Source organism: Listeria grandensis (assembly GCF_014322885.1).
Classification (GTDB): domain Bacteria; phylum Bacillota; class Bacilli; order Lactobacillales; family Listeriaceae; genus Listeria_A; species Listeria_A grandensis.
The window spans coordinates 57,672-114,676 of the sequence record NZ_JAASUG010000009.1; the positions used below are offsets into that span (position 1 = coordinate 57,672).

Annotated in this window: 61 protein-coding genes, 1 tRNA gene, 1 pseudogene and 1 riboswitch (1 of these 64 only partly in view); of the genes and pseudogenes, 22 read left to right on the forward strand and 41 right to left on the reverse strand. The window is 41.3% G+C overall.

The window, feature by feature from the left end; all coding sequences use genetic code 11:
- From HCJ54_RS12205 to HCJ54_RS12225, 5 genes are all read right to left on the reverse strand, one after another.
- Positions 1-115 carry the beginning of a zinc-dependent alcohol dehydrogenase gene (locus HCJ54_RS12205; RefSeq protein ID WP_187137890.1) on the reverse strand. Its footprint begins 938 nt before the window's first position, so the window shows 115 of its 1,053 coding nt (coding positions 1-115); the start codon lies at positions 113-115; its stop codon lies off the left edge, out of view.
- Positions 116-359: 244 nt separating this feature from the next.
- The gene (locus HCJ54_RS12210) at positions 360-1,211 is read right to left on the reverse strand and encodes a carbohydrate ABC transporter permease (RefSeq protein WP_036066560.1); all 852 of its coding nucleotides are present in this window, start codon (positions 1,209-1,211) and stop codon (positions 360-362) included.
- Positions 1,198-2,079 (reverse strand): carbohydrate ABC transporter permease, encoded by an 882-nt coding sequence (locus HCJ54_RS12215; RefSeq protein WP_036066561.1) that lies wholly within the window; start codon positions 2,077-2,079, stop codon positions 1,198-1,200. The genes HCJ54_RS12210 and HCJ54_RS12215 overlap by 14 nt, the downstream gene beginning before the upstream one ends.
- A 15-nt stretch (positions 2,080-2,094) precedes the next feature.
- Complete coding sequence (locus HCJ54_RS12220) at positions 2,095-3,351, reverse strand: ABC transporter substrate-binding protein (protein ID WP_222713030.1); 1,257 nt, start codon at positions 3,349-3,351, stop codon at positions 2,095-2,097.
- A 54-nt stretch (positions 3,352-3,405) separates the two neighbouring features.
- Positions 3,406-5,085 carry an alpha-amylase family glycosyl hydrolase gene (locus HCJ54_RS12225; RefSeq protein WP_187137848.1) on the reverse strand — a complete coding sequence of 560 codons (1,680 nt, stop codon included), beginning with the start codon at positions 5,083-5,085 and terminating at the stop codon, positions 3,406-3,408.
- 205 nt (positions 5,086-5,290) lie between these two features.
- Here HCJ54_RS12225 and HCJ54_RS12230 point away from each other — a divergent pair, with 205 nt between their 5' ends.
- Complete coding sequence (locus HCJ54_RS12230; RefSeq protein ID WP_187137849.1) at positions 5,291-6,316, forward strand: LacI family DNA-binding transcriptional regulator; 1,026 nt, start codon at positions 5,291-5,293, stop codon at positions 6,314-6,316.
- Between the two features lie 53 nt (positions 6,317-6,369).
- On the opposite strand, the gene HCJ54_RS12235 is transcribed toward HCJ54_RS12230, so the two are convergent.
- The 5 genes from HCJ54_RS12235 to HCJ54_RS12255 all read right to left on the reverse strand — a co-directional run bounded on the left by HCJ54_RS12235 (position 6,370) and on the right by HCJ54_RS12255 (position 8,278).
- Entirely contained in the window at positions 6,370-6,714 is a 345-nt protein-coding gene (locus tag HCJ54_RS12235; RefSeq protein ID WP_187137850.1) for a type II toxin-antitoxin system RelE/ParE family toxin, read from the reverse strand.
- 6 nt (positions 6,715-6,720) lie between these two features.
- Positions 6,721-6,918: a hypothetical protein gene (locus tag HCJ54_RS12240; RefSeq protein WP_187137851.1), complete on the reverse strand. Its 198-nt coding sequence runs from the start codon at positions 6,916-6,918 to the stop codon at positions 6,721-6,723.
- Positions 6,919-7,084: 166 nt separating this feature from the next.
- Positions 7,085-7,591 carry a GNAT family N-acetyltransferase gene (locus HCJ54_RS12245; RefSeq protein WP_376701057.1) on the reverse strand — a complete coding sequence of 169 codons (507 nt, stop codon included), beginning with the start codon at positions 7,589-7,591 and terminating at the stop codon, positions 7,085-7,087.
- A gap of 20 nt (positions 7,592-7,611) precedes the next feature.
- Positions 7,612-7,791 (reverse strand): type II toxin-antitoxin system Phd/YefM family antitoxin, encoded by a 180-nt coding sequence (locus HCJ54_RS12250; RefSeq protein WP_077913905.1) that lies wholly within the window; start codon positions 7,789-7,791, stop codon positions 7,612-7,614.
- A 121-nt stretch (positions 7,792-7,912) separates the two neighbouring features.
- Positions 7,913-8,278, reverse strand: coding sequence for a VOC family protein (locus tag HCJ54_RS12255; protein WP_036066568.1), 366 nt, complete (start codon positions 8,276-8,278; stop codon positions 7,913-7,915).
- Between the two features lie 156 nt (positions 8,279-8,434).
- On the opposite strand from HCJ54_RS12255, the gene HCJ54_RS12260 reads away from it, so the two are divergent.
- Positions 8,435-8,992, forward strand: a complete 558-nt coding sequence (locus HCJ54_RS12260) for a DUF1269 domain-containing protein (protein WP_185409744.1) — start codon at positions 8,435-8,437, stop codon at positions 8,990-8,992.
- Between the two features lie 38 nt (positions 8,993-9,030).
- Here HCJ54_RS12260 and HCJ54_RS12265 read toward each other — a convergent pair whose 3' ends face one another.
- Positions 9,031-9,978 carry a DNA polymerase beta superfamily protein gene (locus tag HCJ54_RS12265; RefSeq protein ID WP_187137852.1) on the reverse strand — a complete coding sequence of 316 codons (948 nt, stop codon included), beginning with the start codon at positions 9,976-9,978 and terminating at the stop codon, positions 9,031-9,033.
- Positions 9,979-10,184: 206 nt separating this feature from the next.
- Between HCJ54_RS12265 and HCJ54_RS12270 the strand changes: the two genes are divergently transcribed.
- The 3 genes from HCJ54_RS12270 (at position 10,185) to HCJ54_RS12280 (ending at position 13,739) form a co-directional block, all read left to right on the forward strand.
- Positions 10,185-11,747 carry an ABC transporter substrate-binding protein gene (locus tag HCJ54_RS12270; protein WP_187137853.1) on the forward strand — a complete coding sequence of 521 codons (1,563 nt, stop codon included), beginning with the start codon at positions 10,185-10,187 and terminating at the stop codon, positions 11,745-11,747.
- Positions 11,748-11,880: 133 nt separating this feature from the next.
- Complete coding sequence (locus tag HCJ54_RS12275; protein ID WP_187137854.1) at positions 11,881-12,831, forward strand: ABC transporter permease; 951 nt, start codon at positions 11,881-11,883, stop codon at positions 12,829-12,831.
- A gap of 5 nt (positions 12,832-12,836) precedes the next feature.
- A complete protein-coding gene (locus tag HCJ54_RS12280) occupies positions 12,837-13,739 on the forward strand; it encodes an ABC transporter permease (protein ID WP_036066655.1) in 903 nt (300 codons plus the stop codon).
- Between the two features lie 53 nt (positions 13,740-13,792).
- On the opposite strand, the gene HCJ54_RS12285 is transcribed toward HCJ54_RS12280, so the two are convergent.
- From HCJ54_RS12285 to HCJ54_RS12295, 3 genes are read right to left on the reverse strand one after another with little or no spacing between them, the layout of a single operon-like run.
- Complete coding sequence (locus HCJ54_RS12285) at positions 13,793-14,053, reverse strand: BhlA/UviB family holin-like peptide (RefSeq protein ID WP_222713027.1); 261 nt, start codon at positions 14,051-14,053, stop codon at positions 13,793-13,795.
- Positions 14,054-14,095: 42 nt separating this feature from the next.
- On the reverse strand, positions 14,096-14,464 hold the full coding sequence (locus HCJ54_RS12290; protein ID WP_036066572.1) for an ArpU family phage packaging/lysis transcriptional regulator: 369 nt from the start codon (positions 14,462-14,464) through the stop codon (positions 14,096-14,098).
- Between the two features lie 14 nt (positions 14,465-14,478).
- The gene (locus HCJ54_RS12295; RefSeq protein WP_185409748.1) at positions 14,479-14,781 is read right to left on the reverse strand and encodes a hypothetical protein; all 303 of its coding nucleotides are present in this window, start codon (positions 14,779-14,781) and stop codon (positions 14,479-14,481) included.
- 226 nt (positions 14,782-15,007) lie between these two features.
- Between HCJ54_RS12295 and HCJ54_RS12300 the strand changes: the two genes are divergently transcribed.
- Positions 15,008-15,709, forward strand: coding sequence for an ABC transporter ATP-binding protein (locus HCJ54_RS12300; RefSeq protein ID WP_185409749.1), 702 nt, complete (start codon positions 15,008-15,010; stop codon positions 15,707-15,709).
- Between the two features lie 10 nt (positions 15,710-15,719).
- The gene (locus HCJ54_RS12305; RefSeq protein WP_187137855.1) at positions 15,720-19,103 is read left to right on the forward strand and encodes an ABC transporter permease; all 3,384 of its coding nucleotides are present in this window, start codon (positions 15,720-15,722) and stop codon (positions 19,101-19,103) included.
- Positions 19,104-19,185: 82 nt separating this feature from the next.
- Here HCJ54_RS12305 and thiE read toward each other — a convergent pair whose 3' ends face one another.
- From thiE to tenA, 4 genes are read right to left on the reverse strand one after another with little or no spacing between them, the layout of a single operon-like run.
- A complete protein-coding gene (gene thiE, locus HCJ54_RS12310) occupies positions 19,186-19,806 on the reverse strand; it encodes a thiamine phosphate synthase (RefSeq protein ID WP_187137856.1) in 621 nt (206 codons plus the stop codon).
- Positions 19,803-20,606: a bifunctional hydroxymethylpyrimidine kinase/phosphomethylpyrimidine kinase gene (gene thiD / locus HCJ54_RS12315; RefSeq protein WP_187137857.1), complete on the reverse strand. Its 804-nt coding sequence runs from the start codon at positions 20,604-20,606 to the stop codon at positions 19,803-19,805. Before thiD ends, thiE begins: the two co-directional genes overlap by 4 nt.
- Positions 20,607-21,410 (reverse strand): hydroxyethylthiazole kinase, encoded by an 804-nt coding sequence (gene thiM, locus HCJ54_RS12320; RefSeq protein ID WP_187137858.1) that lies wholly within the window; start codon positions 21,408-21,410, stop codon positions 20,607-20,609.
- On the reverse strand, positions 21,388-22,086 hold the full coding sequence (gene tenA / locus HCJ54_RS12325; RefSeq protein WP_187137859.1) for a thiaminase II: 699 nt from the start codon (positions 22,084-22,086) through the stop codon (positions 21,388-21,390). Before tenA ends, thiM begins: the two co-directional genes overlap by 23 nt.
- A gap of 84 nt (positions 22,087-22,170) precedes the next feature.
- A riboswitch (TPP riboswitch) is annotated at positions 22,171-22,277 on the reverse strand.
- 161 nt (positions 22,278-22,438) lie between these two features.
- Between tenA and HCJ54_RS12330 the strand changes: the two genes are divergently transcribed.
- Together HCJ54_RS12330 and HCJ54_RS12335 are read left to right on the forward strand one after the other, a co-directional pair.
- Positions 22,439-22,903: a universal stress protein gene (locus tag HCJ54_RS12330; RefSeq protein ID WP_185409755.1), complete on the forward strand. Its 465-nt coding sequence runs from the start codon at positions 22,439-22,441 to the stop codon at positions 22,901-22,903.
- A 97-nt stretch (positions 22,904-23,000) separates the two neighbouring features.
- Positions 23,001-23,945 (forward strand): DMT family transporter, encoded by a 945-nt coding sequence (locus HCJ54_RS12335; protein WP_187137860.1) that lies wholly within the window; start codon positions 23,001-23,003, stop codon positions 23,943-23,945.
- A 25-nt stretch (positions 23,946-23,970) separates the two neighbouring features.
- On the opposite strand, the gene HCJ54_RS12340 is transcribed toward HCJ54_RS12335, so the two are convergent.
- The 5 genes from HCJ54_RS12340 to HCJ54_RS12360 form a co-directional block, all read right to left on the reverse strand.
- Positions 23,971-24,939 (reverse strand): glycosyltransferase family 2 protein, encoded by a 969-nt coding sequence (locus tag HCJ54_RS12340; protein ID WP_036066591.1) that lies wholly within the window; start codon positions 24,937-24,939, stop codon positions 23,971-23,973.
- Positions 24,940-24,950: 11 nt separating this feature from the next.
- Positions 24,951-26,633: a DUF6044 family protein gene (locus HCJ54_RS12345; RefSeq protein ID WP_222713028.1), complete on the reverse strand. Its 1,683-nt coding sequence runs from the start codon at positions 26,631-26,633 to the stop codon at positions 24,951-24,953.
- A gap of 241 nt (positions 26,634-26,874) precedes the next feature.
- On the reverse strand, positions 26,875-27,120 hold the full coding sequence (locus tag HCJ54_RS12350; protein ID WP_187137861.1) for a PBECR4 domain-containing protein: 246 nt from the start codon (positions 27,118-27,120) through the stop codon (positions 26,875-26,877).
- Between the two features lie 241 nt (positions 27,121-27,361).
- Positions 27,362-29,266 carry a hypothetical protein gene (locus tag HCJ54_RS12355; protein WP_187137862.1) on the reverse strand — a complete coding sequence of 635 codons (1,905 nt, stop codon included), beginning with the start codon at positions 29,264-29,266 and terminating at the stop codon, positions 27,362-27,364.
- Between the two features lie 364 nt (positions 29,267-29,630).
- A complete protein-coding gene (locus HCJ54_RS12360; protein ID WP_187137863.1) occupies positions 29,631-30,635 on the reverse strand; it encodes an alcohol dehydrogenase in 1,005 nt (334 codons plus the stop codon).
- Positions 30,636-30,769: 134 nt separating this feature from the next.
- Between HCJ54_RS12360 and HCJ54_RS12365 the strand changes: the two genes are divergently transcribed.
- Both HCJ54_RS12365 and HCJ54_RS12370 read left to right on the forward strand, forming a co-directional pair.
- Positions 30,770-31,501, forward strand: a complete 732-nt coding sequence (locus tag HCJ54_RS12365; RefSeq protein ID WP_187137864.1) for a glucosamine-6-phosphate deaminase — start codon at positions 30,770-30,772, stop codon at positions 31,499-31,501.
- Positions 31,502-31,525: 24 nt separating this feature from the next.
- A complete protein-coding gene (locus tag HCJ54_RS12370; RefSeq protein WP_036066598.1) occupies positions 31,526-32,026 on the forward strand; it encodes a GNAT family N-acetyltransferase in 501 nt (166 codons plus the stop codon).
- A 114-nt stretch (positions 32,027-32,140) separates the two neighbouring features.
- Here the strand turns inward: HCJ54_RS12370 and HCJ54_RS12375 are convergent, their stop codons facing one another.
- The 4 genes and pseudogenes from HCJ54_RS12375 to HCJ54_RS12395 all read right to left on the reverse strand — a co-directional run bounded on the left by HCJ54_RS12375 (position 32,141) and on the right by HCJ54_RS12395 (position 37,276).
- Positions 32,141-33,145 carry an inorganic phosphate transporter gene (locus HCJ54_RS12375; RefSeq protein WP_187137865.1) on the reverse strand — a complete coding sequence of 335 codons (1,005 nt, stop codon included), beginning with the start codon at positions 33,143-33,145 and terminating at the stop codon, positions 32,141-32,143.
- A gap of 134 nt (positions 33,146-33,279) precedes the next feature.
- A pseudogene (locus HCJ54_RS12380) lies at positions 33,280-34,781 on the reverse strand (amidase family protein).
- Positions 34,782-34,931: 150 nt separating this feature from the next.
- Positions 34,932-36,314 (reverse strand): amino acid permease, encoded by a 1,383-nt coding sequence (locus HCJ54_RS12390; RefSeq protein WP_187137868.1) that lies wholly within the window; start codon positions 36,312-36,314, stop codon positions 34,932-34,934.
- 476 nt (positions 36,315-36,790) lie between these two features.
- Positions 36,791-37,276 (reverse strand): GNAT family N-acetyltransferase, encoded by a 486-nt coding sequence (locus tag HCJ54_RS12395; RefSeq protein ID WP_187137869.1) that lies wholly within the window; start codon positions 37,274-37,276, stop codon positions 36,791-36,793.
- Between the two features lie 138 nt (positions 37,277-37,414).
- On the opposite strand from HCJ54_RS12395, the gene HCJ54_RS12400 reads away from it, so the two are divergent.
- Positions 37,415-38,011, forward strand: coding sequence for a class I SAM-dependent methyltransferase (locus HCJ54_RS12400; RefSeq protein WP_187137870.1), 597 nt, complete (start codon positions 37,415-37,417; stop codon positions 38,009-38,011).
- Positions 38,012-38,063: 52 nt separating this feature from the next.
- Here the strand turns inward: HCJ54_RS12400 and HCJ54_RS12405 are convergent, their stop codons facing one another.
- The 11 genes from HCJ54_RS12405 to HCJ54_RS12455 form a co-directional block, all read right to left on the reverse strand.
- Entirely contained in the window at positions 38,064-38,417 is a 354-nt protein-coding gene (locus HCJ54_RS12405; RefSeq protein ID WP_185409765.1) for a DUF2200 domain-containing protein, read from the reverse strand.
- Between the two features lie 152 nt (positions 38,418-38,569).
- Positions 38,570-38,962, reverse strand: coding sequence for a DUF956 family protein (locus HCJ54_RS12410; RefSeq protein ID WP_185409766.1), 393 nt, complete (start codon positions 38,960-38,962; stop codon positions 38,570-38,572).
- A 105-nt stretch (positions 38,963-39,067) separates the two neighbouring features.
- Positions 39,068-39,985: a PTS system mannose/fructose/sorbose family transporter subunit IID gene (locus HCJ54_RS12415; RefSeq protein WP_187137871.1), complete on the reverse strand. Its 918-nt coding sequence runs from the start codon at positions 39,983-39,985 to the stop codon at positions 39,068-39,070.
- A 23-nt stretch (positions 39,986-40,008) separates the two neighbouring features.
- The gene (locus HCJ54_RS12420) at positions 40,009-40,815 is read right to left on the reverse strand and encodes a PTS mannose/fructose/sorbose transporter subunit IIC (protein WP_036078062.1); all 807 of its coding nucleotides are present in this window, start codon (positions 40,813-40,815) and stop codon (positions 40,009-40,011) included.
- A gap of 25 nt (positions 40,816-40,840) precedes the next feature.
- Complete coding sequence (locus tag HCJ54_RS12425; protein ID WP_185409768.1) at positions 40,841-41,824, reverse strand: mannose/fructose/sorbose PTS transporter subunit IIA; 984 nt, start codon at positions 41,822-41,824, stop codon at positions 40,841-40,843.
- Between the two features lie 355 nt (positions 41,825-42,179).
- Positions 42,180-42,380 (reverse strand): hypothetical protein, encoded by a 201-nt coding sequence (locus tag HCJ54_RS12430; protein ID WP_036066617.1) that lies wholly within the window; start codon positions 42,378-42,380, stop codon positions 42,180-42,182.
- Positions 42,381-42,395: 15 nt separating this feature from the next.
- On the reverse strand, positions 42,396-43,154 hold the full coding sequence (locus HCJ54_RS12435) for a hypothetical protein (RefSeq protein ID WP_187137872.1): 759 nt from the start codon (positions 43,152-43,154) through the stop codon (positions 42,396-42,398).
- A 337-nt stretch (positions 43,155-43,491) separates the two neighbouring features.
- Entirely contained in the window at positions 43,492-44,622 is a 1,131-nt protein-coding gene (locus HCJ54_RS12440) for a DUF262 domain-containing protein (RefSeq protein WP_187137873.1), read from the reverse strand.
- Positions 44,619-45,260: a hypothetical protein gene (locus HCJ54_RS12445; protein WP_187137874.1), complete on the reverse strand. Its 642-nt coding sequence runs from the start codon at positions 45,258-45,260 to the stop codon at positions 44,619-44,621. The genes HCJ54_RS12440 and HCJ54_RS12445 overlap by 4 nt, the downstream gene beginning before the upstream one ends.
- Before the next feature lie 15 nt (positions 45,261-45,275).
- Complete coding sequence (locus HCJ54_RS12450; RefSeq protein WP_187137875.1) at positions 45,276-46,373, reverse strand: DNA cytosine methyltransferase; 1,098 nt, start codon at positions 46,371-46,373, stop codon at positions 45,276-45,278.
- Between the two features lie 83 nt (positions 46,374-46,456).
- Positions 46,457-46,672 carry a helix-turn-helix domain-containing protein gene (locus tag HCJ54_RS12455; RefSeq protein ID WP_185366242.1) on the reverse strand — a complete coding sequence of 72 codons (216 nt, stop codon included), beginning with the start codon at positions 46,670-46,672 and terminating at the stop codon, positions 46,457-46,459.
- A gap of 95 nt (positions 46,673-46,767) precedes the next feature.
- Between HCJ54_RS12455 and HCJ54_RS12460 the strand changes: the two genes are divergently transcribed.
- From HCJ54_RS12460 to HCJ54_RS12490, 7 genes are all read left to right on the forward strand, one after another.
- Positions 46,768-47,034 carry a hypothetical protein gene (locus tag HCJ54_RS12460; protein ID WP_187137876.1) on the forward strand — a complete coding sequence of 89 codons (267 nt, stop codon included), beginning with the start codon at positions 46,768-46,770 and terminating at the stop codon, positions 47,032-47,034.
- Between the two features lie 78 nt (positions 47,035-47,112).
- Complete coding sequence (locus HCJ54_RS12465) at positions 47,113-47,397, forward strand: DUF3130 family protein (protein ID WP_187137877.1); 285 nt, start codon at positions 47,113-47,115, stop codon at positions 47,395-47,397.
- 1 nt (position 47,398) lies between these two features.
- A complete protein-coding gene (locus HCJ54_RS12470; RefSeq protein ID WP_185389643.1) occupies positions 47,399-47,767 on the forward strand; it encodes a DUF3958 family protein in 369 nt (122 codons plus the stop codon).
- A complete protein-coding gene (locus HCJ54_RS12475) occupies positions 47,764-49,248 on the forward strand; it encodes a glycohydrolase toxin TNT-related protein (protein WP_187137878.1) in 1,485 nt (494 codons plus the stop codon). Before HCJ54_RS12470 ends, HCJ54_RS12475 begins: the two co-directional genes overlap by 4 nt.
- Entirely contained in the window at positions 49,245-49,868 is a 624-nt protein-coding gene (locus HCJ54_RS12480) for a hypothetical protein (protein ID WP_187137879.1), read from the forward strand. The genes HCJ54_RS12475 and HCJ54_RS12480 overlap by 4 nt, the downstream gene beginning before the upstream one ends.
- Before the next feature lie 42 nt (positions 49,869-49,910).
- Positions 49,911-50,249, forward strand: a complete 339-nt coding sequence (locus HCJ54_RS12485) for a hypothetical protein (protein WP_187137880.1) — start codon at positions 49,911-49,913, stop codon at positions 50,247-50,249.
- Between the two features lie 14 nt (positions 50,250-50,263).
- Positions 50,264-50,515, forward strand: a complete 252-nt coding sequence (locus HCJ54_RS12490; RefSeq protein ID WP_187137881.1) for a hypothetical protein — start codon at positions 50,264-50,266, stop codon at positions 50,513-50,515.
- Between the two features lie 188 nt (positions 50,516-50,703).
- Here the strand turns inward: HCJ54_RS12490 and HCJ54_RS12495 are convergent, their stop codons facing one another.
- The gene (locus HCJ54_RS12495) at positions 50,704-51,219 is read right to left on the reverse strand and encodes a helix-turn-helix transcriptional regulator (RefSeq protein ID WP_187137882.1); all 516 of its coding nucleotides are present in this window, start codon (positions 51,217-51,219) and stop codon (positions 50,704-50,706) included.
- Positions 51,220-51,591: 372 nt separating this feature from the next.
- Between HCJ54_RS12495 and HCJ54_RS12500 the strand changes: the two genes are divergently transcribed.
- On the forward strand, positions 51,592-52,494 hold the full coding sequence (locus HCJ54_RS12500) for a replication initiation factor domain-containing protein (protein ID WP_187137883.1): 903 nt from the start codon (positions 51,592-51,594) through the stop codon (positions 52,492-52,494).
- 160 nt (positions 52,495-52,654) lie between these two features.
- Positions 52,655-53,755, forward strand: a complete 1,101-nt coding sequence (locus HCJ54_RS12505; protein WP_187137884.1) for a tyrosine-type recombinase/integrase — start codon at positions 52,655-52,657, stop codon at positions 53,753-53,755.
- 171 nt (positions 53,756-53,926) lie between these two features.
- On the opposite strand, the gene HCJ54_RS12510 is transcribed toward HCJ54_RS12505, so the two are convergent.
- Both HCJ54_RS12510 and HCJ54_RS12515 read right to left on the reverse strand, forming a co-directional pair.
- Positions 53,927-53,999: transfer RNA gene (locus HCJ54_RS12510), tRNA-Lys, on the reverse strand.
- Between the two features lie 115 nt (positions 54,000-54,114).
- Positions 54,115-55,914, reverse strand: coding sequence for a glycoside hydrolase family 2 protein (locus HCJ54_RS12515; RefSeq protein ID WP_187137885.1), 1,800 nt, complete (start codon positions 55,912-55,914; stop codon positions 54,115-54,117).
- Positions 55,915-56,122: 208 nt separating this feature from the next.
- On the opposite strand from HCJ54_RS12515, the gene HCJ54_RS12520 reads away from it, so the two are divergent.
- Positions 56,123-56,632 (forward strand): GNAT family N-acetyltransferase, encoded by a 510-nt coding sequence (locus tag HCJ54_RS12520; RefSeq protein WP_187137886.1) that lies wholly within the window; start codon positions 56,123-56,125, stop codon positions 56,630-56,632.
- The last annotated feature ends 373 nt before the right edge of the window (positions 56,633-57,005 follow it).

Sequence of the window (57,005 nt, forward strand, 5' to 3'; positions counted from 1 at the left end):
CATGCTTCGGCGACGCAAACTTCACCTGAATCCGCGCCTCATCCTTAGCCAACTCTCGATCTACATACTCCACCAAATCCGCAACCTGCGGCTCCGTAGCAATCAACTTTCTCATCATCCAAACTTCCTTTCTGATATACCAAATCTATTTCTTATCAAGGCTCTTCGTCCCTTTCTCATTCGCCAAAATTCCCGTTCCACCCCCGAAACAACTCCGTGTCGCAGAATCAGCCGTCAGAGCGACGAGAAGCTTTTAGCTTCTAGGCAAAAGTGAGTACCAGGTGCGGAGCGTACCTACGTACGTGAGCACTGGAACGGAACTTTTAACGACGAAGATGAATGCTTCTCGTCGCTCTGACCTAGCCTTTGACGCCGCCGTCGGTAAGATTTCCTTTGATAAAGCGTTCCGACAAAGCGTACATAATAACAACAGGCAGTGCCGTTATGAGAGATGCCGCCATCATTCGGCCCCAAATATAATCTGGTGTACTAAACAGCGTATTCAAGCCAATCGGTAGTGTAAACAACTCCGAATCTGACAAGAAAATCGATGCAAACAGATAATCATTCCAAGCAACCATAAAGCAATAAACGAATACCGAAACAATACCCGAAATCGCCAATGGCACGATAATACGTAAAATAATCTGCATCCGATTCAAGCCATCCATCATCGCGGCTTCCTCAATATCCACAGGAATCGTATCAAAATAACTAATCAACATGAAAATCGCGGTCGGCAATGTCTGCACAACCATCGTAATAATAAGCGCCGTTCTCGTGTCATACAGCCCAACACTCGAAATAATTTTAAACAACGGCACAATTAACAAAATCCCTGAAAACATATAAACCGTATAAAAACTCGCATTAATCGTTGTCCGCGCTCTGAAACGCAATTTTGACAACGCATAAGCGCCTAAAATCCCTAAAACAACCGCAATTCCCGCTGCAACCAGTGCGATGATAAAACTGTTTTTAAAATACGTCAAAAACGGGAAAATATCTGGGTTGAAGATGTCTAAGTAATGCTGAAACGTCCAATCCTTCGGGAAAAACGTTGGCGTCGTAGAAATCGCCTCTTTCGGACTCTTAAACGACGTCATCATCATAATCAAGAATGGAAACAGCGTAAACAACAGAAATAACACCAAACTCACATAAAAGACAATTTTCTTCGTCCGTTTTGTTTTTTTACTACTTACCGCCATTTAAATTCACTCGCTTTCTTGTAACCATGATGACCACGAAGATGATGATAAACAGAATCACCGAAATCGCCGATGCTTTGCCTAAATCATTGAACGCAAAGGCTGTTTGATACAAGTAAACCCCAAGAATATTCACCTTGTTCGTCAGCAAGTATACATCGGTAAACATGTAGAACATCCAAATCGCACGCAACGTCACAACCGTCGCCAACACTGGCATGATCGCAGGCAACGTCACAATTTTGAATTTATCCCAAACGCTTGCCCCGTCCATTTCCGCTGCTTCATAAAGCGATTTATCTACCGTTTGTAAAATCGCTAAAAACGAAATGAAAGCGTACGGGAAATAGCGCCAAATCGCGAATAACACGACTAAAATAAAACTCGAAACGGGGTTATCAAACCAAAGTGGTGCATCCTTCCAAAGATGCAAAATATCACCACCAACAAAATTGATAACACCATAGCTATTGTTAAACATGTATTTCCAAGCAAAAATCAACGAAATCGACGGCGTTACGTATGACAAAATAATGAGCGAACGCGCCGTTTTCCGGAATCTGAACTCCCGATTGAAGAAAATCGCAACCAGAAGCCCCATCCCTGTACTACCAACAACTACTAGAATTGTATAGCCAAACGTTAAAGCCAGTGACTTATAAAATTCCGCATCCGTTAAAATATCAATATAGTTTTGCAAACCGATGAACGTTGAATCCAAATTCGGATTGAGCGGTAACTCTAAAAAGCTAATTTGAATGTTTGAAATCATCGGGTACGCCACTAACACAAGTAATAAGAGGATACTAGGCGACAGCAGAGCCAGCGCCATTTTTGCATCCGAGCGTTTATATGCTTTTGTTTTCATAGTGCCTCCTTATTCTTAGTCATTAGATTCAGCCGTTTTCTGCGCTTTTTTAAGCTCCGATTCGACATTTTTGTCACCGACTGTTACATTATTCACCATTTTCGCAATAACTCCTGAGCTTGTAATATCACCCATCTTAGTAAAGTTTTTGCCGTCAACTAAACCGAAAATCTGAATGTCATTAAACGAATTCGCGATTTCTTCAGACAAAGCGCCAAACGATTTCACGACTTCATTATTTTTGTATGCTACGTTTTCGATAACGCCTTTATTTACGGGTTGCGCCCCACCTGGAGACATTAATACCCAGTTTGTCTGATTCTCAGGTTTTGATAGGAACTCCACGAATTTTTTTCCAGCATCTTTTTGTGCTTTATCCAAACCATCCGAAAGTGCCAGCGCCGAAACTGTTCCGTACACCGCTTTTTCTTTTTCTTCTGGAATGATGAATCCAATATTGCTTGGGTCCCCGTCTGTGAACACCGCTGGCAAAAGATACGTCGAATACATCGCCATCGGAGCTGTACCATTCATAAACGCATCCTTGATTTCCGTTACATCATTCGATCCAGGCATTGTATATTTCGACAATTCTTTATAAAATGTCAACGCCTGTTTCATTTCCTTCGTATCAATCGTAATGTTGCCCTTCGCATCTAACACGTTCGCCTCATTGGAAAGTGCAAACTGAGAAAATGCTTGCTCCGCCATCGCGCCTTCTGCTGTAGGAATTGCAATACCATATTTCTTATCCGCTTTATTCGTAAAATGCTTCGCGATTGTCAAAATATCATTCCAATTCTCCGGCTCTTTGAAATTCGCCGCAGCCAGTGCTTTCTTGTCATACCAAATACCTTGCACCCAGCCTGTAAGCGGGACGCCGATATAACTTTTCCCATTCTCAGAACGAACGAGGTTCAGCGCGCCTTCATAATAACTATCCTCGCCAACCTTTTGGATAACATCTTTGACCGCCGCTTGATCGATCAATTTATCTTTATCCATTACTTTCGCAAAATCCTGACTTACTTCCAAAACTTCCGGCAACACACCAGCTCGAGCCAACGTCACAACTTTTGTATTGAACGCATCTTCTTCTACTGGCACTTGTTTCACTTTAATATTTGGATTTTCCTTTTCAAATTTCGATACCAATTTCTTGATAACATCCAAACGTTCCTTTTCCACCGAGGAGTGCATAAATTCAATCGTTACTGCTTTATCATCCCCGTTTCCCGATGAACCGCCACACGCCGCCAAAATAACACTCATCAGTAATACAACGGCAAGTACAATCGACCCTCTCTTTTTCACCTTGAAACCCTCCTAGTTTTTGTTTGTTAGCCAACAGAATTCGTAAGGAGCAAGTATGATTGGAGCGCTCCCAGAAATCGGCTGATCTTTTAAAATATCCCAGTTTGCAGCGACATCACACGATATCGGCTGATCAGACAAGTTATGCAACACCAGAATACTGTCCCCTGAAGCATCTACACGCCTAATCGCAAAAATTTCTTTCCCTAAATCCACAACTTCCATCGGCACATTAGGATGGAACAAAGCTTGCGTTTTACGAACTTGAATCATTTCTTTAATTCCCTCAAAAGTGCGGTGCATCAATGTTTTCTCGTCCGCAAGTCCTGCTTCAATCTCCGAAATCGGGTATTTTTTACGGTTGATAGAGCGATTATGCCCCGTTTCCGCGACACCATCCAGATCATTTCGCGCGCCTAAAATACTTTGCACGTAAACCGCCGGAACACCAGGAATCGTCAGCAATATCGAGTGCGCCAACAAGAACCGTTGTAACCGCGTGTCATCATTGTCTGCCAAGCGATTCAATGCATCCATGTACGTCACATTAATCTCATACGGACTCTGCGTTCCATCCGGATTCTGCTTATACGAAACAAGCGCACCCTCCGCTTCCAAATCCGCCACCAAAGCCAAAATTTCCTTTTCCGGCAAAATTCCACGAATCGGATTTAAACCAATACCATCATGCGACGCGAGGAAATTAAAGAACGTAGCATCCGTTCCAGGCAACTCCAAATCACGCGCCCAGCCTGACAATGCTTGACCATTACCAGTATGTATCGCCTGCAAAACAAGCGGCGGCAACGGGAACTGATACACCATATGCGCCTCATCTTGGCCATTTCCGAAATAAGTAATATTGTCCTTATGCGGCACATTCGTCTCCGTAATCATCACCGTTCCTGGTGCAATCTCGTCCAAAACATCACGGAATAGCTTCACAATTTCATGCGTCTTTTCCAAATGAATGCACGACGTTCCCGGCTCTTTCCACATAAATCCGACCGCATCCAGCCTGACGTACTCTGCCCCTTCTTCCAAATAAAATGCCAACACATCCATCATTTTCAGCAACACTTTTGGATTACTAAAATTCAAATCAATCTGATCCGCACTAAACGTAGTCCAAATATGCTTTTTCTGTCCATTTGATAATTTAAATTCCGTCAAAACAGGCGTCGCACGCGGTCTAGTAACTGTCGACAAATCTGTTTCTGGCGCCATCGCCACGAAAAAATCAGCGTACTCCGGATCATTATTCAAGTATCCCTGAAACCAATCACTTTTTGCCGAAATATGGTTACAAACATAATCAAACATTAGCCGGACTGAATTCGATAGCGCGTTCACATCTTCCCAATTACCGAGCTTCGAATCCACCATTTTATAATCGATCACAGAAAAACCATCATCCGACGAATATGGATAAAACGGCAAAATATGCACTACCTCAAACATTTCTTTCAAGTAGGTATCATACATTTCCCTCAATGTCCTCAGTGTCGGCTCCTGCTCTTTAAAAAACTGATCGCCGTATGTAATCATAACTACATCGCGCTGATCCCAGCCTTGCTTCCGTTTCCTCACATTCGCTTTCGCTCTAGATACACGTTCACGTATCTCTTTTTCAATAGATACAACGCTTTCACTTTCATATATACTTTCTAAACGCTTTAAAAGAATATCCATTTTAGCCTCCTTTTATGGTACCGCTCCCACAAAAATGAGTATATTACAGAAAGCGCTTTCTGTCAATAGTATTTTTTCTGATACGATTACTATCCCTTGTAGAAAGCGAATTATGTCATATTGGACATCTTTACCACAATTGAGTAGAATAGAGTTTATAAAGATGGGAACGGTCTCATCAAGATATATACAAGGAGGACAAAGAATGGGAGCCACCATTTACGATATCGCCCGCCACGCAGGCGTTTCAAAATCTACCGTTTCACGAGTATTGAACAACCAAGCAAATATATCGAAAGACTCGAAAAAGCGTGTTTTAGATGCCATCGAAGCATTGCAATATAGACCCAGCAAACTGGCACGAGCACTTACTAGCTCAGGCTTTGATGCTATTATGGTCATTTCCAACCGGCCAACAAAGACCACAGCAGGAAACCCGTTTTTCTCAGAAATCATTCATTCCATCTCCGCGATTGCCGAAGATGAAAATTTTGATCTCATCCTACAAACCTCTCGCAATACTGACGACGAGCTCGATAAATGCATCACTAAAATTAAAGAAAAAATGATTAAAGGTATTATTATGCTCAGCTCTCCTGCTGACGAATCTTTCTTCGAGAAACTAGATCCATACAATATCCCCATCGTTGTAACTGGAAAGATTGATGGTAATTATACCAACGTCTACTCTGTGGATACCGATAACTTCAAAGACTCCTATGAACTTACAAACTTACTTATCCAGCACGGGCATACAAATATAGCTTGTCTGCATGCACCGCTGAACTATCACGTCTCCATTGATAGACTAGCCGGTTATCGTAGCTGCCTATTCGATCATAATTTAGATATACGCCGTGACTGGATTTTAGACAGCGGCTACACCGCCGAAGATGCATATAATGCCGCAAACCAGCTACTTTCTCATCGAGATCGACCGACTGCTATTTTTGCCACCGACGATTTAAAAGTACTCAGTATATATAAAGTCGCTGCCGATCACGAGTTATCCATTCCCCAAGACCTGTCTATTGTTGGCTATAACGATCGTGTTGTCTCAACATTCCTATCACCACCACTGACCGCGATTGATATCCCAACAAAACGCCTGGGACAAACGGCAACCGAATTACTTTTCCACCTAATCCAACAAAGAGGTGCACAAAACAAAAATACCATTATCGACACGAAGCTCATTAGCGGCGCGTCCATTATTCAATTGAATGCCTGAAGAAACGCTGGATAAGATGTAGCCACTCACTAGGTTACATCTTATCCAGCGCTTTATATTTCATACATTTCTCCTACATCTTTAATCAAAATCGAGTGATCCGCCACTCCCGATAGAATTCGATAAACCTCTAGCAATTGTCGATCTTCGTGATAAAGATAAAAAACAGTATATCGATCAAAACTGGCTCTGCGATATGGCTTGGAAATAAGCTTCCCATTGTCATATAGCTTCCCAAGCATTGGAAAACTCGCTAAGTTTAACAGTAGCAACTCTATACCTTCGCTGAACTTCTGCGCTGCTTGAAATTGGCATAAGTCCTCCACTAAATAAAGCGATATTCGATCATAATCGAGGCTAGCATGCTTAGAAAATCTTATCTTCACAGTTTCAGTCATACGCTATTACCACTCTGTTGCAGGCTTCATTCTCACTCTTCTCTTCACTTCTTCCCAAGAGAATGTATCCCCACTTGCAAAATCGTTTTCTGCTTCTTGAATCTTCTCGTTAATTATCTCATCCGTCAGGGCTATCCAGCTATGTTCATAGGCAAATTTGGTAGCTGTTTCGTTGATAATGCTATCTTCCATGCTTGATGTCATATCATTTGCACCTCCATTTTTATTATCACCATCATAACACATTTCACAGCACTTTAAAAGCATTTCATTCATTTTGTGTCAAATTCGTTTTTTCAACTAGTTCCTCACTTTTCTACCCCTTACAAAAAAACGACACCCTAAAAATCAGAATGCCGTCTTCCAGTACTTATATTTTTTGAGTCATTACGTGAACAACATGCTCTTTATTCCCGTAAGTTCGCTGTTTCTCTTCTTCCTTCTCAAATCCAAGGTGCGACCAGAATCCAATCGCCTCTGCATTCTCATCTAAAACACCGATACGCAAGGAGTCTGCTCCCCCGTCCGTCGCCCAATCTTTAATCACTTTATAAAGAACTTTCCCAAAACCACTTTCTCGTTCTTCTGGAATAAGCATTAATAAGCCAATAATCCATTGTCCCTTTCTCGGGAAATCTGCAACAACATCAATAAGCCCAATTGGTTTATCTGCTTCATCAAGTACAGCCATAACAAATTTGTCATGCTTTGTTTTTCCCTCTGGAATCTCCGTAATAATGGTATGCGCATTTTCTCTCGTTGCGCCCGATCCTTGCTCCATTAAAAAGTAATCCTCACATTTTGCGCAAACAGCCTCCGCTAGCGCCACATCATTCTCCGTCAAAAACTTCACATGATAATTTCTTTTCTTCTCCAAATCTCTCACCATTCCCCAATTTATTTCGTCACAGCACGTGTTTCATACTGACACATTTCCTCGTAAGTCTCAATACTCATCACTACCATATCTCCATGCCCATTCTTCGTCAAAAAAATGGGTTCACTACGTTCGTGGACAATTTTGGAAATATCAGTAAAATTATTTCTTAAATCAGAAACCGGTCTAATTTCAGGCATTTCCTTGCCCTCCTTATCATAATATTATCATTATTATATCATAATTATGATATAATAGCTAGTGAAATATACAAAAAAACAGCCGATAATCTTCCATCAGCTGTTTCCGTATTCCTCCAATTCAATAAGCACCCTCTAATATCAAAACACTGTTTCCTTCTGGATCAGCACACCGAAGCTCCTTGCCGCCCCAATCCGCTAAAAATGGTGGTTGAATATCCACACCATTAAATTTCAGCATTTCATAGGTTTTATCTAGATCCTCAGATCGAAAAACAAATTCCGTAGGGCCTTGCGTCGCTACGTCATCGTTCTCCTTACTCCAAACGATAACACCAGGTGCTTCCCGTGAAAAAGCTAATTTTGCTCCATTGTAGGCACCATGCCCTTCAAAAACAAGTGGCACACCCAATTGTTCACTATAGAAGCGCACAAACTGTTCCGGATTACTCACTGCAATATTAATACCTTCCAAACCTTTAATCATATTATCTCCTCCAACTAACTTTATTATCATTTATTTCCCTAAACATTCGAGCCAAAACTAAAACAGTTAACATTTTGTTTTAGCGCACAGAACGAGTATACTGGAACTGAGGCACAGATTGCCGATATTTTATAGAAAACTAGGAGGCTATTCGACATGAGCAAGCAAACAAATAAAACGGTTCTCATCATGAACTTCGAAACAGAAAGCAAGTCCTATCAAGCATTCTCAGAAATTAAAACACTCCATACAGAAAGAAAAATTCGCGGGGAACAAATGGCAGTCGTAGAGCACGATCATAACCATAAAATAAACGCGAAAGACTTCCTTGACTTCACAGGTGGCGACAAAAACATGAAAGGTAGTCTAATCGGCATGCTTGTTGGTATCTTGGGTGGCCCGCTAGGCGTTCTCCTTGGTTGGATGACCGGTGCTATCATCGGCTCAACACAAGATGCTAAAGAAATTCGCGATGCAATGAACGTCTTCGAGAAAACATTGGAAACGATCCCCGAAGATCAAACCGGTGTTATCCTCATCGCCGAAGAAGAACATAACGAATACATTAATGATCTAGTAAATAATAAACTAGGCGGCCGCGTCATCCGCATGGACGAAGCGCTGGTATCTCACGAAATCAACGAAGCAAAACAAGCTGAAAAAGAAGCACAAACGAGCGCTAAAAAACGTTGGTTTAACAAAAAAGAAGATTAAAAACTTGGCCCAGCATGCTACTTTTATGCTGGGTTTTCCTATGCTCCTTTATATAAAGAAATCAGCAAATCCTCCACACGTTGCATATCAACCTGCTCCGGAAGATTCGTCTCTCTGGCTGCCTGTTCAAATTCCACCTGCAATACCGCTACCCGATCAAAAATTTCCGCAAAAGATAGCTCCCCTTTTCGAATGGCGATTAACAAATCATGCTCTGCCACCCGCTTCGTTATAATTCCTTTATCTGCCAAAATATCCCTGCCAGTCACAAGCATTCTAACCAAATGCATCGCATGCTTATACAAGCGCGGTAAATCCTTAGGCTGGTCCGCTTTTCCCAATTTTTCATATGTCCGCATCGTCCCCTGCAGCTCTCCATATATCCCTATAAAATCTCGCAGTGGATACCCAGATAGCTCAGCATCCATGACAATCTCGGTATTTTCCATTCGCAGTTTCAACCCATCAGGCCCCATGATTGCATATTTCGATTCTATATTGCTCATTTGTTTCTGCAACGTTTCTAATATATGCTGTTCCCGAACCGCATGTGATTCTTCATTCCGGACTAATGCATTTTGTAATCTCTTCAATTGCGCATTCGCGTAGTTTCCAAATGTTTGCTCAATCCGCTTAGATAAAAATAATTCTGCATGACTTCGCACCATTTTCCCCGCCTCCGTGCAAATCACAATTTCAGCTTCCTCCACACCAAGCAATTCCAAGACATTCGGATTTCCTTGAGCACATAACCTGATAAATTTCTGCGCGCCAAAAATAACGGTATCTGTCTCCTTCTCCTCAAACTGTTCAAAAGTATGCAGTCCCAACAAATAACGCTCATCTTCTATTAAAAAACCTCGAAGATCTAAATCACTTGTCGCAACATTCGTACCATAGCCATGCGAACCGCTAGCAACCAAATAAGCAAGGCCCTGCAAATCTCTATTCTCTCGCAAAAAATCATATGCCGATGTCTTCACCATTGCGTGATACTCCACCAAATCAACCAATCCTTTCCGCCTATTATTCTCTATACCTAAATTATAACAAAAAATCCATACCTAAAAATAGTTTTTATCCCAGTAAAAATATCTTGACTTTAAATGCTAATCAGGGTATTTTAAGTATAACCAATTCCTACTTATCGAGTAAGAATTACAAGAAGATCTATGAGAAAAGGGGAGAAAGTATGAAAAAAAGCATCTTATTCATTTTTACATTGGCCTTAATGTTGGTATTAGCAGCTTGTGGCGGTTCTGGAAGTTCCTCGGATAGCGCAAGCGGCTCTAAAAATAATAACGCTATTATTATTGGTGTCCCTGGTGACCCCGAAGTTGTTAACCCTCTCTATTCCAGTGACCGAGTGTCTCTAACTATTCAACAAGCCCTCTACGCACCACTATTTTGGGAGTATGATGGTAAGCCTGCTCTAGCTGATAAACTAGATATTTCTCCTGACAGTTTAACGTATACAGTAACACTAAAAGACGGTCTAACTTGGCATGATGGTAAACCACTAACTGCTGACGACGTTGTTTTCAGTGTTAATTCGATGATTGATGAAAAACAAAACAGCCCATTCCGCGGAAACTGGGTCTTTAATAACAAGCCAGTCAAAGTGGTAGCTGAAAATGCAACTACCGTAAAATTCACGTTACCACAAGTAGCACCAGCATTTGAAAATACACTAAAAACTTTCTACCCAATCCCAAAACATATTTTTGATGGCGTTGCTGATATTGGAAAAAGCGATAAAAATAACGCTCCCGTTGGCTCCGGTCCATATAAATTTGTAAATTATAAATCAGGTGAGTACTACTCATTAGAGAAGTTCGATAATTACTTCGATGGCAAACCAAAACTTGATAAAGTAACATATCGCATTACTAAAGATCAAAATGCTGCCAATCTTGCTTTGCAAAATGGTGAAATAAACCTCAAAGCAATCCAACCTGCCGAGCGTAATAAAGTAGAGAAAGCAAGTGATGTCAACATCATCACATACCCAGAAAATCGACTTAGCTATATTGCTTTCAACCAAAATGTGAAGGCTCTGAAATCGAAAGACTTACGCCAAGCTATTTCCCTGACATTGGATCGCAAAGACTTGATCGATGCTGCTTACGGTTCCCAAGAATACGCAAAACCAGCTAGCTCTTTCTTAACAGAGAACACGAAATTCTTTACCGACAAAGTCGAAACATACAATCAAGACTTAACAAAAGCTAAGGAACTGTTAGCTAAGAGTGGTTATAAATCTTCTGATAAACTAAACATCATCTACCTAAATAACAGCAAGGCCCAAGAAAGTATCGCGCTTTATGTTCAAGAACAATTAAAATCCATTGGTGTTTCTTTAGAACTAAAACCAACAGATCCAACTGCAATGAATAATATCACACTTGATCGCAAAAGCGACGCCTACTCCTTGATGCTCGGTGGCTATATCATGGGTAATGATCCTGATCCATATAAAACATTGTATATGACTGGCGAACCGTACAACTACATGAACTACAGCAATCCTGCACTGGATAAACTATGGAACGAGGGCGCCGTTACCGCTGATGAGGCAAAACGTCAAACTATCTATGAACAAATTCAAACAACCATTGCTGATGACGCTGTTATTTACCCAATCTCTTATGACAACGCAGTCCTAGCAATCGGCAAGCAATATCAAGGCACAAAAGAAGCAACACCGCAACCTGTAACCATGTTCCGCGATTTGTCCAAGCTTTATATTAAGTAAAACTGGCCTCTCGCATGCTATAATAGCCTAATGTGTATAAATGAAAGCCCCAAACTGGTAGGAAAGCTTATTTTTCCTATCGGTGAGGGCTTTACGTTGTTTAACTATACTTTCTTGTTAGGGGCTTGTCTTCATGATACAAACAATATTCAAACGTGTGTTACAAACCATACCGATGCTCTTCATCATTTCGCTTGTGTCATTCGCATTGGTTCAATTGGCGCCTGGAGATCCTATCTCTTCTTTTGTTACGCCAAACATGAATCCCGATGACGTGGAACGAATACGTCAAAGCCTTGGACTCGATCAGCCCATTTACGTGCAATATTTTAAATGGCTAGGAAATGTGCTACAAGGTAATTTCGGGTACTCCTTGATTAATAACCAGCCCGTTCTTGGACAAATTATAGAACGACTCCCTGCGACCATTGGTCTAATGGGCACTGCGCTATTTTTCACGCTATTATTTTCTATTCCACTCGGATTGATTGCCGCAGCCTATGAAAATACAAAACTAGATCGTGTTCTAAATGCGGTATCTTACGTTGGTATTTCCATCCCGATTTTTTGGTTTGCCATGATTTTGATTGATGTCTTTGCGATCAAATTGCAATGGTTGCCAAGCCTTGGAATGCGTACAATCGGTGTAGAATCTTTCTGGGATGTAGCAAAACACGCTATACTTCCAGTGACCGCGCTCACTTTTCAAGGTTGCGCCTCCTATTACCGCTATGTTCGCTCCAATACGATTAATCAGCTTAAAGAAGAATACGTCTTGTTCGGCTATGCCAAAGGGCTTTCCAAAGCACAAATTATGCAGCACCATGTCTTGAAAAATTCGTTGCTTCCCGTTATCACTTTACTCGGTATGTATTTACCGCAAATCATTACTGGGGCGTTCATAACCGAGAGTGTCTTTTCTTGGCCAGGTATGGGATCGCTTGGTATAAATGCGATTTTTCAATTAGATTATCCGATGATTATGGCTATTACCATGTTCTCCGCCCTGTTACTCATTATCGGTAACTTGCTTGCCGATGTCGCCTACACGATTATCGATCCGCGTATAAGGGAGGTTAGCTAATCATGATGAAAGCCGATTTTTCTAAATTCACTAAACCAAAAAATGTTCAGCCTCCTGAAAAGGCACAATTACCACGTGAACGTACATTCTGGCATTTCCTATTGAGCGAAAAGCGTGGACTCTTTGCTATTGGTCTATTAGTCCTGTTAGCCTTAGCTTGTGGCCTGGCTTTCCTGTCTCCGTATGACCCGAATGCGCTATCGATTCAAGATAAACTGTTGCCGCCTAGTTCCTCGCACTGGTTCGGTACCGATGATCATGGGCGCGATTATTTTACACGTGTCCTTTACGGAGGCCGAGTATCATTAACTGTTGGTTTCCTCGCTATGTTAATTGCCCTTGTTGTGGGAACGGTCGCGGGAACAATCAGTGGTTATTTCGGTGGTATTGTAGATAGTTTATTGATGCGTTTCTTAGATATCTTTATGTCAATTCCAGCATTTTTCTTGTTGATGATCTTAAATGCTTATTTAACTCCTGGTATTGGAAATATCATCTTGATTATTGGTCTTTTATCTTGGATGGATGTCGCTCGGATTGTACGCGCGGAGACACTATCATTAAAAGAGCGAGAATTCATCCTGTACTCTAAGTCCAGTGGTGCGGGTGTTTGGCACATCATCATTCGACATATCATCCCAAACGCGATGCCTTCTATCGTTGTTGCTGCCTCGTTAAATATTGCAGCTGCTATTCTAACCGAATCTGCCCTTAGTTTCTTGGGACTTGGTGTACAACAACCTAATTCGTCTTGGGGGAGTATGCTAAACAACGCGCAGAGTTATATCGGAGATGCTACTTATTTAGCACTCTTTCCTGGCGCCTTGATTCTACTTACGATTCTGTCGTTTAACATTCTCGGCGATGTGTTCCGAAAAGGCTTGGAACCTCGAGATATTCATAAATAATGATTATGTACAGCCGGAAAGCGTGGTTTTCGCCACATTTTCCGGCTGTTTCTTTATTTTACTTTCAATTCGATAACATCTGCTCTCATTTCGTTAACGGCTTGTTCAATAATTTTAATTTCACTGGCGAGTTCGCTCAAATTATCAATTGTTTTTTGGTAACGCTCTTCCCGCTCGTCATTCTTCCGCATCATCCAGACAAGCAATGCTACAAATAAGATGCCAAAGGTGATCTCGGTTGCGTTAGCCACTAAATTCTCTAATCCCGTAATAATCACTTCCAAACTGTAATAGTTTTTCTTCTCCATCTCCATCTCCATCATACCCCCATTTTAGTATGATATTCCTTACTTTTGTTAGCGAACTAGCGTTGCTTGATTCTGCACTTTCTCCGCAAGATACGCTTCTAATAAATCTTCTAACGCGCTTTTCTTAAGTCTGTAAAAATGCGATTCACTCCACCCGATACTCATATATACCTCAATATTGGTCTGCTTCTTTCGTGACATATACTTTGTTATAATGACCTCCCGTTGATCACTATTTAACTTATTTATCGCATCTGTCACTCGTCTAATTTCGGCATATGAAGGTGTTTCTGCGATTTTTTTGGTTAGCCTCAAGCCATTTTCTTTCGTGCGTCTTGGCATGCTTCGCTTTGGTAGGCTTAATAATAATGTGTGGTACTTGAATAATAAACGCTCGGCTTCTTTGCATTTGCTCATTCATTATGCTCCCCCTAGGACTGCTTTATTTTGGTTAGAATCATTTCATAGAGTTCATTTCGCTCCTGTGCATTCCATGATGCTAATTGTTGTTTAGAGTATGTTGAGTAATAGCTGATTAAAGATAACTGTGTGCGCATAGCGCTCGCTTCCTCATCATTATTTTCTAGTTTTACTTGTTCTTTTCTCAGATTTTTGATTTTACGACATATGAAGCATTTGCGATTGCATTTATGAAAGGTAACCGCTTGTTCATTGTGAAAATCAACTAGCCGCGAGAATAGAACGTTGATTTCTCTCTGTCTTTTTTTATTCATATTCCTCTCTCCCTTGCCCCATTTTTAAGGAGTAACCTTACTATAAACTCCTCTGAAACCGAAGTCAAGGAAAAAACGAACACTTGTTCTGTGTCGTTTTTTTAGTTGGCTGTATAGCTAGGTTAAAGCGGTTTATTTTTTTATAATTTGGGAGTTTTTTTGAATATTTTATGCTATAATAAAAGCATTAATGTTCGAAAATTAACAGATGGATGGAGATGCTTGCATGGCTTTTGTCGAAATGGATCGGATCTATAAACGCTACCAGTTAGGCGAGAAAATAGTGACGGCAAATGATGGGATTACATTTCAAATAGAACAGGGCGAATTTGTTATTATTGTCGGGCCTTCTGGTGCTGGAAAATCGACAGTACTCAATATTTTGGGTGGCATGGATATGAGCGATGAGGGGCATATTTACATTGATGGGACTGATATTGCGGCATTTAACGCAAAGCAATTGACGGGATATCGGAGACAAGATGTTGGTTTTGTATTCCAGTTTTATAATCTGGTGCCTAGTTTGACGGCGAAAGAGAATGTGGAACTGGCAACGCAAATATCGCCGAAAGCGCTGGATGCTGAGTTGGTTTTGAAGCAGGTAGGACTCGAAGAACGGATGGATAACTTTCCGGCGCAACTTTCTGGTGGGGAACAGCAACGTGTCGCCATTGCGCGTGCGCTTGCGAAACAGCCAAAGTTACTGCTATGCGATGAGCCTACGGGAGCACTTGATTATAACACCGGGAAATCGGTTCTAAAATTGTTGCAGGATACGTGCCGGAATACTGGTACGACAGTGATTGTCATTACGCATAATACAGCGATCACACCAATTGCTGACCGGATCATTGAGATTAATAATGCTAAAGTTCGCGATATAAAAATCCAAAAAAATCCAGTTTCGATCGACAGCATTGAATGGTAAGGAGAATCAGATGAAAAAAGCATTATGGAAAGACATATGGCGAGAAATCGCAAAATCTAAAGGACGATTCATCTCGATTTTCTTACTGATCGCGCTAGGTGTAGCCTTTTTTGTAGGCTTGAAGGCAACTGGACCCGACATGATCCATACAACCGATAAATACTACGATTCGCAAAATTTGATGGACTTACAGGTGCAATCGACATACGGTTTGAATAAAGAGGATATCGCCATTTTAAATGACGTTCCTGGTGTGAGAGATGTGCAATCAGGCTATACGGCGGATGTGATGTTTCGGGATTCGTTACTGATTACGAAGGTTTTTTCTTTATCGCCAAACAATTTAGTCAATAAATATACGGTTGAGCGAGGACGCCTACCACAGAAAAGTGGCGAAATCGCGCTCGATTCGGTCAATAAGGCAACAAGCCGTTACAAAATCGGGGACAAGCTTACGTTTGTGAATAGCGATGGAAGTGCTATAAAGGGGAAATTCCACACCACGACTTTTACTGTGGTTGGAACGGTTTCCTCGGCTGCATACATTGAGAAAGGAACCCGCGGAACATCCACGATTGGGAATGGACGTGCGGATATTTTTGCGGTGATTCCAGAAAGCGATTTTGACGCGAAGTATTATTCGACGGCACTTTTGACGTTTGATAATACGGCTGATGCGGAGGCTTACAGCGATGAGTATGATTCGGCAATGGAGCGCAACGTGGCGCTTGTGAAGAACGCCTTGAAGGGACAGCCAAAAGCAAGGCTCAGCGCAATTCAGGCCGATGGGCAAGCAAAGATTGAGGATGGAAAACGGGAGATTGCAGATGGTTTGGCTAAGCTTGATCGAAATCAGCAGAAACTAGATGCTGCGCGCGCGAAGCTTGATCAAGGTTGGACGGAATATGCGGACGGAAAACGCGAACTGGAAACGAAGTTGGCGCAAGGTCAGGCCGAGATTAACAGAAATGAAGCCAAGCTTGCGAAAGCGAAGAAAGATATCGCTACCGCAGAACGCAAAATAAAAGATGGGCAAGCCCAAATTAGCGATGCGCAAACACAGTTAGCAGAGGCGCATCAGGAGCTCGAAGACGCGCAATTGACGCTTGATGATAGCAAAACACAACTTGCGATGGTACAGCGCTTTTATGATGCTGTGAAGGACTACACGCTGGGTGATATTCCAACTGTAGACTTAGATCCAGAAACGCAGCAAGAAATTATCGACAATGCGGATATGTTTAACCCTGAACTCGGTGACTATGTGCAAGACTATTTTGATGGGACACTTTCTGAAGCGCAGTTAAACCGCTTGAAAACAGAAGCATCTCGACAATTAACGCGTGCCAATAAAGAAGTGGCAGATGCACAACTTGAAATTAACCGAAATCGCCAACTACTCGCGAACAAAGAGCGTCAGTTAGCTGAAAAGAAACGCGAATTAGATCAGGCAAAGGTGAAGCTTGCGCAAGGCAAAAAAGATTATGCAAGCGGAATGGCTCAGCTAAAGAAAGGGAAACAACAACTAGCCGACGCCAAAACAGCCGGCTATGCCAAGCTTGACGATGCCAGAGCTCAATTGGACAATGCTGAATCAGCATACGCCACCAATTTAGCAACTTTTGAAAAAGAAAAGAAGAAAGCTCTTGCAGAAATTGCAAAAGCAAAGAAAGATCTCCAAATGGCGCAAGAAAAGTTAGACGCTCTCGAATTACCTAAGTATTTTATTAGTGATCGAACGGACAATCCTGGTTATACAGAATATAAAGACAATGCGGATCGGATTGCCTCACTTTCTACCGCTTTCCCGGTGTTTTTCTTTCTAATTGCAGCGCTTGTTTGTTTAACGACAATGACGCGGATGATTGAGGAACAGAGAACGCAGACTGGGACGCTAAAAGCACTCGGTTATAGCAATGCCGATATTATCGCTAAATTCCTTGTGTACGGCTCGCTCGCAAGCTTAGCCGGGACAGTAATCGGGCTCGCAATTGGTTTTCAAGTCTTCCCGCAGATTATTTTTGTTGCTTATGGCTCCCTTTATAATTTGCCAGCGCTTGATATTTCATTTTATTGGAGCTATAGCTTGATTTCGCTTGCCGTTGCACTGTTTTGTACCACTTTGACAGCTTTTGTGTCGTGTCGCGCGGAATTGCGAGAAAACGCTGCTTCCCTGATGCGCCCGAAAGCTCCAAAAAACGGGAAACGGATCTTGTTGGAACGCGTGCCTTTTATCTGGAAGCGAATGAATTTCACAAGTAAAGTGACAGCGCGCAATATCTTCCGTTATAAACAGCGAATGTTGATGACTATCCTTGGTGTGGCAGGCTGTACGGCGCTTCTACTCACCGGTTTTGGTCTCAAGAATTCGATTGGTGATATCGTGCCATTACAATATGACCAAATTATGAAGTATGATGCTGTGGTCGTTTTGGACAGCAATGCCACCAAAACACCGCTCAAAGACTACAACGATATCATCGATAATACGCCCAATGTTAAAAGCGCCCTCGATGTTGGTCAAAAAAATATGACGGCAGTCGAAAAAGGTGTCGCCAATCAAGCTCTCACTCTGATTACACCGAAGTCGATGGAGAATTTCAGCAACTACGTCACATTGCGCGACCGTAAAACCCACGCTCCCGTGCCACTTACGGATAACGGCGCGGTACTCTCGGAAAAGTTGGCGAAACTTTACGGCGTCAAACCTGGCGATTCTTTAACGATCAAAGACGGCGACAACCATCGCTACAAAATCAAGGTCACTGGCATCACAGAAACCTACGCGATGCACTATATTTACACGACGCCAACCTACTACCAGCAAGTTTTCCAAGACAAACCAGAATACAACACACAGCTGCTACAACTTAAAAATACGGATCAAAAATGGCAAGATAATTTTGCGGAAAAATTACTCATAAATCCAGCTGTGCTCGCCGTCACTTACACAAATACGGCAAGCAACGCATTCGGCAGCACGATGGACAGTCTAGATATCGTCATCATCGTCCTGATTATTTCAGCTGCGGCGCTCGCCTTCATCGTTTTATACAACTTGACGAACATCAACGTTTCCGAGCGAATTCGCGAACTATCCACCATCAAAGTACTCGGATTCTATCCAAAAGAAGTCACAATGTACGTTTACCGCGAAAACCTGATTCTAAGTTTGATGGGGATCGTAGTCGGTTTCGTACTTGGTACCTTCTTGCATCGCTTCGTCACATCCACAGCTGAAGTTGATATTCTGATGTTCAGCCCGACGATCCATGCGATGAGTTATGTATACGCAGCGCTTTTAACACTGCTGTTCTCAACGCTCGTCATGATCGTCATGCATCTCAAACTAAAACGCGTAGATATGATCGAAGCTCTTAAATCAGTTGAATAAACACGCGATTGCCGCTATGTTTCAGTTCTAGAAATATAGTGGCAATCGTTTTTTATCTGTCATTGTTCGCTATAAGCTATTATTATATGCCACGCATCGCACAAATCGTTCGACTTCTATCTGATGACTTTACCAAAGCGGAAATAATAGCCACTCCTTGCGCACCAGCTTTTCGAATAGCGGGTACGCGCTCTGTTGTAATTCCTCCAATGGCCACGATTGGCAAATCAATGCCCGCCGCTCGAATAGCAGACAGTAAGTCTAAGCCTGTCGTTTCTTTCGCATCTACTTTAGAACTCGTCTCAAAAATAGGCCCCACGCCAATATAAGCGAGTTGTTCGTAGGCCGTTGCCTCCACTGCCTGTTGAAAAGTGTTGATGGAAAGCCCTATTTGCATTTTCCCAGCGCATTTCGCAATCACATCACTAATGGCCATATCCTCTTGCCCCACGTGAATACCGTCTGCTTGGATTTCAAGCGCCAAGTCCACGTCATCATTGATAAAAAAGGGGACGTGGTATTCTCGGCACATTTGATGGCAAGATCTTGCAAGTTTTTCTATCTCAACTGGGTTTGATAGCTTTTTTTCACGAAACTGATAGCAGGTAATGCCTGATTGGAGGGCATCTTCTAGTATCGGAAGTAGCTCTCCGTGCGGAACATCTTGCGTGCCCGCGATAAAATAAACTTCTAGCATGTTCATTGTTGAAACTCCTTTCTGTGCGCCCAGTGGTTAGTTGGTCCGTGGCCGTGGCCGATGCCAAGCGGATGAGAAATAGCGCTTGTTATGAAGGTTTTAGCAGTACGAATGGCGTATTCTGTGGATGCTCCTTTCGCAAGTTCAGCCGTGATACAGGCCGAAAAAGTGCAACCCGTGCCGTGTGTTTGCTTCGTGTCGATGCGTTTCGTAGTCAGCCAGAACGAGTTCTCCCCATCTAAAACGTAGTCTCGTGATTCCTGCTTATCCTCGCTATGACCACCTTTCATAATGACGGTTTTAACGCCTAGTTTCTGGATTTTCTTCGCAGCCTTTTCCATGTGAGTGGCGGATTCGATCTGCATTTCTGCTAGGACCTCTGCTTCTGGGATGTTTGGTGTAACGATTGACGCCAGCGGCAGTAAGGCTTGACGGATTGTCGTGATGGCACCTTCACTTACAAGTGGCGCCCCTCCTTTAGCAATCATGACGGGATCGACGATAAGCGGTCCCCAGTCAAAATACTTTAATTTGGAAACAACTGTGGCGATATGCGCTTCGTCAACGAGCATGCCAGTTTTGACTGCTTTAATGGCGAAATCAGTATTTAGCGCGTCCAACTGCGCTGCTAAAATATCGATGGGGACAGGATGGATTGCTTCGACGGATTGCGTATTTTGCGCGGTAATCGCTGTGATGGCAGACATACCGAACACGCGGCGTTCTTGAAAAGTTTTAATATCAGCTTGGATGCCAGCTCCACCGCCACTATCGGAACCCGCGATTGTCACTGCTTGCGGAAACATTCACCGTACCTCCTTTATGTTCGCCAATTTTGCTTGATCGTGTGTTTGCCATGATGCTAATTCATCGATGAATGCAACGCGGAAAGAGGCTGGTAAAGATTGATCCAGTTTCCTAGCAGCGTATTCTGAGGCAAGCGCATAGCTCGCTGATGCTGTGACAGTCGCTTCAAAATAGTCCTCTGTGATGCCAACAAAAGCGCCAATCACGCAGCTAAGCAGGCATCCCGAACCTGTAATCTGTGGCAAAAGTGGATCGCCGTTTTGAATGGTGACAACGCGCTCACCATCTGAAATCGTATCCACTGCACCACTGATCGCAACTACCGTTCGGTGTTTTCGCGCCACTTTTAGCGCAATATCAGCAGCACGTTCGGCGTCACCAAAACCTGCGTCCACGCCTCGCGACTGCCACTGAACATCCGCGATACTCGCCAGCTCGCCAATGTTCCCGCGGATAACAGCAAACTGAATCTCCGCCAGTAAACGTCGCACAGTTTCCCGTCTAAACGTTGTCGCACCAACACCGACAGGATCTAGTATCACCGGTTTTCCAGCAGCGTTCGCCGCCTTGCCAACAAGCAACATCGCCGCTACCAAATCGGCATTTAGCGTCCCAATATTAATCACAACCGCGTCAGCCATCTCACCTAGTTCCGTCATTTCCTCTACAGCCGCCGCCATAATCGGAGATGCCCCAATCGCAAGCAAGCCATTCGCCGAATCGTTCGCGACTACAATATTCGTAATCGTGTGCACCAGCGGATTTCGCGTCCGCACATCCTCAATAAGTTGCCAATTCGTCATCCAAATCACTCCTTTCGCCCCACGTTTCCTGACGCAACCCCATTTCCCAAAATGCTAACTCCGCGTAACTACTAATCCGAAAATCATCCTGCATCGCCACCAACTCGCTGTCTGGCAGAGTTTTTGCAATCCGATCCAGCAAATCCACTTGGCGTTGCAACCCTTTCGCATACTCTGCGTCCTGATAAATAGCCAACCACGCCTGATATAGCGGATCCGGACTAACCTGCCCCGCGTACTGCTCCCCAATTTCCCGGTACAACCAATAACACGGCAAAATTCCCGCCAAAATCCGACCTAGCGACTGCGATCCCGCGATCCGATACATATGAGATGTATAATGATAAGCCGCCGGACTTGGCACAATCCCTTCCAAATCCGCCATCTCAATCCCCACCGCTGGATAAAATATTTCCCGCATCCGAAGTTCCGAATTCTCCAAAGAAGCCAGCGACTGACTGAGCTCTATCATCGCCCCATAATCATCCGCATGCGCAATACCCAGCGCGATTACCTTCACATAATGCGTCAAATAATAATGATCCTGCAACAAATAATATCGAAATGCCTCCCGCTCCAAACTCCCGTCCGCCAATCGCTTCACAAACAAATGATCCTTACTCTGTTGCCAAATTTGACGATTCTCCACATGTAATTTTTCCGAAAAACGTACCATTTCCAATTCCTCCTTTTTCCATACAAAAAAACGCCCTTTCTCGCGCCAACCATAGCGTAAGAAAAGGCGTCATGATATGTAACATCAAGTTCCCCAATACTTCCCTACGCGAGTGCTAACTCAACAGGTTCAAAGGGTCCATGAATTATATTCATATCTCGGTCTTAAGTAAGACTCCCCCAGTATAAAATTCGGAACACAACACGCATTCCAAATCCAATTATTCGTTTTTCCAACCCAAGTGTACCACAAATAAATCGCATTCTCCAAAAAATACGCGTTATTCACTGAAAAAATGGGTATGGTGTTACTAAGGGGAAACCGACATAGACCAGAGAGGAAGGGAAGTCAAATGACAATCTATCATCGGATTTTAGTAGGTGTGGACGGCTCCAATGAAGCAGAAGAAGCTCTAAAACGAGGTATCCAGATCGCCAAAAAAGATGGAGCAACACTCGGTATCGGCTTTGTCGCGGATGTTCGCCGAATCGCGCCATTGATCGACTATGAGCAAACATATGCCAAAAAAGCCAAAGAATACGGCAAAGGCCTCGTCGAAATTTATAAGAATGAAGCAGAACAGCTCGGCATCGAAAATGTAGAAACGTTCGTCAAATTCGGAACACCAAAAACAACTTTTGTGAAGAAAATGATCGGGAAATTCGATCCCGATTTAGTGCTCGTCGGCTCCACTGGGCTAACTCCAACCGAGCAATTTATTTTGGGTAGTGTCTCAGATTATGTGGCCTCTCACGCGCCCTGCGACGTTATCGTTGTTCGCGGAAAGAACTGGCGTGATCGCAAATCAACCGAATAAAGCAGCAAAACCAAGTGGACAATAGGCATACCGCTTGGTTTTATTTATGCTATACTACAACTATGAATACCTCTACATAGAAAGAAGGAAAACGCACATGCAAAAAGGAAAAACTCCGGCTTCGCTTTACTTATTATTAGTTCTCGTTATGGCGAGTTGGGGATTGAACGTAACGGCAACAAAAGTTTTAGTCGCGCATTTCCCACCGATCACCATGACGTCTTTTCGAATTTTCACGGCCGCCGTTGCCGTTTTTATCTTCTTAATCGCGATTGGCAAATTTAGATTACCGACAAAGCGGGAACTTGGGTTTATTGCAGTGGGAAGCCTATTTAATATCGTACTTCACCATTATTTTTTAGCGTCTGGCCTCACGATGACAACTGGCACGAACGGCGGACTCATTTTAGGGATTGGACCTATTTTGACGGCGGTTTTAGCGGCAATTTTCTTGCGGGAAATCATCTCTGGCGCGCAACTGATTGGCTTGATTTCAGGACTTCTTGGCGTGTCGCTCATTGTACTCACTGGCGGACAGGGACTTTCCGGCGCCTCACTCGGAGACATCTATGTATTTATCGCAATTTTGTCGCAATGCTTTAGCTTCATTATTATTAAACGTGTGTCTAGAACGCTTGATACACGCCTCATGACGGCTTACATGCTACTCATCGGTTCCGTTTTTCTTTTTGGTACGAGCCTCGTCGAAGAACCGAATGGCCTCGCGCAGATGGGTGGACATTCAGGGATGATGTGGCTACTCTTCCTCGCTTCCGCCATCTTTGCAACCGCATTTGGAAACCTAATTTATAATTATGCAGTCGGACAGATTGGCCCATCCAAAACAGCGATTTTTATGAACCTGAATCCATTTTTCTCATTGATTGGCGCTTCTCTTTTCCTCAATGAACAGATCAGCTGGATGCAAGTGCTCGGTTTTCTGCTCATTATCATTGGTGTCATTCTTGGTTCCGGTGCACTGCCAGAATTAATTCGCGCCAGGAAAAGAATACGCACACCGCGAAAAGTCATGGACGAGTAGACCGCTCATCCATGACTTCTTTCTTTTATTTTTCTCCATCTTTAAGATACGAATTTTGCTCAACGATAAATCTTGGGCGTTGCTTCACTTCCGAATAAATCCGCCCAATATATTCACCGACAACGCCTAGACTCATCATTTGCACCCCGCCGATCACCCAAATAGAGAGCATCAGCGACGACCAGCCAGCTTCAGCAGTGCCATTCAAATGCTGAATAAACGTATAAATACCAATCACAATCGCCACGACAAACATCAGCGCACCTAGTCCTGTCACAAGCCGAATTGGAGCCACACTAAACGACGTCAAGCCATCCGCGGCAAAAGCAAGCATCTTCTTCAAAGGATATTTCGACTCACCGGCAAAACGCTCTTTTCGATGGTAGTAGACTTTTTCCGATTTAAAACCGATCAGCGGCACGATCCCCCGTAAGAAAATATTATTCTCTGGAAACAGATTCATCTCTTGTAACGCCAAGCTTCCCAGCAAACGATAATCCGCATGATCTGGAATCAAATGAATGCCGAATTTCCCCATCATACTATAGAATAAATGCGCCGATCCCCGCTTAAATCGTGTATCCGTCTTACGCTCATCGCGAATTCCATAAACGACCTCATAACCCGCGCGATATTTCTCAATAAAATCTGGAATCACGCCCACATCATCTTGTAAATCCGAGTCAATCGAAATAATACAATCTGCGCGCCCTTCCGCTGCCTGCATTCCCGCAAGCAATGCATTTTGGTGTCCGAAGTTACGGCTCAATTTGACACCACTGACAAAATCATGCCTACTCATCGCATCCGCAATAATTTCCCAAGTGCGATCACGACTTCCATCATCTACAAACAACAAATCACTCGCCTCAGCGATCACCAGCTTATCCTTCATATCCCGCAAAATCGTTCCCAATTGCTTCATCGTCTCATGCAAGACCTCTTCTTCATTATAACAAGGAACGATAATCGTTAACAATGGCCTATCTCTCATCCAAGTCACCCCTACTCTACTTTATACAAATATATCTTCCACGCAGACTGATTATCATTAAAAACTTTTTCCAGATGCAACTTATTCTCGCTCGCATTATCAATCGGAACCGCTGAGAAAATATATTCGCCGCCCATCTCTTTAAACGCAGCTGTATTTAATTCCAGATTTTTCACGTGTTGCTTTGAATGCTTATCGAACAAATAATGCTTCCCAAGTTCCGCAACAAAAATATACACACGGTTACCCCAACCATCATAATAATCCTCGAGTAACGGACTCTTATCCAGTTCCTTCGCAATAATCTCGCGGAACTGCTTCTTATAACTAAGCGGATACGAGTTCACATAACCGTCCAACGTATAAAAACCATTTTCCTGCGAAATCGACGGATGGATTCCGATACTTGCCACCCGATAATCTTCTTGCGGCTTCCCAATATACGCTTTTATCTCTTGAAATTGATTTTTTGCGTAAAATTGATTGATCGAAGGCGTTCCTGCAGATCGATATAGAATCTCTGAATTATTCATAAAAGTCACGCCAAGTTGTAACACCAGGCCAAGAATCGCGAGCTTTTTCCACCAGCCACCCTTACTTGCAAAATAAACGAGCGCGAGTGCAAACAATCCATAAAAAATAAATGGCTGCAAAAAATGGAACCGCGAAAAATTAAACGAGCGCATAATTGAAATTTGTTCTTTGATTGGATTCCAAGCACCCCACCACCAAAAAGCGTACCAAATCGACAGTGAAAAATTCAGCGCTAATAGCCATAAAAAGATCTTTTGTCCGCGCCATTCTTTCTTCACAATGATCACGACTAGCGCTAGTAAAATCATTGGTAGAATCACATAAGTCGCAAGGGGCTGATCATGCGTATGCCCAATTGTAAAGTTTTTAAAAGTTAAGCGAATCGAGCCTAAAAAACTATTATTCGGTAGCGCAAACGCACTTCGCGAGTCCGGTTCATTGTCCTGCAAGAACATCTGTGAAATAAAGCGATAGTTAACGACGCAATACAGCACCGACATATAAGCCATACTGCCAAAAAAGCGCCAATTCCAGCCACGTTTTTTCACAATATCGTATACCCAAATGCAGGCAACGAGGAATAACAAGAAACAAAAACCAAGAATCAGGCTTGAATAAAACGGCAACAGCGTTAAAATCAACCAATTCCAGATGCTCTTTTTCCCTTTACGAATATTTAGAAAAGCCCATAATGCGAGCGGCATTCCAAGCGTACTGAGCATTCCTGATGGCCAAAATGGCGTCAGCGCAAACGCTACAGCTACAAATAATGTTATGTATTTTTTAGATGGATCTTTGATAACATAATCACGCAACCATAATCGCATCCCAATAAACGCAAAAATCCGCGTAATCAGTTGGCTAAATGCAAAGGCAAGTGGCGTCGGAAAAATCGCGTACAACCACACGATACCAACAAACTGCGAATCAAAGGCATCCCGTGGCGCTACACCATCTAACATTTGCGGAATGTTGCTCCCCGTCTTCGCTAAATAGTTCCCACTATTAAGTAACACGCGATACCACGTCATGTTGGAATCCAAATTATCATGAATCCGAATATGACTATTTCCTCCTAAAATAAATAATGGCGCCGTAAAAATAAGTATCAGCGTTATGGCAATCAACTCTTGCTTTCTCTCTACTATCCAATTTTTCAATTCTTTCACCTCTAAAAGCTATTTGTGTATGTCCTCCATTATAGCAATAGAAGCCCAACATCGCAAAAAAACACATTATAACATCGGCATCCTATTCTCATACCAACTTATCACAACGCGTCCCTAAGCAATACCTTATCGTCATTTAAAAATGGCTCCATTTCACTTCGATGCTTCTCCTCTTACAGTAAATACACTCTCGAATAATGCAAATAACCGGAAAACTCAGGGTTAGCGTATCCTATTTGCCATTCCGTAAATGCAGTAGCGACGTTGGTACATACTTAAATGTTTTATTCTGAATATCATGATAGAAAGATGCGGCACCACCACGATATTTCATTCCACACAAATGCATAAAATTCGTCTTTACCATATAGATGGAAAACTGCTTAATCTCGTGTTTTTCTTTATAGAAATAAATAACCCGCTTGTTGACAAAATGCTCTGTAAAAAATGCGTGCCCTGCTGTTAGTTGTTGTAACATAGGTCTTTTCTCCTTATACGTATATATAGAAAAGAAGGATAACTATCGCTACCCTTCTTTCCATGACAGGTTTTTCCGTTGCTCACCAACAGTCGTACTTATGCCTGACATTCATATCGAGTTGACCATGTGCCTGCCCACAGTCAGATAACCTAAGCATCTGTTCTTCTCTTAAATTTTATCACGCTACGCAACTATCTGCAAGTACATTTATACCCCTTACTGCTAGCATTTTCAACCCTTATTCCGTTATTTTCACCTGCATTTCGGAATCATATGTTTCGACACCATTGACCCGATAGCGCAACACAACTTTAGAATGCGAGGTTATATTATTCCCTTTCACATTGATTAAAAAGCTGCCATCACTATTCATTGTTGTGTTTTTAATTCCGATGCCATCGATAAATAGTCCTACAATCTGATAATGTCCGGTATTATTGTCTATCCTCCCTTTTATATTCGTATCTCCCACTGTATATGTTGCAAAACCAGTGTAAAAACTCCCAATAAACGGTATCGTTGGACTCGGAAGCGGCTCCGTTACCACTTTTAAAGTAGATGGCATGACAGGATTTAGACCTCGCGTCACATCCGTTTTTTTACTTCCACTATTCCCCCACAAAATGAGTTGATTCACCGCGTTAAAAGTTCCTGTATCCGCAACTGTCACCCAACCATTGATCTGTTTATCCCATATCGCTTGATTGTCCGTCACCGTCAGCAGCTCCACCGGGTTGCGAACTTCTATCATTACCTTATAATAATTGTCCACCAGACCATCAATGTTAAATCGGTTATTTTCAATACTTATCCCACGCGACTTATTGACTGCTCCACTCAAAATTCGTATCGGGTAACGCATCCTGCCACTCGCATTAAAATCATTGTTTTTAATAATGATATTTTTGGGTGTCGTCTTCACACCCTGGCGATCACGTTCATATAGAGCCATAAATGCAAAATTATCATAACTATCTAGTTGCACAAAATTGTTCGTGACTCGCGCATTTTCAGCACCAGAAAGGCGAATCGCCGTATACCCCGTCATGTTTTTCTGCAAGTCGGCATCGATACTACCCGCGATAATTTTTCCATCCTTATCCTGCTCCACCTGATGTTGCAATGGTAGCTCCAGTGCCATCTGGTCTTTCTTTTTTCGCTCAATATTGTTGATTTCGATATTGCTCGGATTATAGCGATCACTTCCCTCGCCGCTAATTAGCGTGTTGCTGTCAATCACAATGTTATTATTTCCAGCGCCATAACTATCGATACCGCCGTCTACCATCGATTTACGATCCTCAGGAGAATACTCCATATTCGCCGGCGCATAAAAATGTTGCTTGCCATAACGCTGCATCCAATCTCTAATCTGATTTCTCATGATACTAATCTGTTTCGTACCACTGCCACCGTTTCCGCGATACATCACAATGCCCGTTCGCCCCATATTTTCAATCACATTATCCTCAATTTGCATTGTTTGGCAATACTCCATCGCAATCCCACTTTGAAGATTCGAGTTACGGATTTGCGAACGCTTCACCGATCCCGACTTCACACCACCCAAATAAATAATCGAGTTCGCCTGTTCGTTACCATCCGCGATAATGTTGTCAATCTGAATATTATCCAGCCGCTCATAAGGCTCCGCCAGCGAAGTGCTATCGTCTTTATAATCCCCCGCCAAATTAATCAACGAAAACGCGTACTGATGGCCACTCATAATGACTGGATCGATGTCATAACGAATGCTCATATTCCGAATCGTCACATTCCTTATGTATTTCGGATTCGCCACATTCGCAGCCTCCGTCGTAATCCCCTGCTTTGGCGCTATAAAAACCAACTGACTCTGCCTCGGATCCGCCGTTTCCCCCTCTATCGTCACATTTGACGGCACCTTGAGCGTATTATCCATATAATACTTCCCAGCAGAAAATTGAATCGTCACATTCTCCCCACTCTCGTTAACCGCTTCCAAAATACGCCCCCAACCAGTAATGTTCGCCGTCGCCGCTGACCTATCTTCTTTTTTCAAGAATAAATCGGCCTGAATAACCTCCGCCGCGTCACCTTTTAAGCCACCCCACGCTAACCCAACAAAAAACACCAACACAAAAATAACATTCTTCCTTCTCATCAAAATATGTTCCCCCCAATATACCTTTACTCTCAAAAAGAGCTTGAATTCAAATAAAAACTCACTTTGAATACAAAAAGTATATCTCGGTCAGATCCAAGAAACAATCCAATTTCGCCATCAAATCAGCAATATCATCGAAAATCAGCTGTTTTTTCAAAAACTAACAAAAACTCACTTTCAAACAATCCCCACTCAAATTCTAACTAGTCCTCATCACTATTATTCCAGTGTACTTAAATCATTTCCTTCACAAATCCGCTATTTATCCCTAAATTTCCTAATTACTAAGATATGGCGTTTCCATGACAAAAAGCCCTTATAAGCTATACTAAGGACTTTTTTATTCTATTTCGCTAATTTTTTACTCAGAAAAAACGATAACAGCTCGGAATCTCGTTTTTCCTGCCATCATTTTTTCATAGGCTTCGTTAATTTTCTCTAGCGGATACGTTTCTATCATCGGTTTGATTCCTTGAAGTTTGCTGAATTTAGTTGTATCTTCGCCATCAACAGGAGTTCCACTATACCATCCTTGGAACGATTTACCGCCCCCAATCATGACTCCTGCTTGAATTTCAACAGGTTCTGCCGGCACAGCAACGTCTACTACTTTTCCATTCGGTGCCAAAATAGTCGTTAACGCCGAAATCGCCTGTGCGTTCGGTGCAGTTGCAAGCGCTACCGTCACACCGCCAAGGGCATTCACCGATTCTTGCCAGCCTTCTTTTGTCGTATCAAAATAATGATGCGCACCTAGTTCATGCGCCAATTCCGCACGTTCCTCACCACGTGCCAAAGCAATGACCTCATATCCGAGCTTGTTCGCGTATTGAATCGCCAAATGTCCAAGTCCACCAACACCTTGAATCGCAACCAAACTTCCAGCGCGAACGATGTTATTCCGAAGCGCATTAAACGTCGTAATTCCCGCACAAAGAAGCGGGGCTGCTTCCGCCGAATTTAGCTCCTCCGGAATCGCAACAACAGCATCATCCGGTGCAACCATGAATTCCGCGAAACCACCATCATAACTAATCCCACACGTCTGTACTTCCTCACAATTCGAAAAATCACCACGACGGCACGACTCGCAATGGAAACAATGACCACCATGCCAGCCAACACCAACCTTTTGTCCCACCGACCATCCCGTTACGCCCTCACCAATCGCGTCTACACGACCAACAACCTCATGCCCCGGAACTGCCGGATACATATTCTCCGGTAGCTGGCGCAACATGCTATCACTATGACAAACGCCGCAAGCCTCCACTTTAATCCGAACTTGATTTCTTTTTGGATTCGGAATTTCTCTTTCCACAATTGTATACTCCTGATTTGGCCCGTTCAGCTGTGCAACCTTCATCCCATCACGCTTCTTTCCTCATTTTTTTTAACAAGTTCAGTATACACCTTCTAGTTCACTCTAAAGCAAGTCAGAACGTTGCAAAATTGCCTAAAACACGGTATTCTGGAATTAATCGACAAGGAGGAGAACCAATGAAAATTATCCGTACAAAAACATATGATGAAATGTCCGAAAAAGCGTATGATGTCGTGAAGGCAGTTATCGATTCCAAAGAAAGCCCAGTTATCAATACAACGACCGGCGCAAGTTATGACGGTATGTTCGAAAAACTCGTGGAAGGCATCAATAATGATGAAATTGACATCGAAAAAGTATTTATGATGAACCTCGATGAATTTATCGCTCCACGCGAACAATCCTTTACAGTCTTCAACTACATGCACCAAAAATTCTACGACCAAATCAAGAAACAGCCACGTGAAATCGGTTTACTCGATGGAAGTTTGTCGAGCTTTGACGAAGAAATTGCGCGCTACAATAAGATTTTGTCAGCGAACAAACGTGATTTACAAATTCTTGGTCTTGGTGTGAACGCTCACTTAGGTGCGAACGAGCCTGGGACGCCATTTGACTCTCGCTTATTCCTAGCAGACAGCGATGATTCGACGATTAATAGCACGATGCTTTATTACAAAGTAACACGCGAAGAAGCGCCAGAACAAATGTTGACGCTTGGTCTTGCAGATATGATGGAGGCCGAGCAAATCCTTGTAACCGCCTCTGGTACAAGAAAAGCAGAAGCTGTGAAAGCAACGCTCGAAGGTCCGATTACAGAAGACTGCCCAGCATCAATTTTACAAAAACACCCGAACGTCGTGTTTATTATTGATGAAGCAGCAGGCTCATTACTGACAAAGTATTAAAAACTCAGAATCAGGGGTGAAAATATGGAAATCAGGCTATTAACTACAGCCGATGTCGACCAATACGTCCACATCCGGCTTCAAGCATTACAAGAAAGCCCAGCAGCTTTTGCGACAAGTTTTGAAGAGGAAAAATACACCGCTCTGCAAAAATACGAAGTTCGGTTTCAGTCACCATATTCCCTTACTTTCGGCGCTTTTTTAGCAGGCAAGCTAGTTGGTGTCGTGACATTAATTCAAGAAGAGCGCATCAAAACAAGACACCGAGCGAATATCGTCGCCATGTATGTCACACCTGAAACCCGTGGCAGCGGTGTTGGTAAAGCGCTTATTGGAACCGCAATCGAGCAAGCCCAGCGCTTAGAAGGCGTCGAGCAAGTGTATTTATCCGTTGTGACCTCCAATAGTCCTGCAAGAAATCTATATAGTTCACTTGGATTTAAAGTATTCAGCCTAGAAAAACACGCGCTCAAGATAAATAATGTTTATTTTGACGAAGAACATATGGTTTTATTTTTGAAGTAAGATCTGCTATTAAAGAAAGAGGGACTGATGTAGTTACTATCACAATGGAGATGGTAGTTACATTGGCCCCTCTTTCTTTATAAGTGAAGTGTGCTGACATCCTAGCATTTCCAATTACAAAAATATTGCTGCGCTAACCCAATAAACAATAGCCGCCAAAATTCCTGCACAGGGCAATGTAATCATCCACGTCACCAGCATATTCTTCCCAGTTCGCCAGTTGACTTCTTTCTTATGGTTTGCTGTCCCCACGCCCATCAGCGAACTGTCAATTACCTGCGTCGAACTAATCGGCAAATGGATCAGTGTCGCGCTCATAATGACCGAAAGCGACCCTAAATCTGCGGCCACACCAGTTACCGGTTCAATTTTCATAATCTTTGTACCTACCGTTTTAATAATTCGATAACCGCCAATCGAGGAACCGAGCGCCATCGCGGCAGCACAGCTTACTTGCACCCAAAACGGGATCGTCGAATCTTTCTGCAAACCACTCGCAATCAAAGCCAACGTAATAATCCCCATCGTTTTTTGCGCATCATTCGTACCGTGAGCGTAAGCCTGCATCGCAGTTGTCCCAATCTGGGCAATCCGAAAACGGCGATTCGTCTGCACCAACTTCTTATTTCGAAATAGAAATTTGAACAGCGAATAAATCCCGTAACCCACCGAAAAACCTATAACTGGCGAGATAATCAGCGCAATAATAATCGTGGTGAAGCCGCTCCAATTGAGGATACCAAAACTCCCCGCAGACGCCACTGACGCCCCAGCAATCGATCCGATCAACGCATGCGATGAACTACTCGGCATCTTCGCAACCCATGTCATCAAATTCCAGATCACCGCCGAAATCAACGCACATAAAACAACAAATTCCCCATGCTTCAAAGCAAATGGATCGACAATACTCGATGTCAGAGCCACCGCCACACCTGTAAACGAAATCGCACCGAAGAAGTTCATGACGGCCGCAATCCCAATCGCAACGCGCGGTTTCAGTGCTCGTGTCGAAATACTCGTCGCCACCGCATTCGCAATATCATGAAACCCATTTATAAAATCGAAGGTCAAGCCCACAATCACAATAATAATCGTAATTAAAATCACCGAATCCATCTAATATTCCCCTAATCTGCACGCTTTTATTTTTATATACCCTATTTTGCGCTTGAAAAAGAGTTATTTCAAGTTTTACAACCTAAAAAGCAACGCTAAATCCGTCACCTTCCGAATTTAGCGTTGCTTCATTTTTATTTTGAATTGTCTGCTGATATTACAGGGCTTTTGCGATTTTTGGAAATTTGCTCATAGGCGTATCCCATCTCAAAGATTGATTCATCTGCTTTATTCGGCCCAACAAACGTCATACCGACCGGCTGACCATCTTTTTCATAACCAGCTGGGATGGTCAATTCAGGATTTCCTGCGATCGGCACTAAAAATAAACTATCGGCATTTAGATCAACCAGCGCATCTAGTTTATTCGAGGTCAACAGCGATTCGATACGCTTATTCGCCCTTTTAATTAAATCATTGGCACGCTGATCGATACTCGCTACTGTGGCCTCATTTTTCTCCGATTCCTCCAAGTTTCCTTGACCATACTTCATGTTCCTCGCCTCATCTAACTTATTAAACGCAATAATTGCTGCCAAATCCTTCATAGGCGCCTGATTCTTCTCCAAAAATTGATTCAAATCCGTTTTAAAATCGGCTTTTAAGATATCATTAAATGCGGTGAAATCTTGCTGGTTTTCTTCTAGTTTCATTCCTTTTACAACCGTAGCACCTGCTACCTCCAGGTCTGATATGATTTTTTTAGAAATGGCGCTGTCTGCATCAAATAATATGCCGATCCGCTTCCCTCTCAGCCCTTCTTTAGATAGCTCGGCTTTTATCGGCTGATTGATCAAGGCACTTGTCGTCAAATAGGCGTCTTTTACAGTTCTCGTTATCGGGCCTGGCGTATCGAAATGTCTGGATAACGGAATCACTAACTCGCCACTAACCTTGCCACGACTAGGCTTAAACCCTACTGCCGATTGAGCTATCGCTGGTGAGATGATGGAACCATTCGTCTCTGTCCCAATTGTCACAGCGGCAAAATCGCTAGTCACAGCTGTTGCTGAACCTGCACTCGATCCCGATGGTGTTGCATCAAGATACGGATTTTTGTCCTGTCCTGTCTTTCCAGAGTAACCACTTGGCATTCTAGGATCCATATAATTCGCCCATTCAGACATGTTTGTTTTGCCGAGAATTAGCGCGCCACTCGCCTTTAAATTTTTTACTATTGTGGCATTTTTTCCGTACCGATATTATCTTTTAATAAAACCGGCATTCCGTGTAAAGACGCTTTGTTTGCACTTGCATGTTGATCGAGCTTCCTCGCCTCATCTAAGACGTTAGGATTTATTTCTGTAATAGCATTTAGCTTTGGTCCATTTTGATCATATTTCTTAATACGATTTAAGTAGATGCCCACCAGTTCCTCGTAATTCAACTTATTTGTCGCAATGAGTCGCTGTATTTGATTGACATCAGCACCAATAACTAGTTTTTCTTTCGCTTCTAGTTTACTGATATCAAGCGTTTTTAATTGTTTATTCACTGGATCTAAAACACGTTTTTGCTCATACATCATGTTCTTCCCAGTTTTTGTAGTGTCGCTCTTGGTCAGCAACCAATAGGCCCCCCCTACCGCCAAAATTAGCACTGTTATTGCGCTCCCGATAATGATACCTTTTCTCATGTTGTCGCCTCCATTGTTTTTTCCTAAGTATACACCTTAGCAAGCACTGAATCCCTCGATGTATGTGACAGAACAAAACAAATTTGTAAGCAAGGCAAACAAAAAACTGAAACCCGCAAGCAGGCTCCAGTTTCTCTGAGTGAAGTCTTATTAATCTAAATCTGTCGCGTTCTGTTCTTGCTTCTGTGTTCTCGCTTTACGAATGAAGTAAATCCCGATTAGAAGTACGAACCAAACCGGCGTTACGAACAGCGCTACACGTGTGTCTTCCGCTAGTGCTAGCACAACAAGTATGAAAGCTAGAAACGCAAGAATCACGTAGTTGGCAACTGGATATAGCGGCATTTTGAATTTATTTTTTGCTGCAAGTTCTGGACGTGTTTTACGATATTTCAAGTGACAGATAACCGTGATTCCCCAAATATACAAGAAACATACTGTCGAAATACTTGTGATGAGCGTAAACACGCCTTCTGGCATCACGTAGTTTAGAATAACCGCAATCAAGATAACAATCGTCGAGAAGAATAATGCATTGGCGGGAACTTTATGTGATGTTAATTTTGTCATCGGGTATGGTGCGTTTTTTTCTTTGGCAAGCGAGTAGACCATCCGGCTTGTGCTGAAAACCGCACTGTTACAAGCTGATGCCGCCGAAGTTAAAACGACAAAGTTAACGATAGCTGCAGCAGCCGCGATTCCTAAAGCCGCGAAAACCTGTACAAACGGACTTTGTGCTGGATTAATGTCATTCCATGGATAAATACTCATAATCACAATTAACGCACCAATATAGAAGATAATAATCCGAATCGGGATATTGTTGATCGCTTTTGGAATTACTTTCTCGGGGTCTTTCGTCTCCCCAGCCATCAAGCCGACAAGCTCAATCCCGACAAAAGCGAATACAACCATCTGGAACGATAGAATAAAGCCGCTTGCACCGTTCGGGAACCAACCGCCGTGACTCCATAAATTAGTAAAGCTAGACGCGCCTGCATCTGTTGAAAATCCTTTTATAATCATGAATGTACCAACAACAATTAACGCCAATATCGCGATTACCTTAATAAGCGCGAACCAGAATTCCATTTCACCGAACAATTTCACGGTTGCAAGATTCATCACGAGCAAAATAACTAATGCGATCAGACCCGGCACCCATTGCGCCACATTTGGAAACCAGAATTGCGTATATAGACCGACCGCAGTCAAATCCGCCATCGCAATGGAAATCCAGCAAAACCAATAGGTCCAACCAGTTACGAAGGCTGCGCCATTGCCTAAGTAATCAAAAACAAAGTCAACGAACGAGTGGTAATTCAGATTCGATAAGAGTAATTCTCCTAGCGCACGCATGATCAAGAAACAAATAATTCCCGTAATCGTATAAGCAAATAGTATCGACGGTCCTGCTAAATGAATCGATTTCCCTGAACCAAGAAACAAACCAGTTCCGATTGCGCCTCCAATCGCTATCAACTGCACATGGCGATTTTTTAAGCCTCTCTCTAATTGTCGTTCTTCTGACATATGTATTTCCCCCTTATTATTGTCGAGATCCGCACCTAACCAATCCAGCAAAACCTCCATCTTGTGTGAAACAATGTCTTCAAGTTTTATTCTTCTATCATACCGTAAAATGAACCTGAACACCATAATTTTTTCATTCACAATGTAACCGCTGTCATTGATATCATTGTATCACATGCACAAGAAGTTGCACAATGAAGAACGCTTATAATTTTTATTTTTCTTTAAACCCGTTGATGAACAATACATATCACGAGTTCGGATTTTTAATTTGGAATTCACAGATTTATTGATTATATTTTCTCATGAGAGCTTCCAATCGATAAGTTTGTGAAAAATTGAATTTCATTGTGTATTTTGTTTAACATATTTTCAATTTCAATTCGACTTTAGTTATAAATAATATGTAATTTTTTAGGGTAGACCAATTTTTAAAACTCGCTTCATTATCTCGTATTTGCTATGCCAATAAGGTTTTAATCCAAATAATACGCAAACTGACAGTCATCCACCCATTCACCATCTATCCAAAATTCACGCTTGAAATACGCCTCTTGCTCAAAACCTAAATGCTTATAAAATGCGATAGCGCTCGTGTTTGTAGCCATGACACGCATAGCAATTTTGCCGATGCCGTTTTCCTTTCCGAGCTCGAATAAACTTGAAATCAGCTTCTTCCCTACACCTTTTCCTTGTGCAGCTTTTGATACAGAAATTCCGAAAAGCCACTGCCGTTTGCGCGTGACGGAGCTGCCAGGATAGTGGTATATCAAAGATCCTAGCACGACGCCGTCCTCACCTTTTGCTACCAACATCTGTTGCGCCATAATATCCTGTTTAAATTGCTCGTACTCGTTTTCCTTCACGATATGTGGTGTCGTCCCTTTTATCATGACGCTTTTTTCTATTTCCCACAACGCTGGAATATCCGCCTCTGTTTGGCTAGTAATCCTAATTGCCATATGTATCACTCCTCACCTAGTTTGTCCCTATTCTATCATTCCCCACTAAAAGCGTGCAACCACCATGCGATTCATTGCTAAAAACACCAGATTCTACTATACTGATACTCTATCATGCAATAAAGGATGTGCTGAAAAATGGAAGATAATATTTTCGAAAATATAGCAAAAAAATACGATAATCCCCAACGAATCGAACTTGCGAGTATCATTGCTAATAGGGTCAAAGAAGAATTGGCGGACGCGGGTGATAAGACGCTCATCGATTATGGGAGCGGGACGGGACTCGTTGGCTTGCAACTGGCTGGCCTTGTCGCATCCGCTACTCTAATCGATGCTGCAGAAAATATGGTGGCGATTATAAATGAAAAACTAGCATCTCATCCGCTCCAAAACGTTAGCGCTTTAGTCTCTGATTTCACAGCAGATACCATCCCTGTAAAAGCAGATATTATTCTCGTATCACTAGTCCTGCTACATATTCCAGATACGAAAATCATTCTAGAGCAACTCTACAAGACGTTAAATGAGAACGGTAAATTGATCATTGTCGATTTCGATAAAAACCCTCAAATAAGTCATCCAAAAGTCCATAATGGATTTGTCGCTGCCGAACTAGAGGAACTACTAGCACAGACAGGTTTTAAAAACGCAACTATCGAGGTATTCCATCACGGTAACAACCTATTTATGAATCAAGATGCCGCCCTTTTTATAGCTACTAGTAGTAAATAAATAGAAGACAGGAACATCCGCTAATTTTTCGAATGTTCCTGTCTTTTTGCGTCTATGCTTTTCTAAGAATTTTGTCCATTGCTTTTCCTTTAGCCAGTTCATCGATCAACTTATCCAAATAACGAATTTGTTGCATCAATTTGTCCTCGATATCCTCGACACGATAGCCACAAATCACGCCTGTAATCAAGCCGACATTAGGATTCATTTCCGGCGCCTGCTCGAAAAAGGTTTCAAAATCCACTTCTTGATCCACGACTCGTTGCAAAGATGCCTCGTCATAACCGGTTAGCCAACTAATGATTTCATCGACCTCCGCCTTCGTACGTCCCTTTTTCTCAGCTTTTTGTATGTATAGTGGATAGACGCTAGCAAATGACATCGTAAAAATTCTTGGTTTTTTCATTGTTGCTCTCCCTCCGTTCGCTTATTCCTATCTCCCATTCTACACAGCATATCGCGTTTTTACAATCATTTCCCCATGCAACGCAAAAAGCCCTACAGATATCGTATCCATTAAGGCTTCATCGAATTCCTTTATATGCTTCGTGACCAGGCTCATTTCTTCTTCTTTTTCTCTTTCTTCTTGAACATCGACTTGGCCGCCCGTTTAATAACGTCAGCAAAGCTCAGAGAACTCACCATATTGGCTGGATCTACATAAACCCTTATTGCGCGGAGTACATCTTTTGGCCTCTTAGAAGCAAACGTAAACGTGCCATTGCGCTTGGTTTTGATGGCGTAGCGAGGAATCCATTTACCTTTTAGCATGACTGAAACGATGACTTGATCCACTTCTTCCCACGGGATTTGGATAAACTTGCGTACATCGCGTGAGTTGTAAAATTCGAAGCCTTTATCCCCAATCAAAATTTCACCATAATCTGTCAGTCCGGTAAAAGCGGTGGCATCTATTTTCATGTCTACTTGTGTATTAATCGATTCAACCAACTACATTCGCTCCATTTCTTTTCACTCGTTTTAATCATTATACCTTAAACTAATAAAAAGAGGCTAGTCATTAATTGCACCAGCCTCTTTTTTATCGGCTTAATTTTACAGAAGTCCGATTACGTGACCAACTACACCAACTACGAATAGTCCTAGAATGATGACAATTGGACTGATTTTTTTCTTAAGCAACCACATACATAGGAATGTTAGTAGTAATGCTGCAAGTCCTGGAATTAAGCTATCCAAGTTATTTTGTAGCGTCGTTACTTTTACTTGAGAAAGTGATAATCCTTGCGTGTATTGTTCGAATGCTGTTTTAACACCGTCAATACCGCTTGGAAGTGAATTCCAATCAATATAGGCACCATGATCTAATTTAACCTCAGAGATAATCGGTTTGAAGACAATGGACACCCACCTCTGCACCAGGGCGGCGAGTACGAACATCCCGAGTATGGAAGCACCTTTTGTGATATCTTGTAAAAGGCCACCGGAAAGATCGTCTGTGATTTTAGAACCAGCTTTGTAACCAAACTCTTGTGTATACCACATGAAACACCAACGAATAATGTTCCAAGCTACGAAGAAAATGATTGGGCCAAGGATGTTTCCGCTGATTGCAAGAGAAGCTCCTAGTGCACCTAACATTGGACGAACTGTAAACCAGAATACTGGATCTCCAATACCGGCTAGAGGTCCCATCATCCCAACTTTTACCCCTTGGATTGCTACATCATCAACTGGCGCACCATTGGCACGTTCTTCTTCCAGTGCAAGTGTTACTCCAAGAATTGGTGATGCTACATATGGATGTGTATTAAAGAATTCCAAGTGACGTTTCATCGCCGCTGAACGGTCTTCTTTTGATTTATATAATTTTTTGATTGCTGGAATCATTGAGAATGCCCAACCACCATTTTGCATACGCTCATAGTTCCAAGAACCTTGAATAAACGTAGAACGCCAAGCTACACTCAAGCGGTCTTTTTTCGATAAGACAATTTTTTCTGTTTCTGCCATTCTTTTCTCCTCCTTTTTTAGGTTTAATAGTCGTTTAGGATGTCGCCGAGCGGATCTTTGGAATTACCGCCTCCGCCACCGTTTGAATTACCGCCACCCATTTTAGAAAGGTTAAGGTAAATAAGAGCTAACGCAACACCTAGAGCACCAATTGCGATAAGTGTTAATTGAGTAATTGCTGCTACGACAAAACCGATGATGAAAAATGGCCATACTTCTTTTGTTGCCATCATGTTAATAACAAGCGCATAACCTACTGCTACTACCATTCCCCCACCAATTGCCATACCTTCTGTTAACCATGCAGGCATTGATTCTAGGAAAGATTGTACGCTGTCTGCTGGAATGAATAAAAGTGCTGCTGCTGGAATCGCGATACGGACACCTTGCATACAGATGGCACCGATATGAAGCATTTCAACTTCTCTAAAGCTTCCTTTTGCTGCGGCTCTATCCATTAAATGTACGATAGGAACTGCCAAAGTACGAACGATCATTGTTAAGAAAAGACCTGCTACTGCAAGTGGAATCGCGATAGCAATCGCTGAAGGAATACCTGCTACGCCTTGTCCACCTAATACTAAAATAATTGCTGATGCTACTGACGCAAGTGCGGCATCCGGTGCTACTGCTGCTCCAATATTTGCCCAACCAAGCGCAATCATTTGAAGTGTCCCACCAAGGATAATACATGCCGTTAAGTTACCTGTTACTAGACCGATTAATGTACATGCTACTAGTGGCTGATGGAATTGGAATTCGTCTAAGATTCCTTCCATACCAGCTAGAAAGGCAATTAAAATTACTAAAATTATTGCTATTACAGACATAAATATACCTCCTATTTTGAATTTATTACTGCGCTTTTAATTCAGCTTTTGCTTTCTTGATGATGTCGTCCATGTTTGCGCTCGAATCGTTAGGAACTTTCCGAACATCAAACTTAATCCCTTTTGCTTTCAATTTTTCGAAAGCTTCTACATCGTCTTGCCCCATTGCAAGTACTTTACTTACAACTGCTTTACCAACTGAATGGGCCATTGAGCCAACGTTTACTTGCTCGATTTCTACGCCGCCTTCTACAGCACGGAGAACATCTTGCGGGTTTTCGAATAAAAGAAGTGCTTTTGTATTCCCAAAACGAGGATCTTTTGAAATCTCAATCATTTTGTCTACTGGAATAACATTGGCTTTAACGCCAGGTGGTGCCGCTTGTTCGATTAATTTTTTACGAAGATCGTCTTTAGCAACCGCGTCAGAAACGACGATGATGCGCGTTGGATTTGTTGATTTTGTCCATGCAGTAGCAACTTGACCGTGTAATAAACGAGAGTCAACGCGTGCTAAGACAAATTTAATTTTGCCGTCACCAACAACTGTTCCTGGAGCAAGGTCCGATTTCGGTTGTTCAGCAACTGCTGCTTCTTGTGGTTGCGGTTGTAATTCTTCTGGTTTGACACGCACGCCTTCTTGACCTGGTGTCAAAATAGCTTTAGCGATTTCTTGCGCAGAGTTCATTGAAAAACGTGATGCAAAAGATTCAATCAACATTGGCAAGTTAAGACCAGCGACAATTGCCCACTTATCTTTATGTTCTTCATACAAACCGTTTGCTTGGTTGAACGGGGTGCCTCCCCAAAGATCAACTAAGAATAGTACTTCATCTTGGCTATCAAATGACGCGATTGCTGCTTCCATCTTGGCTTTGATATCTTCTGGGCCTTCGCTTGGCATCAATGTGATTGCTTTAACGTTTTCTTGTTCCCCGAAAATCATTGTTCCGGACTGCAAGATACCTTCAGCAAATTCGCCATGAGTTGCAAGGATAATTCCTACCATCTTTTTCCCTCCTACATAATTAAATTTTATTTTTCTACCCAATTAATATAAAGCAATTTTCGTGCCAACTTTAGTGTATTGACGATTAAGTCTTATATGGCGGGGATTGATACATATTAATTGAGATTAAAATAACTAGTGTATTATTCGGCGATACGGATGTTTTGCGTTTCTTAGATAGTGTATTGCGTTGGTATACAAGACACATACTGTTTTTGGCCGAAGTTAATATATCGTTCCCTTTAGTGCAGTCGGGTAAACTATTTTTTGTAAATTTGAGTTAGGGATTGCCATTACGTCCACAACACAAATAAAAAACGACCACCAAACTTCGCACATTGGCAGTCGTTTTTAATCAGTTTGTACCTCGTTTCTTGATCATCTTAACTAGTAGAATAATTATTACTATTGGAATAAGAACTATTAAGGTCTGAGCAACTCCCAATATCAAAGCTCCCACTATTGTCGAGGTATTCACATCATTGAGTAGCATAATATCCATAAAACTAAGCAACACAAAGAGCGATATTCCTATAGTCAATATAGTTTTTTTCATGTCAGTCCTCCTAAATTATCGTATCACCGATGATTTGGAAACTTTACCTAAGTGATTGCACTCTACATTCACTCGAATATATTTTTCCTCAACCACTAAACCGTTTCCTTTATACATTATTCCGGATTTAACAGTAGCTTGTTGATAAACTACTCTTCTTTTAGAACTCGGTTTTTGTACATCATTTTTCTTATCGTGAACCGACCAAACAATACCTGAAACACCATTTACTTTAACATAGTTTTCTGTAGTCTGCGCGGTTACCTTCTCACCATTGTATGTGAACTTAGCACCAATCCCAGCAGTATACAATTTATTACCAGAGATTTTATCATAACCTGTACGGGTATGTCGTGCAGACACCGTCTTTGAAGCTGCATGAACTTTCTTCCCAAATATCACAGTTTCTCCGAACTTTTTTATACTTGAGACAAGGTTGGTATCTGTATCTTCTTTTTTCAATAACTCTTGCTCCTCAGTCGTCGCTCCTCTTTCATCCGCAATTTCAGTTACCTCTAGAGTAACTTCTGTATCCGTAACAACCAGTTGCGTGTCGTCATTGATAGTATATATATCAATGAACTCTGGTACGTCAGAATCCCCTATTCTACCTTGATTTTCAGCGATGGCATTATCATTATTAGCTAAATAACTCTGAACGATCGTTTCTTCATTCCCATCCGCACTTTTTAATTCCTCTACCAGTTCTTTCTGGTAAGTTAACTCTTCTTTTATTTCCTTATTGGTGAGATTTAACTCTCCTCCACCTGCCATGTTGTTATTTCGTTCTTTTCATTGATAATAGTATAACAGATATTAGCATATAACTTCCAAATTTTCGTCGTATATAGACAAGATAACATTATTCTCTTAGTAGTTATTCAGGTAGCATTTCAGAAATGTTAAATCCGCTGCGTGTTAACTAAATCATATACTAGGCTTTCTGAAATTCATTTAAATTTTCTTCATAAGGGTTTTTCAGGATTTTCACAAACAAATTTGCGCAAAAAAAACCCCAACAGCCATAAACCGTTGAGGCTCTAAGATGGGTTGTGAGGGGATCGAACCCACGACCCGCTGATTAAGAGAAAACCTATAATCATGTAATCAATTATTTTTTATCTAATTTATTGAAAAGCGAATCTAGTATTGCCGCCTCAAAATTGTTCTCCACTAAAAACTTTTTAAGCACATCAAATCGCGCGACTCTATTCGCTAATTTGTTAACCCCCTCTGATGAAGCTTGTTTATACTTTTTGAATAAATCATAAATATAACTCTCGTGAATAGATAAATCCAAATCACTTGTTTCTTCATTTTTAAACTTATCATAAATTCTCACAAAGGTAGTCAACTTGGTTATCATATCTTGTGATAGATCCTTACCATTTCTATGCAGAAAGAAAATAAAAGAAAAGATAGTATAGTTCTGAGTCTTCTTTTTGATAAATCTCCTTGTACCCTTATCATCTAATAATTTCGATATACTGTCCATCGCCTTTATAACAGCTTCTCTATCAGTTTCAACCGAATCATAGACAACATTATACTCATCGTAGGCATTATTGATAACCTTCACAGCATTTGATTGCTCTATAATACCTCTCTTCCATAGCAGTAATATATTGGCGCAATATTGCACATCTTGCATTCTCCTTAAATCATTTGCAGTGAAGAAATCTAAATCCACCCAAAAGTTGTTTGCAGAGATTTCAGTTGCCAAATCATGGAATAGCCCTCTATTGGCATTTCTCTTTTCTTGCGCATTCAGATTATATTCTGTTAGATTAAGCCTATTAAACATTTTAATGATATCTTCTCTAGAAGCATTCAAATCGATTTGTATAACAGCCATATTATAATTCCAAATTCTTTGCTTATCCTCATCATCTAGGTTAATAAAACCCTTACCACCATATTTTTTCTTCATCGTTCCTTCAATTAAATCAGCTTCATTCAAAAGAAATTCACCATCTATAAACTCTAAGATAGCATTTATCCGTTGTTGACCGTCTACTATATGAGTTGACGCTTGTCCAGTCTCAGGATCTGTTGAACTCTGCCAAAAAAACACAGACGGTATTACATAGTTTAATAGCATAGTCTCAATTAGCCTTACCTTATCTCGCTCCAACCAGACAGACCTTCTCTGATATGTATCGTCTACTATTAATTCTTTACTATTTGACATCGTATGAATTAGCCTTACTTGCATTTTCACATCATTGTACTGAAAACTCATAATAAATTCCTCCTCGCACTCTCTATACCAATCAACTGATAATTCTCCAAATCCTCCCATGATCGATATATTCTGTATGAAATTGGATTAGGTATAGAGAACGTATCTCTTAATTCAACATTAGCGCTATTTATAGTGTCTTTAACTAAATGTAAGCCCCCTGTCACATATTCTAAAGAACTATCATTGATGTAACCATTAAAAATTGCATTAGTTATACTGTTGTACTTCCTAGTTGGTAGGCGCTGAACTTTATTAGCAGTACGAATTGCTGCCCATATTTCTTCGAATAACCTAGGAGAAATAATCGCTAAATCTAAATCTGAAACCTTGTCATGTTTGTCATCGTAATCCTCGCTATTAGAATCAAATCTAATAAACTCCCTAAATGATTTTCTAGGTGATAGACTAAAACCAATTTTTGCGCTTCCAACCATTTGGACACTATGAAAACCTACATTAAAATTTTTCATAATTATTTCTTTAAAATCATCCGTTATATTGATTAATTCTTGTTCTTCTCTTTCTAGCACTTCTTCAAAATACCAATTGTATGATTTAATGATATATTTCATATAAAATTCTATTGGTTCCAATTTTTTCAAATCTTGCTTTAACTTTTCGCATGTTTGAACCATACCTAAACCCCTTTCTCACAAAAATATTTTATTTAAAAAGGTATATAATTCACCAGCTATACCCTTAGACATCTCAAAAGGAACTCCATTTCCAATAGTCTTAAATTTATTTGTCAAAGTCATAGTGGGTGGTAATATAAAGTCTTGAGGTAAAGATTGAATAGCCAAAGCCTCCGCTACTGATATACGACGTGGCTTATACGGATGTAAATGTACCTCATTGTTCCCATATGCAGCTGTGGGAGAGTATCTCCATCTGTGTAAACGTTTAAATGATTTCTTAGAAATATCACCCTCCTCAATACTATAGAATTTATTTAATGCCTGACGCGGCTTGAAATACTCATTTGCATTGGGATGTATATATACTCCATTCTTTTTAAACCAATACTCTACTGTAAAAACTTCATTTATATTTTTCGGTTTTCTCAAAATATTATCTTCTTGAAAAATATTTGTCTCAGGCCAATTAAGGAGTTTAATTTTCTCAATGCTATTATGCTTTATTCCCCAATTAAAATTCTGAACTATTTCAGATTCTACTATACTCAATGTCTCCCTCAAAATCCCAATCATAAATATCCGCTCACGATCTTGTGGAACATCAAATTGTAGCGCATTAAGTAGGCTATCTATTATAATATAACCCGCATCTTCTGCTTGCTTCTTTATATCGTTATAGAATAGGTTATGCTTTTTGGTCTTCCACAACCCTTTTACATTTTCAAAAACAAAAAAATCAGGTAACTCTTGTATAATCAAGTCAAAATATGTCTGAGTTAGCTGTCCATTTTCTCCTTCCCTTCCTCTGTTCTTACCAGCTACAGAAAAATCTGGGCAAGGAGGACCCCCTATAAAACCTACTATATTATTTTCTTTTTCAATTTCCACCCTATCCTTAAATTTCATATTCCCAACATAATCACCTATGCTCCCCAAAGAATACCCAAACTTAGGTTCAGCCAACTCTAAATTTTTCCTAGAATATTTATATGCTTCTATAAACGGCTCAAAATATTCATTAACCTCGACTACACTAAAACCACTTTTTTCAAATCCCAAGTCTAGAAAACCAGAGCCAGAGAAAAATGAAAAGACACTAATATTTTTCATTGCTAAACCTACTTCTATTTTTTATTTATAATCTCGAACTGTAACAAACTAAAATATTAGCACTAAACAAGAAATTTCTCCACCTATTTTTCTGCAATATCAATAATCTCCCGAATATCCTTCACATCCAAAGCATCCGCAATCCGTGCAATATGGTCAAAATAGATACTCTGTCTTTTATTATTCACTAGCTTACTGAGTATGGCTGGTTCTATATCAGCTAACCTAGATAGTTCTTTCATCGAAATTCCGTGTTTCTCAACTAATGATTTTAGATTAACCACTACAACTTTTTCCATATCCACACCACCTCTTGTCTATATGAACATTTTATACTATAATGAAACTAAAACCGTTGTTCGATTGAGCAACTTTCGAAAAAGGAGGAAAATTTATGCTGTCAAAATCATTTAATCACGATTTTTCATTATTTTGTCACAAGCGTGTGGAACATTTCTTATCAGAAGAAAATTCTAGTATTGAATTTAAGGCACTACAAGAAAGACAATTCCATATAAGGGATGCGCTTGAACAAAAGTTAAATAACTATAATGAGCTAAAATATCTTGATGAATTATTTAAATACGAAACAGAAGCTTTTATGCGTATCTATGCCACCGCTTTTAAAGAAGGGATATTATTCTCCAAGAATCCCCAATAACCTTATTTTATGGCGACAATTCAATTATTTTCCTTTATAATGGATTTATAGACTAACTTTAGACGGGAGAATAGGGATATGACGCAAATAAAAGTTAATAGAGAAAAGATGATGAATCACGCTGCGGAACTTGGAGATAGTGTCTCGGGAATGACCCATCATACAAAGAAAAATAACGCGATGTCTTACACTCAATGCAATTCTATGAGCAATTGTCAGGAAGCTTTATTTGATTTGGTGAACTATGTCGATTTATTTGGAAAAGTGGTGCAGGAAGACGCTATTCGTATCAAACAAATCGGTGAAGCTTATGCTGCCAAAGATCGGGAAGTCGGTCAGAAGATGCAACTGGAGGTGCGCTAAGATGGAACCAAGAAGCCAGCAAATTCATCAAACATTGCAACAATTAAAGCGGAAGACGGAGCAACAGGAAGATGAGCTATACGCTCTAAGACAACGGCAAATTCAGCTAGAATACACGGAAACAGAGCTTCGGCACATCGAACGTGAGAAAGAGAACCTTATTGCCCAAGCTCACGATGTATGGCGCGGAAATCACGGTAGAAGTGTGGCTTATGATGCGGAAGATACCGCACATGAAAGTTGGAGAAAATTACGTAAACATATTGAAAGTACGCGGGAACAGCTACAACAAGAGCAGAAAACCATTCAATCGAGCCTATCTCAAATAGAAGATGAACGGAAACTGTTACATAGGGAGCTGATTCTATGACTCGCATCGATATTGCCGAGGTCACACATTTCTCACAACAATTACGCGCATCGAATCAAGAATTAAAACAGTATGTAAATGCCGTGAAACAAGCTGTCATCGCTTATATTAATGATACATCGATTAGTGGAGACGCCATCGCTAGCTCAAAAGAATACTACGCGGGCGCCTATTTCCCACTATGTGCATCGATCAAACAAGCGCTTGACCTGAGCGAGCAAAAGATACAAAAATATATTACTGATTTCCATTCTCAAGTGGATGCTTCCCCCAATTCTAGGCTTGATGTGGATGGTATTCATGACCTAAATCAAAAAATAACAGGTTTCGAAAATCGTCTAGAAAGCGTTACGTCACAATTAACGGCTATTAATGGAACTGGACACGCATCAGAGCTAAATTATTTAGCCACACAAATTTTTGAAGCGCACAAAAAAGAAGAGATACTGAACAAATTTATGGATTTCGAACAGAGTCACAGAAATTTCTTTTATGAAGTTGGAGAACTAGCGCATTATATTAAGCAAGCACTGGATAACATTCAGCAAAATCTTAAATTCGATGGCAAAACTGGTATGTATCATCTCGAAAAACTGAACCCTGCGACATTCAGCCAGCTCACCAAAATGTATGCGAGCCAGCAAGAAATTGATGATAAGATAAGAGAAATTGAAGAAATAGGACTAACGCCAAACATTCCAAAAGGCAATAGTGCTGGTTTCATCACGATTGATGGTAAAATGAGTACCGAGGCTACACTCGATTTTGTGAATCAGCAAATGATTTATTGGCAGAGTGAGACAGTTTTCCGCGAAGTACTAGGTGTAGGTTCGTTTTATCGTGCGGTTTATGGCGTGGATGCTGTGTCTGGAAAGCATATTAGTGACGGACAGCGGTTATTAGACGGTGCACTTGTGTTGACACAATACGGGGCTCCTGTGCTTGGTTTAGCTAAGTTCACTGCAAGATTTGAACCAAGTAGAGTTGTAAGTAGTGCTGAACGTCAGATAAACGCTGTCGATAAACTTAAACTCGAAAAATGGAGTTATCCTCCAAATGAAGCAAAGTATCTTAAGTATAAAGCCGTTTATGATAATCCTAAGTACTATAATCAAACGACAGGTGATATCAATTGGCCTCCAAATAATGGTTTTTCTGGCGCCCCTAAAGATACCATTATCAAAGAGGGTAGCTTGCTTGATCGTTATGGTGAGCCAAGGGGAGAATTCTTCTCACCAAAGGATGTCCCTTATGAAATGAGAGCACTGGCACTACACAGTGATGAAGCAAATTACTATGTATACCGAGTTCTTAATGATTTTGATGCAAAAGGTGGAGTAGCAGCCCCTTGGTTCGATAGACCTGGTGGGGGAACACAGTATATAAAATATCACAGCAATGGCGAAGCGTACACCATGAAGGAACTTATTGAAGAAGATTTAATTGAATTCGTATCCTTAAGAAAGTGGGAATCACAATGATTATTGATGAATTAAAAAAAGATAAAGGCATAAGTGTCACGGTAACACACAATCTAGACAATGAAATAATAACTGTATATGCTAAAAATATCGATACTGACTCTGTAGACCAAGATTCAGCTATAAGGTTAAAGAAAATAGACTCTGAATGGATTCTGTATAAAGTCCAACGAGACCAAGAATTTGTAATCAAGGAATTTTCTGACGAAACATTAGCTAAATTAGCCCTTTTTGTCTCTGTTTCACGAGAATTCAGCTCAGTAGACGCAAGCAATGATGTACGTGGAGAACTCAGGGCACTAAAATTTGATTTAGAGGCAGCCGATAAATATATAGACAATGATATAGGCAGTGATTATTACTCATTTTTTGAAGATAAGGTTGATTGTATAAATTTAAAACTTAGGGAAAACACTTGTTATGATATTTACTATCTTAGTCCAACTGGTGACACTGCTATCGTATCAGAAGATAGGAAATTACCTAGTGCATTTATTGTAGTCTATAATTTCAGCTTTATTCTAAAGCAATTTAAAGAGGTCATTTATCCACAATTAATTAACTATAAACTTTCACCAAATCAAGTAGAGTTACTAAAACGAATATATCTAAAAAAATAGCCTAGCTTTAGCCCTTTTTATGAATAAAATGAGGAGAACAATATGACATTAATCGAAAATATTAATAATGGTCAATACGAGCTAGACGATTTAGAAAACTATCTTAGCGCAGGCAATGCCATCGTACTTTACAACAGGATGCGTGAGATTATTGATAAGAAAATTACTAATCCATCTATAGTTCAAGCACTTATTAACATTTCTGGCAGAAGAGAGCAAACACTCGAAGATAAAATGTTAGGGTTTTATACAGTCGGAGATTTTGCCTTAGCCACTTTAAAAAAATTGGGGATTGATTTGACTTCCCTCAAAGAATATACGCGTTTAGATTCCTTTGAAAAAGAGCTAATTGATGAGCTTGCAGAGTCAGGGGATTTGTAAATAGGAGTGACACGATGGCTGTTTTCATTATCATGACAAAAGAGTACGAAAATGAGGAAAAAATCGTATATAAATATGGGCCTGATGAAAAAATCTCAGGTATTATTGAATATAACAAGAATAGCGGCATGATTAGCCAGCAAGAACCTATTGTTTCAGAATTTTATCCAGATGAATTTTTCTTTAAGCGAGCTGGAAGACGCTTGGCTAGAATGGCTATTCAAGACAATGGCAATTTTGTTGAACGAACTACGATTGAATCTTGAAAGTTTCACTATATGGTATGTCAACAAAAAAATGGATACCCACTACTAGGAGATGAATACACAAAACGAAATATACCAAGAAAAGCGCAGCATAACCCAGAGCCTAAAACTCAAAAATAGAAAAGCAGTAATTTTGCATAATCCATTCTCTACAATGGCTCTATACAAAATTACTGCTTATTTTTCATTTAATCCAATCTTTTCACTAGTGACTTTAAAGTATTGGCAGAGGCTCCCTTAATTAATTTATCCAAACGATTATAATACAAAGCGTCTGCCGCTTCCCACGAGCCCTTACCGCCTATAACATAGATTCCAACTATATCCGTCAGATAATGCTCCTCGCTTTTTTTGTCCCCTTTTTGTTTCGCTTTCAAAGCTTTAGCACGAATTTCCTCTACTACTTTCATCTCTCTCATCAGATTTAAAAAGTCTTCATCTAATTTTCCGAAAATTTCCTGTTTAAAATCGTCATATTCACGATTATCCAAAAGTAAATCATTGGGTGTAATGTATAAAATTTTACAAATCTCAAGTATTTTTTCTAGTGATGGTGTATAAACCCCTCTTTCTATTTTCGAATAATTCTGGCGATTGATATCTAAATCATCAGCAAACTCCTTTTGAGTTATCCCTTGTTCTAAACGGTATGCTTTTAAATTTCTCCCAATAGTTGATACATCTCTTTTCCCAATTATCGGCATTATAACTACCCTCCAAGTAAGTCTGTTTATGATAAAAACTAATTGAAAAATAAGCTTCTCAATGCTAATATTTAAATGTAAGCTTATTAATCCTATTTCACAATGTAATTATAGAACAAATAGACTTATTTGTAAACTAGAACTTTAACACTGCTTATCTATAAACTTTGTCCCGACATGGCGCGAAAGCGCCAAATGGCAATGTTGAGCGGCAGCGATCGGGACAGTGCCAAGCTTTGCTTGGTACTAAGGGCGCATATGTAACACCGCCCTAATAATACAAAAATAAATAAGAAAAAGACTGGTATACCAAGCAATAGCATACTAGTCGGCACGCACAAATGCGCCTTAACTTGAAAGGAGGTGAATAATTTGGCTAGAGAGAATATCAGCGTTGGAATAGATTGGCTAAATATTGTATTTGAGAATCTGCATGCAAAAGATGTATTTGATAACATTCTAGATATTAATGAACTGTACTTTAGTAAACAGCCTCGGGGAATTCGTTATAAAAGCTACACAACCCTATACCAACACGGAAATATACAAGTTTATGCGGATATTGAACCCTCACTTAATAATCCCAAAGGGACAGGATGTTACCTAAATATGAGCGGTATTGGTTGTCACCAGTTAAAAATCTATCTTGATGCACAAAAGCGCTCATGGAAAGATTTTTTCCAATCTTGCGCCCAACAATCAGGAAAAAGTGGCTTTCATATCACCCGTATAGATGTCGCTATTGATGACCGTAACACAAAACCAGCGTTTACAGTTGCTCAATTACATCGAAAGTGTGAGAAAGGAGAATTTATCTCTAAAAGCCGTCATCATCGCCTACAACAAAGTAGTTCTGACAAGGTGAAAAGTGCTAAGACACTTCGCGAACTAGCATTTGGATTCTTGAAGGGTAATCTTAATTTTCTTGTAGAAAACCCTGAACAGTCCAATAAAAGTAGATGGGATTCCTGCCGTTTTTGGGAACGCTTTTTGGAAAATGCTGAACCAGTTAAACTAGAGATTCAACCCACCGTAAATACTCTGCTAGATACCCAAGATTGGCTTTTGGAAGGTGGAGCTTTAGCGGCTTTAAAAGCATTTGAATTTTTAGAGGACAAGCAAGCTCTTGGTGGACTTCAATCTTTGGAATCCATGAAAAAGAAAACGCAATTCAGCACTAATCTTAGCGCGAAAATTGTCACCCATCTAAGTATGATAGGTAAATCAGAATTTATACCACTAGTATACGAACAGACGAAACAAACAGAATTTTAACACATGGAAAGGGTGCTATTAAGATGTCTAAAACAAGGCATAAAAAAAGTAGTGCTATAACCAAAGAAATAAATTCTCCAGATATAAACACTACCCGTTGCAAGGTTATTATATCATAAATGGAGAAACTTTCAATACAATTTGATGGAGGTTATCGTTTATGGCAATCACAAAAACAGCGCGAAAAAGTTATCGTGTCGATATTAGCCTCGGAGTTGACCCCATAACAGGGAAACAGCGTCGTGTCCGACATAATAACATTTCTACTAAACGTAGCGCGCAACAATTAGAAAATCATCTAAAACAACATTACTACAATGGTACTCTCTTACCCGATAAGTCATTATCCTTTGAGCAACTAGGAAACCTTTATTTTCAATCCTATACAATTAATCATAAACCAACCTATGTGCGTACTCAGCGTGGCTATTATTCCAATCATCTTTTCCCATATTTTAAAGATTGCTTGATCAAGAAAATCACACAGACGCATATTCGAGAATTCAGAGAGCATTTACTCACTTTGAGCTTATCCTTTAATAGCATCAACAAGCATATGATTCTACTAAAGAAAATTTTTGATGTTGCTGTGGATGAATCCCTTGTTTACACAAATCCTTGCTTGCGTATTAAAAAGTTGAAAATCATCAAACAAAAAATGCATTTCTGGACAACTACCGAATACTTGCACTTTATCGCATCTATCAGGGAAGACGAAGAAGTTCATAAGATTTTTTATCAAACTGCTTATCTCACTGGAATGCGTGCTGGGGAACTGTTAGCACTAAGATGGTCGGACATCCATTTTGTGAAACAGGAAATTCACGTATGTAAGACTGTCTCCCGTATCGATGGGAAAATGATTGTGACTCCACCTAAAAGCGAGACCAGTAACCGAGTGATAACAATCAATTCCAAACTCGCTAAGATGTTATCCGATTGGAAAGTGGCGCAATCAAAGCTTCTCCCCTCCATTCCAACGAAAGATTTAGTAATTTTTCAGCATAAGACATCACATCCAATCCGAGAAAACTTCGGGACTAAAAAAATTCAACGGATATATAATCGTTGTGCTGTTCAGCCCATTCGTTTGCATGATTTCAGGCATTCCCACGTGGCTTTGCTAATAGATAACGGTGAAAATATAACAGTAATAAAGGAACGGATGGGACATGCTAGTATCACAACTACAATTGATACATATGGACATCTATTCCCCAACAAACAAAGAGAAATGAGTGATAAACTAGATTTTCTGTAGTTTTCAAAGCAATTTAGTCAACCTCAAAAAGCTGAAACCAATTGAGCACGAACGGTTTCAGCTTTCTTATTTCTAGGCGTAGGCAATTTTAAGGCAATACTACTCCAATTTAGTACATATTTCAAGGCAAAATAAAAACCCCAACAGTCATAAACTGTTGAGGCTCTAAGATGGGTTGTGAGGGGTTCGAACCCACGACCCGCTGATTAAGAGTCAGCTGCTCTACCAACTGAGCTAACAACCCGTGCGATAAATGTTTTTACCGACAAGACTTATTCTAGCACTTTCGCTCTGGCTTGGCAAACATTTCACACATTGTTGGAAGGACCTCATTTTCTGGGGCCCTTCTTATTTGTCATCTATTCTACAATCTGATTGAAATACTGGTCATTTATCTTTCGTATCCGCTTTAATTCGCATTTTGGCTCGCGGTCGTATGTTAGTAGCCCGTTGATTTCGGCTTCCACGTCGGTCAGTTGGGTGTAGCAGTAGCCGTGTAGGGCTTTGGAACTGTAAACGGCTTGCATGACGCGGCTGTAATCGGCGACGAATTCTTCGGCGTTTTTCACGGATGTGTAGCCCCAGCCTGTCTGGTCACCTGTTTGAAAACCTATTCCACCGAATTCTGTTAGCAAAATTGGCGCGCCTTGGTGCTCAAATCCTGCGGCATAGACCGCGCGTAATGTGGATTGGGATTTCAAAATGGCTTCTTTGTCGTGGATCATCGCGCTAAAATCGGCATACTTCTGGGGTTCGTCTTCTCGGCCGTGTGAATAATTATGCACCGCGCAAATATCGGTTTCGGTCATTTCCCAGCCATCATTGGAGATTACCGGACGGGTTTTGTCGAGTGAATGAATGAGATGATACATCGCCTGGGTGTGATGTTGTTGTTCACGGTTGTTGTGAATCCCTGGTACGCCCCAGCTTTCGTTGATCGGCACCCACGTCACAATGCTCGGATGATTGTAATCGCGTTCGATAATCTCTAACCATTCGCGAGTCAGTCTGGTCGCGGCGTCTTCTGTGTAAACTGGTGCCGCCGCGCATTCGCCCCAAACGAGGTAGCCCAGCGTATCTGCCCAATATAGGAAACGCGGATCTTCTACTTTCTGATGTTTGCGGCAACCATTGAATCCCATTTCCTTGGCAAGCTCGATATCGTAACGCAACGCCGCGTCGGACGGCGCAGTCAACAAACCTTCGCGCCAGTAACCCTGATCTAGCACCAATTTTTGGTAGTAAGGGCGGTTGTTCAAATAAACCATGCCCGCCTCCGTGTGCACCTTGCGCATTCCGAAATACGACGAAACTTCATCATACACCGCCAAATCATCCTCTAGGCAAAATGCAATCTGAAAAAGGTTCGGGTTTTCTGGCGTCCAATTCCAGCCATCATTATGATTCGGCGAGCGAAAAATCTGTTTTTGATAAATCGCCACGTCGCGTTGCATATGGTTTTGCGTCAACGTCACCGCATCTTCAGCAACCAGCGTCTCCCTGAAACGAATCGCATATCGTAAGCGCTTACCAACAATGCTACCCGCAAAAATCAAATCGAGTTCCACCATACCGGTGTCCACATTCGGCGTCATGCGCAGCTTTTCAATATGTAGCGCGTCCACGATTTCCAACCAAACCGTCTGCCAAATTCCCGTCGTGTTCGTATACCAAATCGAATCCGGTTCCGGCGTCCAACTCTGCTTTCCACGCGGAATCGTCTCATCTTTTTGCGGATCAAATACCCGCACAACTAGCGTCACAGCCTCACTACCAACCACAAATGGCGTAATATCCAGCGTAAACGAAGTATGCCCGCCATCATGCTCACCGACCTTCTGCCCATTCACAAAAACGCTCGCCGAATAATCCACCGCACCAAAATGCAGCTTCACTTCCTTGCCACCGTCCAAATCCCCATCCAACTCAAACTCCCGCTTATACCAAACAATCTCATGATGCGTCTGATCATCAATCCCACTGAGCGCCGTCTGATACACAAATGGCACGACAATCCGTTTCGCAAACGGCACATCCCCACGAAACCAGCCCTCACGCAGCCCAACGTCCCCATCATCAAAAGCAAATTCCCATTCTCCATTCAAATTCAGCCAGTTTTCCCTTACAAATTGCGGTCGCGGATATTCTTCTCTCAACATTTCGCATCGCTCCTCCTCATATAAAACGCTTACAGTAAACTCTAAAGTTAATCAAACTAAAAAGCCATCTTACTTGCATTATATACAATAGGTAACCATCCTGTCAAATAAATAAAAATAAGATTAACTTAAACGTAAACTATAGACATATTGCTTTTTATAAGAAAATGTTTTATGCTCGAACAAATACCCCTAGGAGGCTAATCCCATGACATTCCCAACCATCCAAACATCGCGACTCACACTAAGACAGTTAACTACCGATGATTCTAGCGCCATTTTTGCCCTGCGATCAAATCCAGAAGTTGCCGCTTTTCAAGACCGCCCATTACAACAAAACCTCGAGGAATCCACCGCATTTATCACTAAAATAAACACAGGAATCGCCTGCAAAACCTGGATTTTCTGGGCCATCACGCTACAAGAAACATCAGAATTTATCGGAACCGCCTGCCTATGGAATTTCTCAGAAGAGCAGACACGTGCGGATTTAGGCTACGAATTATTGCCACGATTCCAAGGCGCCGGCTACATGCACGAAGCCCTTCTCCCAGTAATCGACTATGGTTTCACACAACGCCACTTACAAAAAATCGACGGCGTAACCCACAAAAACAACGACCGCTCCACACAACTCCTCAAAAAAATCGGGTTCACGCTAAATCCAGATTTTGTGGACGGAAACGAGATTATGTACACATTAAAAAAGAGAAGTTAGGAATTTAACACCTAACTTCTCTTCCTGTTTCTACATCTTCGAAATCCAGCTTTTGTTGCGGCGTCTTTCGCTGAGCTAGAGCCGCAATATGAGTGCGAACAGAGTGAGCATTCGTTCCTTGTACTGCGTCATGAGCTGCGTCTCCGAATCCAGCTTCAACGGCCAACTCCTCGAAAACTTCACGCCCTCCATAAAAAGCAAGAGCGGCTTTTTACTGCGGCCGCTCCAGTTTTTTTCGGAGCTGAACGGGCCGTTTCAGCTTTATAATCCAATCCAGCTTCAACGGCCAACTCCTTGAAAACTTCACGCCCTCCATAAAAAGCAAGAGCGGCTTTTTACTGCGGCCGCTCCAGTTTTTTTCGGAGCTGAACGG

Coding starts and splice junctions, on each gene's coding strand:
- HCJ54_RS12260 (WP_185409744.1), top strand. CDS start 8,435: ATGAGCAAGCAAACAAATAAAACGGTTCTCATCATGAACTTCGAAACA.
- HCJ54_RS12215 (WP_036066561.1), bottom strand. CDS start 2,079: ATGAAAACAAAAGCATATAAACGCTCGGATGCAAAAATGGCGCTGGCT.
- HCJ54_RS12375 (WP_187137865.1), bottom strand. CDS start 33,145: ATGGATTCGGTGATTTTAATTACGATTATTATTGTGATTGTGGGCTTG.
- HCJ54_RS12370 (WP_036066598.1), top strand. CDS start 31,526: ATGGAAATCAGGCTATTAACTACAGCCGATGTCGACCAATACGTCCAC.
- HCJ54_RS12430 (WP_036066617.1), bottom strand. CDS start 42,380: ATGAAAAAAACTATATTGACTATAGGAATATCGCTCTTTGTGTTGCTT.
- HCJ54_RS12335 (WP_187137860.1), top strand. CDS start 23,001: ATGCAAAAAGGAAAAACTCCGGCTTCGCTTTACTTATTATTAGTTCTC.
- HCJ54_RS12395 (WP_187137869.1), bottom strand. CDS start 37,276: ATGGCAATTAGGATTACTAGCCAAACAGAGGCGGATATTCCAGCGTTG.
- HCJ54_RS12225 (WP_187137848.1), bottom strand. CDS start 5,085: ATGGATATTCTTTTAAAGCGTTTAGAAAGTATATATGAAAGTGAAAGC.
- thiE (WP_187137856.1), bottom strand. CDS start 19,806: ATGAACATGCTAGAAGTTTATTTTATCGCGGGCACGCAAGATGTTCCG.
- HCJ54_RS12455 (WP_185366242.1), bottom strand. CDS start 46,672: ATGGAAAAAGTTGTAGTGGTTAATCTAAAATCATTAGTTGAGAAACAC.
- HCJ54_RS12425 (WP_185409768.1), bottom strand. CDS start 41,824: ATGGTAGGAATTATCCTTGCAACTCATGGCGAATTTGCTGAAGGTATC.
- tenA (WP_187137859.1), bottom strand. CDS start 22,086: ATGGTACGTTTTTCGGAAAAATTACATGTGGAGAATCGTCAAATTTGG.
- HCJ54_RS12400 (WP_187137870.1), top strand. CDS start 37,415: ATGGAAGATAATATTTTCGAAAATATAGCAAAAAAATACGATAATCCC.
- HCJ54_RS12265 (WP_187137852.1), bottom strand. CDS start 9,978: ATGGTGAAGACATCGGCATATGATTTTTTGCGAGAGAATAGAGATTTG.
- HCJ54_RS12255 (WP_036066568.1), bottom strand. CDS start 8,278: ATGATTAAAGGTTTGGAAGGTATTAATATTGCAGTGAGTAATCCGGAA.
- HCJ54_RS12460 (WP_187137876.1), top strand. CDS start 46,768: ATGCTGTCAAAATCATTTAATCACGATTTTTCATTATTTTGTCACAAG.
- HCJ54_RS12440 (WP_187137873.1), bottom strand. CDS start 44,622: ATGAGTTTTCAGTACAATGATGTGAAAATGCAAGTAAGGCTAATTCAT.
- HCJ54_RS12470 (WP_185389643.1), top strand. CDS start 47,399: ATGGAACCAAGAAGCCAGCAAATTCATCAAACATTGCAACAATTAAAG.
- HCJ54_RS12235 (WP_187137850.1), bottom strand. CDS start 6,714: ATGACTGAAACTGTGAAGATAAGATTTTCTAAGCATGCTAGCCTCGAT.
- HCJ54_RS12490 (WP_187137881.1), top strand. CDS start 50,264: ATGGCTGTTTTCATTATCATGACAAAAGAGTACGAAAATGAGGAAAAA.
- HCJ54_RS12405 (WP_185409765.1), bottom strand. CDS start 38,417: ATGAAAAAACCAAGAATTTTTACGATGTCATTTGCTAGCGTCTATCCA.
- HCJ54_RS12270 (WP_187137853.1), top strand. CDS start 10,185: ATGAAAAAAAGCATCTTATTCATTTTTACATTGGCCTTAATGTTGGTA.
- HCJ54_RS12415 (WP_187137871.1), bottom strand. CDS start 39,985: ATGGCAGAAACAGAAAAAATTGTCTTATCGAAAAAAGACCGCTTGAGT.
- HCJ54_RS12300 (WP_185409749.1), top strand. CDS start 15,008: ATGGCTTTTGTCGAAATGGATCGGATCTATAAACGCTACCAGTTAGGC.
- HCJ54_RS12420 (WP_036078062.1), bottom strand. CDS start 40,815: ATGTCTGTAATAGCAATAATTTTAGTAATTTTAATTGCCTTTCTAGCT.
- HCJ54_RS12465 (WP_187137877.1), top strand. CDS start 47,113: ATGACGCAAATAAAAGTTAATAGAGAAAAGATGATGAATCACGCTGCG.
- HCJ54_RS12450 (WP_187137875.1), bottom strand. CDS start 46,373: ATGAAAAATATTAGTGTCTTTTCATTTTTCTCTGGCTCTGGTTTTCTA.
- HCJ54_RS12305 (WP_187137855.1), top strand. CDS start 15,720: ATGAAAAAAGCATTATGGAAAGACATATGGCGAGAAATCGCAAAATCT.
- thiM (WP_187137858.1), bottom strand. CDS start 21,410: ATGACGAATTGGCAACTTATTGAGGATGTGCGGACGCGAAATCCGCTG.
- HCJ54_RS12360 (WP_187137863.1), bottom strand. CDS start 30,635: ATGAAGGTTGCACAGCTGAACGGGCCAAATCAGGAGTATACAATTGTG.
- HCJ54_RS12480 (WP_187137879.1), top strand. CDS start 49,245: ATGATTATTGATGAATTAAAAAAAGATAAAGGCATAAGTGTCACGGTA.
- HCJ54_RS12355 (WP_187137862.1), bottom strand. CDS start 29,266: ATGAGAAGGAAGAATGTTATTTTTGTGTTGGTGTTTTTTGTTGGGTTA.
- HCJ54_RS12520 (WP_187137886.1), top strand. CDS start 56,123: ATGACATTCCCAACCATCCAAACATCGCGACTCACACTAAGACAGTTA.
- HCJ54_RS12280 (WP_036066655.1), top strand. CDS start 12,837: ATGAAAGCCGATTTTTCTAAATTCACTAAACCAAAAAATGTTCAGCCT.
- HCJ54_RS12505 (WP_187137884.1), top strand. CDS start 52,655: ATGGCAATCACAAAAACAGCGCGAAAAAGTTATCGTGTCGATATTAGC.
- HCJ54_RS12390 (WP_187137868.1), bottom strand. CDS start 36,314: ATGTCAGAAGAACGACAATTAGAGAGAGGCTTAAAAAATCGCCATGTG.
- HCJ54_RS12230 (WP_187137849.1), top strand. CDS start 5,291: ATGGGAGCCACCATTTACGATATCGCCCGCCACGCAGGCGTTTCAAAA.
- HCJ54_RS12495 (WP_187137882.1), bottom strand. CDS start 51,219: ATGCCGATAATTGGGAAAAGAGATGTATCAACTATTGGGAGAAATTTA.
- HCJ54_RS12365 (WP_187137864.1), top strand. CDS start 30,770: ATGAAAATTATCCGTACAAAAACATATGATGAAATGTCCGAAAAAGCG.
- HCJ54_RS12220 (WP_222713030.1), bottom strand. CDS start 3,351: ATGAGTGTTATTTTGGCGGCGTGTGGCGGTTCATCGGGAAACGGGGAT.
- HCJ54_RS12435 (WP_187137872.1), bottom strand. CDS start 43,154: ATGGCAGGTGGAGGAGAGTTAAATCTCACCAATAAGGAAATAAAAGAA.
- HCJ54_RS12330 (WP_185409755.1), top strand. CDS start 22,439: ATGACAATCTATCATCGGATTTTAGTAGGTGTGGACGGCTCCAATGAA.
- HCJ54_RS12250 (WP_077913905.1), bottom strand. CDS start 7,791: ATGCCTGAAATTAGACCGGTTTCTGATTTAAGAAATAATTTTACTGAT.
- HCJ54_RS12515 (WP_187137885.1), bottom strand. CDS start 55,914: ATGTTGAGAGAAGAATATCCGCGACCGCAATTTGTAAGGGAAAACTGG.
- HCJ54_RS12475 (WP_187137878.1), top strand. CDS start 47,764: ATGACTCGCATCGATATTGCCGAGGTCACACATTTCTCACAACAATTA.
- HCJ54_RS12290 (WP_036066572.1), bottom strand. CDS start 14,464: ATGAGCAAATGCAAAGAAGCCGAGCGTTTATTATTCAAGTACCACACA.
- HCJ54_RS12340 (WP_036066591.1), bottom strand. CDS start 24,939: ATGAGAGATAGGCCATTGTTAACGATTATCGTTCCTTGTTATAATGAA.
- HCJ54_RS12210 (WP_036066560.1), bottom strand. CDS start 1,211: ATGGCGGTAAGTAGTAAAAAAACAAAACGGACGAAGAAAATTGTCTTT.
- HCJ54_RS12485 (WP_187137880.1), top strand. CDS start 49,911: ATGACATTAATCGAAAATATTAATAATGGTCAATACGAGCTAGACGAT.
- HCJ54_RS12285 (WP_222713027.1), bottom strand. CDS start 14,053: ATGGAGATGGAGAAGAAAAACTATTACAGTTTGGAAGTGATTATTACG.
- HCJ54_RS12295 (WP_185409748.1), bottom strand. CDS start 14,781: ATGAATAAAAAAAGACAGAGAGAAATCAACGTTCTATTCTCGCGGCTA.
- thiD (WP_187137857.1), bottom strand. CDS start 20,606: ATGTTTCCGCAAGCAGTGACAATCGCGGGTTCCGATAGTGGCGGTGGA.
- HCJ54_RS12240 (WP_187137851.1), bottom strand. CDS start 6,918: ATGACATCAAGCATGGAAGATAGCATTATCAACGAAACAGCTACCAAA.
- HCJ54_RS12350 (WP_187137861.1), bottom strand. CDS start 27,120: ATGTTACAACAACTAACAGCAGGGCACGCATTTTTTACAGAGCATTTT.
- HCJ54_RS12275 (WP_187137854.1), top strand. CDS start 11,881: ATGATACAAACAATATTCAAACGTGTGTTACAAACCATACCGATGCTC.
- HCJ54_RS12445 (WP_187137874.1), bottom strand. CDS start 45,260: ATGGTTCAAACATGCGAAAAGTTAAAGCAAGATTTGAAAAAATTGGAA.